Annotated in this window: 51 protein-coding genes and 2 pseudogenes (1 of these 53 running past the window's edge); 36 read left to right on the top strand and 17 right to left on the bottom strand. The window is 71.8% G+C overall.

Translation table 11 applies throughout. The features are described from left to right. A protein-coding gene (locus HAV39_RS35930) for a class I SAM-dependent methyltransferase (protein WP_191843616.1) crosses the window boundary here: on the bottom strand, positions 1-401 show its start. It extends 745 nt beyond the left edge of the window; 401 of the gene's 1146 nt are visible here — the first part of the coding sequence; the start codon lies at positions 399-401; the stop codon falls past the left edge of the window. A gap of 146 nt (positions 402-547) precedes the next feature. Here HAV39_RS35930 and thrS point away from each other — a divergent pair, with 146 nt between their 5' ends. From thrS to HAV39_RS35905, 5 genes are all read left to right on the top strand, one after another. Next, complete coding sequence (gene thrS, locus HAV39_RS35925; protein ID WP_191843615.1) at positions 548-2587, top strand: threonine--tRNA ligase; 2040 nt, start codon at positions 548-550, stop codon at positions 2585-2587. Next, on the top strand, positions 2584-3060 hold the full coding sequence (locus HAV39_RS35920) for a GNAT family N-acetyltransferase (RefSeq protein ID WP_191843614.1): 477 nt from the start codon (positions 2584-2586) through the stop codon (positions 3058-3060). The genes thrS and HAV39_RS35920 overlap by 4 nt, the downstream gene beginning before the upstream one ends. After that, on the top strand, positions 3057-3557 hold the full coding sequence (locus tag HAV39_RS35915) for an HIT family protein (protein ID WP_191843613.1): 501 nt from the start codon (positions 3057-3059) through the stop codon (positions 3555-3557). Before HAV39_RS35920 ends, HAV39_RS35915 begins: the two co-directional genes overlap by 4 nt. 67 nt (positions 3558-3624) lie before the next feature. After that, positions 3625-4332 (top strand): VOC family protein, encoded by a 708-nt coding sequence (locus tag HAV39_RS35910; protein ID WP_191843612.1) that lies wholly within the window; start codon positions 3625-3627, stop codon positions 4330-4332. A gap of 172 nt (positions 4333-4504) precedes the next feature. Beyond that, positions 4505-5293 (top strand): polysaccharide deacetylase family protein, encoded by a 789-nt coding sequence (locus HAV39_RS35905; protein ID WP_191843611.1) that lies wholly within the window; start codon positions 4505-4507, stop codon positions 5291-5293. Positions 5294-5449: 156 nt separating this feature from the next. On the opposite strand, the gene HAV39_RS35900 is transcribed toward HAV39_RS35905, so the two are convergent. Continuing rightward, positions 5450-7612, bottom strand: a complete 2163-nt coding sequence (locus tag HAV39_RS35900) for an elongation factor G-like protein EF-G2 (protein ID WP_191843610.1) — start codon at positions 7610-7612, stop codon at positions 5450-5452. A gap of 137 nt (positions 7613-7749) precedes the next feature. On the opposite strand from HAV39_RS35900, the gene pgsA reads away from it, so the two are divergent. The 5 genes from pgsA (at position 7750) to pdxS (ending at position 12178) form a co-directional block, all read left to right on the top strand. Beyond that, positions 7750-8370 carry a phosphatidylinositol phosphate synthase gene (gene pgsA / locus HAV39_RS35895; RefSeq protein WP_191843609.1) on the top strand — a complete coding sequence of 207 codons (621 nt, stop codon included), beginning with the start codon at positions 7750-7752 and terminating at the stop codon, positions 8368-8370. 46 nt (positions 8371-8416) lie between these two features. Then, complete coding sequence (locus HAV39_RS35890) at positions 8417-9364, top strand: phosphatidylinositol mannoside acyltransferase (RefSeq protein ID WP_191843608.1); 948 nt, start codon at positions 8417-8419, stop codon at positions 9362-9364. Position 9365: 1 nt separating this feature from the next. After that, on the top strand, positions 9366-10520 hold the full coding sequence (locus HAV39_RS35885) for a glycosyltransferase family 4 protein (RefSeq protein ID WP_191843607.1): 1155 nt from the start codon (positions 9366-9368) through the stop codon (positions 10518-10520). 32 nt (positions 10521-10552) lie between these two features. Beyond that, a complete protein-coding gene (locus tag HAV39_RS35880; protein ID WP_191843606.1) occupies positions 10553-11044 on the top strand; it encodes a hypothetical protein in 492 nt (163 codons plus the stop codon). Between the two features lie 225 nt (positions 11045-11269). Continuing rightward, complete coding sequence (gene pdxS / locus HAV39_RS35875; RefSeq protein ID WP_191843605.1) at positions 11270-12178, top strand: pyridoxal 5'-phosphate synthase lyase subunit PdxS; 909 nt, start codon at positions 11270-11272, stop codon at positions 12176-12178. Positions 12179-12237: 59 nt separating this feature from the next. On the opposite strand, the gene HAV39_RS35870 is transcribed toward pdxS, so the two are convergent. The 5 genes from HAV39_RS35870 to HAV39_RS35850 all read right to left on the bottom strand — a co-directional run bounded on the left by HAV39_RS35870 (position 12238) and on the right by HAV39_RS35850 (position 18725). Beyond that, on the bottom strand, positions 12238-12720 hold the full coding sequence (locus HAV39_RS35870) for a hypothetical protein (protein ID WP_191843604.1): 483 nt from the start codon (positions 12718-12720) through the stop codon (positions 12238-12240). Next, positions 12717-14801, bottom strand: coding sequence for a galactose oxidase early set domain-containing protein (locus HAV39_RS35865; RefSeq protein ID WP_203736341.1), 2085 nt, complete (start codon positions 14799-14801; stop codon positions 12717-12719). The genes HAV39_RS35870 and HAV39_RS35865 overlap by 4 nt, the downstream gene beginning before the upstream one ends. Before the next feature lie 42 nt (positions 14802-14843). Next, positions 14844-16733 (bottom strand): glycosyltransferase family 39 protein, encoded by a 1890-nt coding sequence (locus tag HAV39_RS35860; RefSeq protein ID WP_203736342.1) that lies wholly within the window; start codon positions 16731-16733, stop codon positions 14844-14846. Then, positions 16730-18034 (bottom strand): glycosyltransferase, encoded by a 1305-nt coding sequence (locus HAV39_RS35855; protein WP_239120687.1) that lies wholly within the window; start codon positions 18032-18034, stop codon positions 16730-16732. The genes HAV39_RS35860 and HAV39_RS35855 overlap by 4 nt, the downstream gene beginning before the upstream one ends. 220 nt (positions 18035-18254) lie before the next feature. After that, positions 18255-18725 carry an Lrp/AsnC family transcriptional regulator gene (locus HAV39_RS35850; RefSeq protein ID WP_191843603.1) on the bottom strand — a complete coding sequence of 157 codons (471 nt, stop codon included), beginning with the start codon at positions 18723-18725 and terminating at the stop codon, positions 18255-18257. A 60-nt stretch (positions 18726-18785) separates the two neighbouring features. Here HAV39_RS35850 and HAV39_RS35845 point away from each other — a divergent pair, with 60 nt between their 5' ends. From HAV39_RS35845 to HAV39_RS35830, 4 genes are all read left to right on the top strand, one after another. Continuing rightward, a complete protein-coding gene (locus tag HAV39_RS35845; RefSeq protein WP_191843602.1) occupies positions 18786-20171 on the top strand; it encodes a trans-sulfuration enzyme family protein in 1386 nt (461 codons plus the stop codon). Between the two features lie 16 nt (positions 20172-20187). Then, positions 20188-20817 (top strand): pyridoxal 5'-phosphate synthase glutaminase subunit PdxT, encoded by a 630-nt coding sequence (gene pdxT, locus HAV39_RS35840; protein ID WP_191843601.1) that lies wholly within the window; start codon positions 20188-20190, stop codon positions 20815-20817. Between the two features lie 39 nt (positions 20818-20856). Then, a complete protein-coding gene (locus HAV39_RS35835) occupies positions 20857-21609 on the top strand; it encodes a YebC/PmpR family DNA-binding transcriptional regulator (protein WP_120320052.1) in 753 nt (250 codons plus the stop codon). 226 nt (positions 21610-21835) lie between these two features. Next, positions 21836-22150: a 4a-hydroxytetrahydrobiopterin dehydratase gene (locus HAV39_RS35830; RefSeq protein WP_191843600.1), complete on the top strand. Its 315-nt coding sequence runs from the start codon at positions 21836-21838 to the stop codon at positions 22148-22150. Between the two features lie 220 nt (positions 22151-22370). Here HAV39_RS35830 and HAV39_RS35825 read toward each other — a convergent pair whose 3' ends face one another. Then, positions 22371-23147 carry a VOC family protein gene (locus tag HAV39_RS35825; protein WP_191843599.1) on the bottom strand — a complete coding sequence of 259 codons (777 nt, stop codon included), beginning with the start codon at positions 23145-23147 and terminating at the stop codon, positions 22371-22373. Positions 23148-23359: 212 nt separating this feature from the next. Here HAV39_RS35825 and HAV39_RS35820 point away from each other — a divergent pair, with 212 nt between their 5' ends. The 7 genes from HAV39_RS35820 (at position 23360) to HAV39_RS43455 (ending at position 30678) form a co-directional block, all read left to right on the top strand. Then, positions 23360-24148: an ABC transporter ATP-binding protein gene (locus HAV39_RS35820; protein WP_191843598.1), complete on the top strand. Its 789-nt coding sequence runs from the start codon at positions 23360-23362 to the stop codon at positions 24146-24148. Continuing rightward, on the top strand, positions 24132-24824 hold the full coding sequence (locus tag HAV39_RS35815; protein ID WP_191843597.1) for an ABC transporter ATP-binding protein: 693 nt from the start codon (positions 24132-24134) through the stop codon (positions 24822-24824). Before HAV39_RS35820 ends, HAV39_RS35815 begins: the two co-directional genes overlap by 17 nt. A gap of 30 nt (positions 24825-24854) precedes the next feature. Then, positions 24855-26108, top strand: a complete 1254-nt coding sequence (locus HAV39_RS35810; RefSeq protein WP_191843596.1) for an ABC transporter substrate-binding protein — start codon at positions 24855-24857, stop codon at positions 26106-26108. A 105-nt stretch (positions 26109-26213) separates the two neighbouring features. After that, the gene (locus HAV39_RS35805) at positions 26214-27095 is read left to right on the top strand and encodes a branched-chain amino acid ABC transporter permease (protein ID WP_191843595.1); all 882 of its coding nucleotides are present in this window, start codon (positions 26214-26216) and stop codon (positions 27093-27095) included. Positions 27096-27133: 38 nt separating this feature from the next. Next, positions 27134-28126 carry a branched-chain amino acid ABC transporter permease gene (locus tag HAV39_RS35800; RefSeq protein WP_191843648.1) on the top strand — a complete coding sequence of 331 codons (993 nt, stop codon included), beginning with the start codon at positions 27134-27136 and terminating at the stop codon, positions 28124-28126. 265 nt (positions 28127-28391) lie between these two features. Further along, a complete protein-coding gene (locus HAV39_RS35795) occupies positions 28392-30047 on the top strand; it encodes an MFS transporter (protein ID WP_191843594.1) in 1656 nt (551 codons plus the stop codon). 13 nt (positions 30048-30060) lie between these two features. Beyond that, complete coding sequence (locus tag HAV39_RS43455) at positions 30061-30678, top strand: TetR/AcrR family transcriptional regulator (protein WP_191843593.1); 618 nt, start codon at positions 30061-30063, stop codon at positions 30676-30678. Between the two features lie 193 nt (positions 30679-30871). Here the strand turns inward: HAV39_RS43455 and HAV39_RS35785 are convergent, their stop codons facing one another. From HAV39_RS35785 to HAV39_RS35775, 4 genes and pseudogenes are all read right to left on the bottom strand, one after another. Further along, entirely contained in the window at positions 30872-31627 is a 756-nt protein-coding gene (locus HAV39_RS35785; RefSeq protein ID WP_191843592.1) for an alpha/beta fold hydrolase, read from the bottom strand. Positions 31628-31698: 71 nt separating this feature from the next. Further along, positions 31699-32691, bottom strand: a pseudogene (locus HAV39_RS43750) (PucR family transcriptional regulator); the annotation flags it as partial. A 171-nt stretch (positions 32692-32862) separates the two neighbouring features. After that, positions 32863-33759: pseudogene (locus HAV39_RS43745) on the bottom strand (GAF domain-containing protein); the annotation flags it as partial. A gap of 23 nt (positions 33760-33782) precedes the next feature. Continuing rightward, positions 33783-34556: a 3-hydroxybutyrate dehydrogenase gene (locus HAV39_RS35775; RefSeq protein ID WP_191843590.1), complete on the bottom strand. Its 774-nt coding sequence runs from the start codon at positions 34554-34556 to the stop codon at positions 33783-33785. Positions 34557-34717: 161 nt separating this feature from the next. Here HAV39_RS35775 and ruvC point away from each other — a divergent pair, with 161 nt between their 5' ends. The 8 genes from ruvC to HAV39_RS35735 all read left to right on the top strand — a co-directional run bounded on the left by ruvC (position 34718) and on the right by HAV39_RS35735 (position 44160). Next, positions 34718-35248, top strand: a complete 531-nt coding sequence (gene ruvC, locus HAV39_RS35770; RefSeq protein WP_191843647.1) for a crossover junction endodeoxyribonuclease RuvC — start codon at positions 34718-34720, stop codon at positions 35246-35248. Continuing rightward, a complete protein-coding gene (ruvA, locus tag HAV39_RS35765) occupies positions 35248-35844 on the top strand; it encodes a Holliday junction branch migration protein RuvA (RefSeq protein WP_191843589.1) in 597 nt (198 codons plus the stop codon). Before ruvC ends, ruvA begins: the two co-directional genes overlap by 1 nt. Before the next feature lie 209 nt (positions 35845-36053). Then, positions 36054-37118, top strand: coding sequence for a Holliday junction branch migration DNA helicase RuvB (ruvB, locus tag HAV39_RS35760; RefSeq protein WP_191843588.1), 1065 nt, complete (start codon positions 36054-36056; stop codon positions 37116-37118). A gap of 151 nt (positions 37119-37269) precedes the next feature. Beyond that, on the top strand, positions 37270-37596 hold the full coding sequence (gene yajC / locus HAV39_RS35755; protein WP_275413940.1) for a preprotein translocase subunit YajC: 327 nt from the start codon (positions 37270-37272) through the stop codon (positions 37594-37596). A 94-nt stretch (positions 37597-37690) separates the two neighbouring features. Next, complete coding sequence (gene secD, locus HAV39_RS35750; protein WP_191843587.1) at positions 37691-39553, top strand: protein translocase subunit SecD; 1863 nt, start codon at positions 37691-37693, stop codon at positions 39551-39553. Next, on the top strand, positions 39553-40665 hold the full coding sequence (gene secF / locus HAV39_RS35745; protein WP_191843586.1) for a protein translocase subunit SecF: 1113 nt from the start codon (positions 39553-39555) through the stop codon (positions 40663-40665). The genes secD and secF overlap by 1 nt, the downstream gene beginning before the upstream one ends. A gap of 239 nt (positions 40666-40904) precedes the next feature. Beyond that, positions 40905-41459 carry an adenine phosphoribosyltransferase gene (locus HAV39_RS35740; RefSeq protein WP_373311806.1) on the top strand — a complete coding sequence of 185 codons (555 nt, stop codon included), beginning with the start codon at positions 40905-40907 and terminating at the stop codon, positions 41457-41459. 430 nt (positions 41460-41889) lie between these two features. Further along, positions 41890-44160: a RelA/SpoT family protein gene (locus HAV39_RS35735; RefSeq protein ID WP_239120693.1), complete on the top strand. Its 2271-nt coding sequence runs from the start codon at positions 41890-41892 to the stop codon at positions 44158-44160. A gap of 73 nt (positions 44161-44233) precedes the next feature. On the opposite strand, the gene HAV39_RS35730 is transcribed toward HAV39_RS35735, so the two are convergent. From HAV39_RS35730 to HAV39_RS35720, 3 genes are all read right to left on the bottom strand, one after another. After that, the gene (locus tag HAV39_RS35730; RefSeq protein WP_191843584.1) at positions 44234-45049 is read right to left on the bottom strand and encodes a peptidylprolyl isomerase; all 816 of its coding nucleotides are present in this window, start codon (positions 45047-45049) and stop codon (positions 44234-44236) included. 156 nt (positions 45050-45205) lie between these two features. Next, on the bottom strand, positions 45206-46021 hold the full coding sequence (locus tag HAV39_RS35725) for a peptidylprolyl isomerase (RefSeq protein WP_239120690.1): 816 nt from the start codon (positions 46019-46021) through the stop codon (positions 45206-45208). Between the two features lie 26 nt (positions 46022-46047). Then, the gene (locus tag HAV39_RS35720) at positions 46048-46992 is read right to left on the bottom strand and encodes a peptidylprolyl isomerase (protein ID WP_191843583.1); all 945 of its coding nucleotides are present in this window, start codon (positions 46990-46992) and stop codon (positions 46048-46050) included. 280 nt (positions 46993-47272) lie between these two features. On the opposite strand from HAV39_RS35720, the gene HAV39_RS35715 reads away from it, so the two are divergent. The 3 genes from HAV39_RS35715 to HAV39_RS35705 are packed head-to-tail and all read left to right on the top strand — an operon-like array spanning position 47273 to position 50949. Further along, a complete protein-coding gene (locus tag HAV39_RS35715; protein ID WP_191843582.1) occupies positions 47273-47968 on the top strand; it encodes an MBL fold metallo-hydrolase in 696 nt (231 codons plus the stop codon). A gap of 29 nt (positions 47969-47997) precedes the next feature. Then, complete coding sequence (gene hisS / locus HAV39_RS35710; protein WP_191843581.1) at positions 47998-49332, top strand: histidine--tRNA ligase; 1335 nt, start codon at positions 47998-48000, stop codon at positions 49330-49332. Between the two features lie 54 nt (positions 49333-49386). Further along, positions 49387-50949, top strand: a complete 1563-nt coding sequence (locus HAV39_RS35705) for a glycoside hydrolase family 3 protein (RefSeq protein WP_191843580.1) — start codon at positions 49387-49389, stop codon at positions 50947-50949. A 128-nt stretch (positions 50950-51077) separates the two neighbouring features. Here the strand turns inward: HAV39_RS35705 and HAV39_RS35700 are convergent, their stop codons facing one another. Together HAV39_RS35700 and HAV39_RS35695 are read right to left on the bottom strand one after the other, a co-directional pair. Then, a complete protein-coding gene (locus HAV39_RS35700) occupies positions 51078-52403 on the bottom strand; it encodes a sensor histidine kinase (RefSeq protein WP_191843579.1) in 1326 nt (441 codons plus the stop codon). Continuing rightward, the gene (locus tag HAV39_RS35695) at positions 52400-53095 is read right to left on the bottom strand and encodes a response regulator transcription factor (protein WP_191843578.1); all 696 of its coding nucleotides are present in this window, start codon (positions 53093-53095) and stop codon (positions 52400-52402) included. Before HAV39_RS35695 ends, HAV39_RS35700 begins: the two co-directional genes overlap by 4 nt. 59 nt (positions 53096-53154) lie before the next feature. Between HAV39_RS35695 and HAV39_RS43450 the strand changes: the two genes are divergently transcribed. The 4 genes from HAV39_RS43450 (at position 53155) to HAV39_RS35675 (ending at position 57516) form a co-directional block, all read left to right on the top strand. Further along, positions 53155-53736, top strand: a complete 582-nt coding sequence (locus HAV39_RS43450; RefSeq protein WP_191843577.1) for a hypothetical protein — start codon at positions 53155-53157, stop codon at positions 53734-53736. Positions 53737-53998: 262 nt separating this feature from the next. After that, a complete protein-coding gene (aspS, locus tag HAV39_RS35685; RefSeq protein WP_191843576.1) occupies positions 53999-55792 on the top strand; it encodes an aspartate--tRNA ligase in 1794 nt (597 codons plus the stop codon). Then, positions 55792-56598, top strand: coding sequence for an SDR family oxidoreductase (locus tag HAV39_RS35680; protein WP_191843575.1), 807 nt, complete (start codon positions 55792-55794; stop codon positions 56596-56598). Before aspS ends, HAV39_RS35680 begins: the two co-directional genes overlap by 1 nt. 198 nt (positions 56599-56796) lie before the next feature. Continuing rightward, positions 56797-57516, top strand: coding sequence for a M50 family metallopeptidase (locus HAV39_RS35675; RefSeq protein ID WP_191843574.1), 720 nt, complete (start codon positions 56797-56799; stop codon positions 57514-57516). Positions 57517-57671: the final 155 nt, after the last annotated feature.

Raw genomic sequence — 57671 nt, 5'->3', positions numbered from 1 at the left:
AAGGTCAGGAAGAACTCGGACTCGTTGTCGTAGTGCGACGAGATCGCCCGGCGGTCGTGCTCGGCCCCGCCCATCCGCAGCGCCGGGGCGAACCGGGCCAGCCACGCGATCGGGTGCCGGTCGTGGAACATGCCGCGCACCTTCAGCGCGGCCATCAGGTCGCCCTCGATGTCGAGCCAGCCGCGCAGGTAGGCCACGCCGATCTGGAACTGGTCGAGCCCGGCCAGGGCCTTCGCGCCCCGCGGGTCGCCGACCACGATGGTGAAGGCGGGGTCGCCGGATCCGAGCACGGTGGACGGCGTGCCGTCGCCGGTGCGCACCGCGAACGGCACGGACGCGCGGTCGGCGAAGTAGGTCTGATAGCGACGATCGAGGGTCCTTGCCAGGTCAGCGCTCGCCATGGCGCCAATCTAACGCCGTCGAAGCCTGGGTGAAAGAGCATCGGAGTGAACCCCGGGCGGCCGGAACCGGTAATCGGCATGATCGGCGCGCCCGATAGCATGGCCGGAGCCGGACAAACCGCAGCAGAGGACTTGAGGAGATCACCGTGAGCGTTTCGATCAGCCCGCCGCAGGCCGACCCCGTCGTCGTCCGGGCCGGGACGACGGGCGCGGAGGCGATCGCCGAGGCCGGCCTGCCGGTGCACGGCCCCAAGGCGATCGTGGTGGTCCGCGACCCCGAGGGCCGCCTGCGCGACCTGGACTGGTCGCCCGCCGTCGACACCGCGGTCGAGCCGGTCGCCATCGACAGCAAGGACGGCCTCGACGTGCTGCGCCACTCCACGGCGCACGTGCTGGCCCAGGCGGTGCAGGACATCTTCCCCGAGGCGAAGCTCGGCATCGGCCCGCCCATCGACAACGGCTTCTACTACGACTTCTCGGTGCCCAAGCCGTTCCACCCGGACGACCTGGACAAGATCGAGAAGCGGATGCAGGAGATCGTCAAGTCGGGTCAGCGCTTCCAGCGCCGCCGCTTCGAGACCCTCGACGAGGCCAAGGCCGAGCTGAAGGACGAGCCGTTCAAGCTCGAACTGGTCGACATCAAGGGTGACGCGGGCGACGACGTCATGGAGGTGGGCGGCGGCGAGCTGACCATCTACGACAACCTCGACGCCAAGACCGGTGAGCGCTGCTGGGGCGACCTGTGCCGGGGCCCGCACCTGCCGTCGACCCGCCTGATCGGCGCGTTCAAGCTGATGCGCTCCGCGGCGGCATACTGGCGCGGTTCGGAGAAGAACCCCCAGCTCCAGCGGGTGTACGGCACCGCGTGGCCGACCCGCGACCAGCTCAAGGACTACCTGAAGCTGCTGGAGGAGGCGGCCCGCCGCGATCACCGCAAGCTGGGCACCGACCTCGACCTGTTCAGCTTCCCCGACGAGATCGGCTCCGGCCTGGCCGTCTTCCACCCCAAGGGCGGTGTGATCAAGCGCGAGATGGAGGACTACGTCCGCGCCCGCCACATCGAGGAGGGCTTCCAGTACGTCGGGACGCCGCACATCACCAAGGAAGGCCTCTTCCACACCTCGGGTCACCTGCCCTACTACAAGGAGACCATGTTCCCGCCGATGGACATGGAGGGCAGCGACTACTACCTCAAGGCCATGAACTGCCCGATGCACAACCTGATCTACCGGTCGCGCGGGCGTTCCTACCGCGAGCTGCCGATCCGGCTGTTCGAGTTCGGCTCGGTGTACCGGTTCGAGAAGTCGGGCGTCATCCACGGCCTGACCCGGGTCCGCGGCTTCACCCAGGACGACTCGCACTCCTACGTCACCAAGGAGCAGGCGGCCGCCGAGATCAAGCACCTGCTCGACTTCGTGCTCGGCCTGCTCAAGGACTTCGGCATCACCGACTTCTTCCTGGAGCTGTCGACCCGGGACGACACCAAGCCGGACAAGTTCGTCGGCTCGGAGGAGGACTGGGCCACGGCCACCGCGGTGCTGGAGCAGTGCGCCCTGGAGACGGGGCTGACCCTGGTGCCGGACCCGGGCGGCGCGGCCTTCTACGGTCCGAAGATCTCCGTGCAGGCCAAGGACGCGATCGGCCGCACCTGGCAGATGTCGACCATCCAGTACGACTTCAACCAGCCGAAGGGCTTCGCGCTGGAGTACCAGGCGGCGGACGGGACGCGGCAGCAGCCCGTCATGATCCACTGTGCCAAGTTCGGTTCGATCGAGCGCTTCATCGGCGTGCTCACCGAGCACTACGCGGGCGCGTTCCCGGCCTGGCTGGCCCCGATCCAGGTGGTCGGCATCCCGATCCGCTCCGACGACGAGGCCGGGCACACCGCCTACCTGTACGACTTCGTGGCGAAGCTGCGCAAGGCCGGCATCCGCGCCGAGGTCGACAGCTCGGACGAGCGCATGCAGAAGAAGATCCGCACCGCGCAGCAGCAGAAGATCCCGTTCATGGCCATCGTCGGTGACCAGGACCTGGCCGACGGCACGGTGTCCTTCCGCTACCGCGACGGCTCGCAGCGCAACGGCGTGAGCCTGGACGAGGCCGTCGCCCACGTGACCGAGATCGTGCGCTCGCGCGTCAACACCGGCCCGTCCGCCGCCGTGGCGGAGGCGGTCGAAGCCGCGTGAGCGTGCGGATCAACGAGGCCGGGTTCGTGCTCGACACGGACCCGGCCCGGCTCGACCTCGACACCGTCGAGCGCTGGCTGGCCCAGGAGAGCTACTGGGCCACCGGGCGCGAACGCGCGGTCATCGAGCGCTCGCTGGCCGGTTCCACCGTCTACGGGATCTACACCCCGGACGGGACCCAGGTCGGCCTGCTGCGCGTGGTCACCGACGGGGCCACCTTCGCCTGGCTGTGCGACGTGTTCGTCGACAGCGCCTACCGTGGGCAGGGCCTGGCCCGGTGGGCGGTGGCGGCGGTCCGCGACGACCTGCACGCGCTCGGCGTGTACCGGATCATCCTGGCCACCGCCGACGCGCACGGCGTCTACGCCGAGGTCGGGTTCGTGCCGCTGGCGGAGCCGGACCGCTGGATGCAGCTGACCACGCGCGTCATCGGCCGCCCCGACGTGCCCTACGCCGCGGACGCGCGGGCATGAGCTCACCGGACCCGGACGGCCTCGAACGGCTCTGGACGCCGTGGCGCATGGCGTACGTCAGCGGCGGCCCGAAGCCGACGGAGTGCCCGTTCTGCGTCGCGCCGGTCTCCGACCCGGACGGGCTGGTGGTCGCGCGCGGTGCGGCCGTGTACGCGGTGCTCAACCGGTTCCCGTACAACCCGGGCCACCTGCTGATCTGCCCGTACCGGCACATCGACGACTACCCGGAGCTCGACGCGGCCGAGACCGCGGAGCTGGCCGAGTTCACCAAGACGGCGATGCGGGTGGTCCGCAAGGTCTCCAACGCGCACGGGTTCAACATCGGGCTCAACCAGGGCCACGCCGCGGGCGCCGGCATCGCCGCGCACCTGCACCAGCACGTGGTGCCGCGGTGGGGCGGGGACAACAACTTCCTGCCCGTGGTCGCCCGCACCAAGGCGCTGCCGCAGCTGCTCACCGACACCCGTGACCTGCTCCGCGAGGCCTGGCCGGCCTGACATCCGCATGACGGCGCGCCGCGCGGGTATCCGGCTGCTGTCACACCCTCGCGGAAGGATGGCTGCCATGATTGGCATCCTGCGCACGGTCGTGCTTGACGCACCCGACATCAAGAGCCTGGCCGCCTTCTACGCGGACCTGGCGGGGCTGGACGAGCACTACGCCGACGACGAATGGATCACACTCAACGCCGCCGACGGCACCCGCCTCGGCTTCCAGCGCGCGCCCGACCACGTGCCGCCGCGCTGGCCCGACCCGGCATACCCGCAGCAGCTGCACCTCGACCTGCGCGTACCGGACATGGCCGCCGCGGTCGAGCGCGCCGTCAAGCTCGGCGCCACCCGCCTGCCCGGCGGCGGCGAGACCTTCACCGTGCTGGCCGACCTGGCCGGCCACCCGTTCTGCCTGTGCCAGAGCGACGGCGACAGCACCACCATCGCCGACGTGGCGATCGACTGCGCGTCCGCCGGGCCGCTGGCCCGCTTCTACGGCGAGCTGCTCGGCCTGCCGGTCACCTGGGAGGGTGAGGGCGGCGCGATGATCTCCACCGAGGGCCGGCTGCCGGTGATCTTCCAGGAGGTCGCCGACCACCGGGCCCCGCGCTGGCCCGACCCGGCCCACCCGCAGCAGCTGCACCTCGACGTGGAGGTCGCCGACGCCGACGCGGCAGAGGCCGCGGTGCTCGCGCTGGGTGGCGTCCGGCTGTCCGGCGGGGGCGACAACTGGCGGGTGTACGCCGACCCGGTCGGCCACCCGTTCTGCCTGGTCTGGTGACCGGCCGGGTGGCCCGGGCACCGGCGCGGGCCACCCGGCACCCTCACGTCGTGTGATGTGATCACGCAAATGCAACCGCAGAGGGGCCCGCTCACGTCACCATCGGCGTAGACGGCCCGCAGTCGCCGCCCCGGGCCATCCGGCGCGGAACAGCGGGGGACGGGGGTCCCTGATGGTTTCTCGGCGCGAGTTGGTGCGCCTGCTGGCAGCGGGCGGCGTGGGTGCGGCCGCCGCGGTGGCGGCACCGAAGGTGCGCTCCTTGGTCGGGCCCGACCGGCTGCCGCTCGACGGCGGATACGCCCCGGCCGGCAACGAGCTGGGCTGGCACAACGGTGCGGTACGGGTGCTGTGGCACGTCACCACCGACCGTCCGCTCATCGCGCTGACCTTCGACGACGGCCCGGAGCCCGACTGGACGCCGCGGGTGCTCGACGCCCTCGACGAGCTCGACGCCAAGGCGACGTTCTTCGTCGTCGGCGAGCGGCTGGTGCGCAACGCCGCCCTGGTCAAGGGCCGCTACGCCCGCCACGAGGTCGGCAACCACACGTGGGCGCACAAGGACCTGGCCCAGCGCGACGAGAAGGGCGTACGCAACCAGCTGCGCCGCTGCCACGACGCCGTCGCCGAGCACGTCGGACGCGCACCGACGCTGCTGCGCCCGCCATGGGGCCACCTCGCGGGCACCACGCTGACCGTCGCCGAGGAGTTCGGCTACGACGTGGTCATGTGGTCGCAGCGCATGCGCGAGAACCTGTTCGTGGACCACCCGGCCGGCATCGTCGCCGACACGGCCGACCAGGCCCGCCCCGGCGCGATCGTGCTGGCCCACGACACCGGCCCCAAGGATCGACTCGTCTGCATCGCCAACCTCAAGGGCATCGTCACCGAGCTCCGGTCCCGCGGTTTCGAACTGGTCACCGTCTCCGAACTGCGCGCCGCCGGTCACCCCGCCACCACCTGACCGGCCTCAGGCCCTCGTGACCCCGACGCGGGGGCGCCGCCGTTCCGTTTTCTATAGACGTTGGCCTATCTGATCGAGTTCGATCTACGAAAACTCGATCAGATAGGCCAACGTCCATTAAAGTGGGGTCGGGTCGCCGCTGGACGGCAGGCCGGGTCAGCGGGTGGGGGAGTGCTCCTTGCGGGCCTGGTCGGCGAGGTGGCCGGGCATCGGCTCGTAGCGGGCGAACTCGCGGGTGAAGGTGCCCGCGCCGGCCGTCATCGAGCGCAGGTCCACCAGGTAGCGCAGCAGCTCGACGGCGGGCACCTCGGCCCGGACCTGGGTGCGGTCGGCGCCGCCCGGGTCGGACTCGGAGCCCAGCACCCGGCCGCGCCGGCCGGACAGGTCGCTCATCACCGCGCCGACCGCGGAGTCGGGCACCGTGATGACCACCTCGTCGACCGGCTCCAGCAGGGTGATCTGCGCCTTCTCGGCGGCGTCCTTCAGGGCCATGCTGCCCGCGGTCTGGAACGCCGCGTCGGACGAGTCGACGCTGTGCGCCTTGCCGTCGACCAGGGTGACCCGGAAGTCGACCACGGGGTAGCCGGCCACGATGCCCTTCTCGGCCTGCGCGCGTACCCCCTTCTCGACGCTGGGGATGTAGTTGTGCGGGATCGCGCCACCGACGATCTTGTCGACGAACTCGATGCCCGTGCCGCGCGGCAGCGGCTCCAGCTGGATCGAGCAGACGGCGTACTGGCCGTGCCCGCCCGACTGCTTGACGTGGCGGCCCTGACCGGCGGCGGGAGCGGCGAACGCCTCGCGCAGCGCCACCTTCGCGGGCTCGGTGGACAGCTCGACGCCGCCCGCCCGCAGCCGGTCCAGCACCACGTCGGCGTGCGCCTCGCCCATGCACCACAGCACCAGCTGGTGGGTCTCCGGGTTGCGCTCCAGGCGCAGCGTCGGGTCGCCCGCGACCAGCTTGGCCAGGTTCTTGGCCAGCGCGTCCTCGTCGGAACGGGTCTTGGGCACCACGGCGACCGGCAGCAGCGGCTCGGGCATCTGCCACGGGGCCATCAGCAGCGGCCTGTCCTTGCCGGAGATGGTGTCGCCGGTCTCCGCGGCGGTCGACTTGGTGACCGCGCAGATGTCGCCGGCCACGCACATGCTCACCTCGCGCAGGTTCGCGCCGAGCGGGGAGTAGACGTGCAGGACGCGCTCGTCGGCGTCGTGGTCGGGGTGCCCGCGCTCGGCCAGGCCGTGGCCGCTGATGTGCACCGGGGTGTCCGGGCGCAGCGTGCCGGAGAACACCCGGACCAGGCTGACCCGGCCCACGTACGGGTCGATGGTGGTCTTGACGACCTCGGCCACCAGCGGACCGTTCGGGTCGCACTCCAGCGCGTCGCGGGGCGAGCCGTCGATGGCGGTGACCGCGGGCAGCGGGTGCTCCAGCGGGGTCGGGAAGGCCCGGGTCAGCAGCTCCAGCAGCGCGTCCAGGCCGACGCCGGTCTCCGCGCACACCGGCACCGCCGGGTGGAAGTGGCCGCGGGCCACGGCCTTCTCCAGGTCGTCGATGAGCACCTGGGCGTCGATGACCTCGCCGGCGAGGTACCGGTCCATCAGGGTCTCGTCCTCGCTCTCGGCGATGATGCCCTCGATCAGCTCGCCGCGGGACTCCTCGATCGCGGGCAGGTGCTCGGCGTCGGGCTGGCGCACCTGCGGCGGGTAGCCGTTCGAGTAGTCGTACACCTGCTGCGAGATCAGGCCGATCAGGCCCTCCACGGACTGGCCGTCGTCGCCGTGCATGGGCAGGTACAGCGGCTGCACCTCCTCGCCGAAGACCCGCTGGCACAGGGCGAGGGCCTCGTCGAAGTCGGCCCTCGGGTGGTCCAGCCGGGTGATCGCCACGGCGCGCGGCATGCCGACCGCGGCGCACTCCTCCCAGAGGGTGGCCGTCGCGGCGTCCATGCCGTCCCAGGCGCTGACCACGAACAGGGCCGCGTCCGCGGCGCGCAGGCCGGCCCGCAGCTCGCCCACGAAGTCGGCGTAGCCGGGGGTGTCCAGCAGGTTGACCTTCACGCCCTGGTGGGTGAGCGGGGCGCAGGCCAGCGCGACGGAGCGCTGCTGCTTGACCGCGGCCGGGTCGTGGTCGGTGACCGTGGTGCCCTCGGCGACCGTGCCCGCCCGGCTGATCGTCTGCGTGGCCGCGAGCAGCGCCTCGACCAGCGTCGTCTTACCGCTGCCGGCGTGCCCCACCACCACCACGTTGCGCACGTCTGACGGCTGCTCGGCGACCTGCGCCGGAGCCTGTGAGACCTTCTCCTTGTCGCCGCGCGCCATCTGTCCGCCTCCTGTAGCCGTGTCGGTTACTGCATTGTTTCCGATCCCACACCCATCGGGCGTACGGACACAACCCCGGCGTCAGCGTGTCGCCGCCGTCGGGCGTGCCGACCCACACCGCTATCGTTAGCGCCATCATGGCGAAGATCCTCAGCGTGGTCGGCAAGGCCGGCACGGCCCGCCTGCTCGATCCCCTCAGCCGGGCACTGCTGCGGGCGGGTGTGAGCCCGAACGCGGTGACCATAGTCGGCACTCTCGGCGTGCTCGTCGGCGCCTTCGGTTTCGCGGCGCGCGGCCACTGGATCGCCGCTGTCGTGATCATCACGGTGTGCGGGCTCACCGACATCATGGACGGCGCGATGGCCCGCGCCCGCGGCAGCGCCAACCGCTACGGCGCGCTGCTCGACTCGACGATGGACCGGATCGCCGACGGCGCGATCTTCGCGGCCATCGCCTGGTGGTACGCGGGCACCGGCGACCGCCTCTCCCTGGCCGCCGCACTGATCTGCCTGGTCACCGGGCAGGTCGTCTCCTACGTCAAGGCGCGTGCCGAGGGACTGGGCATGTCCTGCCACGTCGGCCTCGTCGAGCGGGCCGAACGCCTGATCACCGTCGGCGTCGGCGCGCTGCTGACCGGCTTCGGCCTGGCCTGGGGCCTGCCCGTGTCGCTGTGGCTGCTCGCGGCGGGCTCGGTGTTCACCATCTGGCAGCGCATGTGGCACGTGCACAAGCAGGAGTCGGCCGGGGAGTCGGTGTGAGCGGCCGGAATGTCCCGGGCCGCGCCGTGCGTTGCGGGGTGCGGGCATGAGCGGGCGCGAGCGGCTGGTCGAGTTCGGCTACGCGGCCGGGTGGCGGCTGGTCCGGGCGCTGCCCGAGTCCGCCGCCTCGGCGCTGTTCCGGGTGGGCGCGGACCGGGCCGCCGCGAAGCGGGGACCGGGCGTCCAGCGGCTGGCCCGCAACCTGCGCAACGTGCTCGGCCACGAGCCGTCCGACGAGCTGGTCCGCGACGCCGTGCGCTCGTACGCCCGCTACTGGCTGGAGGCGTTCCGGCTGCCGTCGAAGTCGCAGGCGCAGCTGCGTGAGGGGTTCCGGCTGCACGGCGTCGAGAAACTGATCGCCGCGCACGAGGCGGGCACCGGTGCGATCGTCGCGCTGCCGCACGCGGGCAACTGGGACGCGGCCGGAGCCCTGGTCACCGCGCACGGGGTGCCGCTGACCACGGTCGCCGAGCGGCTCAAGCCGGAGGGGCTGTACCGCCGCTTCCTGGCGTACCGCGAGAAACTCGGCATGACCATCGTCCCGACCGTCGGCGGGCAGGGCTCACCGATCGACGCGCTGGTCAAGGCGCTTGGCCAGGCGCACATCGTGCCGCTGCTGGCCGACCGGGACCTGTCGGCGCGCGGTGTCGAGGTGGAGTTCTTCGGCGGGCGCACCCGCATGCCGGCCGGTCCGGCGATGCTGGCGCTGCGCACCGGCGCGCCGCTGTTCGTGGTGGACATGTGGTACGAGCCGGACATGGCCTGCGGCCGGGTGGTCGGCCCGCTGCCGGTGCCCGACGCGTCCGCCGGGCCGCTGGACGTCCGGGTCAAGCTGCTCACCCAGCAGGTCGCCGACGGTCTGGCCCGCGGCATCGCCGCGCACCCGGCCGACTGGCACATGCTGCAGAAGCTGTGGCTGACCGAGCCGCCCGCGGGCGACCCGGCGGCCGCCCGCGCCACCTCGGCCGCGGGCGCCACCGACCCCGAGGAGTGACGTGCGGATCGGAATCGTCTGCCCGTACTCGATGGACGTGCCGGGCGGGGTGCAGTTCCACGTCCGCGACCTCGCCGAGACGCTGATCGCGATGGGGCACGAGGTCAGCGTCCTCGCGCCGGCCGACGACGACCAGCCCCTGCCGCCGTACGTGGTGGCCGCCGGGCGGGCCGTGCCGGTGCCCTACAACGGTTCGGTGGCCCGACTCAACTTCGGCCCGATCTCGGCCGCCCGCACCCGGCGCTGGCTGCACCAGGGCGACTTCGACGTGCTGCACGTGCACGAGCCGCTCACGCCGAGCCTGTCGCTGCTGGCCGTCATGTCGGCGCGCGGCCCGGTGGTGGCGACCTTCCACACCGCGATGACCCGCTCGCGAGCGCTGGCCGCGGGCGCGCCGGTGGCCCGGGTGGTGCTGGAGCGCATCACCGGCCGCATCGCGGTCAGTGAGCTGGCCCGCCGGGTGCAGGTGGAGCACCTGGACGGCGGTGCGGTGGAGATCCCCAACGGCGTCTCGGTGGCGCACTTCGCCGACGCCGAGCCGCTGCCCGGCTGGCCGGGCGAGTGCCGTCCGGGGTACGGCGGCACGGTGGGTTTCCTGGGCCGCTTCACCGAGCCCCGCAAGGGCTTCGACATCCTCGCCCGCGCGCTGGCCGACGTGATGCCGGGGCGTCCCGGCATGCGGCTGCTGCTGGCCGGCCCCGGCGACCTCGACGAGGTGGACCTGCCGCCGGTGGTGGCCGAGCGCACCACGTTCCTGGGCAAGGTGTCGGAGGACGACAAGGCGCGCATGCTGCGCAGCGTCGACCTCTACATCGCGCCGAACACCGGCGGGGAGTCGTTCGGCATGATCCTCACCGAGGCGATGGCGGCCGGCGCGCCCGTGGTCGCCACCGACCTGGACGCGTTCCGCCGGGTGCTCGACGGCGGCCGGGCCGGCGCGCTGTTCCCCAACGGCGACGCCGCGTCGCTGGCCGACGCCGTCACGGCGCTGCTCGACGACGGCGAACGCCGCCGTGAGCTGGCCGAACACGCGGAGCGGGTGGTCGCCGCGTACGACTGGCCGGTGGTCGCCGCGCGGGTGCTGGAGGTCTACAACAGCGCCATCGAGGCGCTCGGCGAGACGGTCAGCGGAGCCGATCCCCCCGCGCAGTGGTGAGGCCGTAACAGCGCACCACTACGATGCCCCGCATGGGTTGGGTGATCGGCGTGGTGGCCTTGGTGGTCGTGATCGCGTCGTACGTCACCTGGACCGCCGGGCGGGTGGACCGCCTGCACCTGCGGGCCGCCTCGGCGGGCCGGGCGCTGGACTCCCAGCTGGTGCGCCGGGCGGCGGCCGCCGCGGTGCTGGCCGAGACCGAGCTGGTCGGCGATCCGGCGGGCGCGGACCTGTACGCCGCGGCCCGCGCCGCGCTGGACGCCCGCGAGGACGACCGGGAGGCCTCGGAGAACGACCTCACCCGGATGCTGCGCAAGCAGGCCCTCGATCCCCAGGGGCCGGACGGGGCCGCCGTGATCGCGGCCAGCCGCCGGGTGGCGCTGGCCCGCCAGATGCACACCGACCTGGTCCGCGCCGCGCTGGCCTCCCGGGAGCGGCCGCTGGTGCGGCTGCTGCGGCTCAACCGCAAGCACACCCGCCCGTCGTACTTCGACATCGACGACCCGACCTTGAGCGTCAGCTGAGACCTCGGGTACATTTGCGGCTTCCGCTGAGTTGTCCCAGGTCACACCTGTGACTCAGGTCACAGGCCGGGCCACAGGGTGCTGATTGGCCGTCGGGTGGCCCGCACGCCCCCGCGTAGAATTCAGGCCAGCGGAGCCTGCCGTCCGCCCTGCGGTGATCGCAAGACGCCGGGCGGCCTCCTCCGCGGTCCTTGAGATCCCGTGTGTCAGGAGAAGCGCGACATCATGTCTGCAACCGAGTCTGTGAACGTACCGGTGACCGGCACCGCCCGCGTGAAGCGCGGTATGGCCGAGATGCTCAAGGGCGGCGTGATCATGGACGTCGTCAACGCGGAGCAGGCGAAGATCGCCGAGGACGCCGGCGCCGTCGCCGTCATGGCGCTGGAGCGGGTGCCCGCTGACATCCGCGCCCAGGGCGGCGTGTCCCGCATGAGCGACCCCGACATGATCGACGGCATCATCAACGCCGTCTCCATCCCGGTCATGGCCAAGGCCCGCATCGGCCACTTCGTCGAGGCCCAGGTGCTGCAGGCGCTCGGCGTCGACTACATCGACGAGTCCGAGGTGCTGACCCCGGCCGACTACGCCAACCACATCGACAAGTGGCAGTTCACCGTGCCGTTCGTGTGCGGCGCGACCAACCTCGGCGAGGCGCTGCGCCGGATCACCGAGGGCGCGGCCATGATCCGCTCCAAGGGCGAGGCCGGCACCGGTGACGTCTCCAACGCCACCACCCACATGCGCCAGATCCGACTGGAGATCCGGCGTCTTCAGAACATGCCCGCCGACGAGCTCTACGTCGCGGCCAAGGAGCTGCAGGCGCCCTACGAGCTGGTCAAGGAGATCGCCGAGACCGGCAAGCTGCCGGTCGTGCTGTTCACCGCGGGCGGCATCGCCACCCCGGCCGACGCCGCGATGATGATGCAGCTCGGCGCCGAGGGCGTCTTCGTGGGCTCGGGCATCTTCAAGTCGGGCAACCCGGCCCAGCGCGCCGAGGCGATCGTCAAGGCCACCACCTTCTACGACGACCCGGACGTGCTCGCCAAGGTCTCCCGCGGCCTGGGCGAGGCCATGGTCGGCATCAACGTCGACGAGATCCCGCAGCCGCACCGCCTGGCCGAGCGCGGCTGGTGAACCCTCCGGGCCCGGTGACGGGACCGGCCGTGCGCGCCGCCTGACGACCCGCCCGCTGCTCAGCGGGCGGGTCGATCTGCTTTCTCGCAGGCCTCCCCGTCGTGGTCCAGGTCCAGGTGGTGCCGGTCCTTGCCGTGTGCCAGCAGGCGCGGGACCGTGCCGTCCGGGGCCGGGTCGAAATACCCGTGGCCACGCAGCCAGTCGCAGCGCGCGCGCACCCCGGGCGGGAACCGCCACGGCACGCACAGGCCCGGCCGATCCGGCATGCGGTAGCCGTGGTCGCAGCCGTCGATGCCCGCGGGCAGCTCGGGTGGCCGCTTCGGTCTCGGCAGCGCCCGCTGCGGCCTGGCCTGCGGGTTGCGGGCGAAGGGCTGCACGAACGGCCGGACCGCGGTGGGCCTGGACGGATACGGGCGCAGCGTGAGCCAGGCCGCGGCGGCCGGCCCCGCCGTGGCGGTCGACGGCCGGGGGCCGGTGGCGACGGTCAGCAGGAAGGCGGCGGCCGCGAGCAGCCGCAGCGCGGTACGCGTGGACCTGTTCACGAGACGTGCACCCACTTGGCTACGGACGGCACCCCGTTGGCGCCGACGACGAAGAGCATGTACCAGCCGGGCGGCGCGATGTTCGGGTTGCTGGTGAGGTTCAGGCCGACGGTGCCGTCGCCGTGCACCGTCATGGGCAGGTCCACGTAGCGCTGGTTGGGGTCGGACGAGTGGGTCACCGCGGCCGGGCGGATCAGGGCCGCCTTGAGCACCGGGCCGTCCACCGTGACCTGCTGCGTCGAGCCGTACGCCCACTGCGTGCTCGCCACCGACCTGAGCTGCGGCCGCGCCCCCCGGAACAGGTACGGCGGGGAGTAGATCGAGATGTGGGTGGCGAACGAGCCGTCGCCCGGGTTGTCGCCGAAGGCCATCACCCGCCCGTCCGGCAGCAGGAACGCCGACGAGTGGTACGTGCGCGGCATCGGGTCGGTGGCCATGCCCGCGGTGAACGTGTTCGTGGCCGGGTCGAACATCGACGCCTCGTAGACGGGGTCGGCCCGGTTGTGCAGGCCGCCGCCGGTCTCGAAGACCAGGCCGTCGGGCAGCAGCACCGCGGAGACGTACATCTTGCCCTGCGTCGCGGTCTGCGGCACGCCGCCGGTGAGCGTCCCGGTCGGGATCAGAGGGCCCGGGGTGTACGCCGGAGCGGCGGCCTTCAGGTCGATCACGTCGGTGAGCCGGTTGGCGTCGGGGTTGCGGAGGTTGTTGCCGCCGCCCAGGGTGAGCACCCGCTGGTCCTGCGCGGGCGGCAGCAGCACGCTCATCGACTGGTCCCGCTCGTCCTTGCGCTGCAGGCCGGGCACGTCGGTCACGGTGCCCGCGGCGTGGTCGTAGAGGGACGCGCCGGTGCCCGGCAGGTTGTCCCCGAAGACGTGGCTGCCGGTGTAGAAGAGCCGGCCGTCCTGCATCAGGATCATCGACGGGTACAGCCCCCAGAAGCGCCAGGTCTGGTTGGTCTCGTTCATGCCCAGCCAGCGGCCCTGCGCCGCGGAGTAGTACTCGGTGGCCACGGTGCCCCCGGAGTCCTCGCCGAGCCCGCCCAGCGAGATCACGTCGCCGTTGCCCAGCAGGGTCGCCGACGGGTACCAGTGCCCGGCGTTCAGATCGTTGAGCCGGGTGTACGCGTTGGTCGCCGGGTCGAAGACGTAGGACTCCTTCAGGCCCCGGTAGCCCGTCGCGCCGTCCGCGCTCGGGTAGTCCTTGTTGCCCCCCATGATCAGGACCCGGCCGTCGGAGAGCTGCACGTGCCCGGAGCAGAACAGGTCCGCCGGGGTCGGCACCTCGACGAACGTCCCGCTGTACGGCTGGTACAGCGCGGTCGCGAAACTGCCCGCCGCGAACGCGTCCGCGTCGTTGCCGGAACCGGCCACCAGCAGCACGTTCCCGTTGTGCAGCACGACCGCGTGCATGGCCCGGGCCGGCGCGGTGAACGGCATCACCTGCCACGTCCCCTTCGTGCAGGCCTCGCCCGAGCTGCACGCCGAGCCCGGCGTCGGCTGGGTGACGTCGACCATCCGGTAGTCGTCGGTGACCAGGGTGCCGGTGTCGTAGACGGTCACGCCCCAGGTGATCTGGTCGGTGTGCGGCGGGACCGGCGGCGTGCGCACCGTCTTCTCGGTGAAGGCCGTGGCCACCGGCAGCGACGCCAGGTCCGTCCAGTACTGCCAGCCGGCGGCCGTGTCGTGCCGGAACATCGTCATGACCGTGCTGGTGGTCGTCGTCTTGTACCAGACCGACAGGTCGTACTGGTGGCCCGGCGCGACGTTCGGGGCGCACGACGGGTCCTCCACCATCATCGCCTTGCGGTCGCCGGAGGCCCGGTCCGCCAGTGTGATCGCCATGGCGGACGCGCCGCTGTGCGCGTCGGCGGTGACCGCGAACGTGTACGTGTTGTCACCCCAGCCCGCGGCGTTCCAGCAGAGCGGGAAGCCGCCGCCGGACAGCGCCTCCAGGCCGGGATTGGCGACCAGGTTCGCGTCGGCGTACGCGGCCTCGGCGGTCAGGCCCGCCGCGGCCAGCAGCGCGGCCAGCACCAGTGCCGGCCTCCGCCGGCGCGCCCGCAGCCACGGGATCGGATTCACGTCGCCTCCCTGGGATCGGTGTCGTGCTCGGTCACGGCGCGGTCAGCGCCGGTCGGCAGGGGAGTCCGGCACCCGGCGGATCTCGATCCGGTCGCCTCCCGCGCCGAAGGTCGCCACCACGTCGGTGTGCTCCAGCAGCGCGTCCACGGTCGGCAGCGGGGCCCGGTCGCCGCGCATCGCCGGGGTGGAGACCACGTAGTCGACGTCGCGCCAGCCGCGGGGCAGCCCGGCGGCGACCTTGGCGTCCAGGTCGACCTTGTAGAACCACAGCACGTTGTCGCGCGGGAACCCGTCCCGGACCAGGTCGAGCCAGAGCACGTCGTCGACGACGACCCGGGTGCCGGCCCGGTCGGGCAGCTTCTCGCGCAGCCACGCCGCGGCCGCCTCGTACGGGGCGTTGTCCCGGGCGGTGAAGGCCCGATGGGTGCCGCCCGACCAGCGCACCCCGACCACGGCGACGGCGAGCGCGGCGAGCCCCCACAGCACCGTCCGGCGCCAGCCCGGGACCTGTTCGCCCGGTGGGCCGGACAGCGCGTGCCGGACGGCCAGCGCCAGCACCCCGGCCAGGCACAGCGCGAGGAAGGGCAGCGCCTGGATCACGTACATCGTCGGCAGGTAGCCGCCGGGACGCAGCGCGACCACCGCCAGCAGCGCCACCGCGACGGCGGGCACCCGCAGCCGGCGGACCGCCAGCGCCACCGCCGCAGCCAGCACGCCGCCGGCCAGCAGCACCGCGTCGTAGTACAGCCACGAGCCCACCACCGTGTTGGCCGGGCTGCCCGCGGTGAACACGCTGCCCGACCCGGTGCGGCTGTGCAGCTGGAACTGCCAGGCCCCGATCAGCGACACGTGGCCCGGGCCCGGCAGCAGCTCGCCGTTGAGCATCGCGAACAGCGGGTAGAAGCCGCCGACCAGCAGCACCCCGCTGCCGAACCCGGCGAAGGAGAAGGCGCGCACCCCGTTGCGGGCCGTGCCCTGCCACAGCGCGAGCACCACCGCGGGCAACGCCACGATCATGGTCTCCTTGCACAGTGCGGCCACGGCCGCCGCCGCGCCCGCCGCGACGTGGTGCCAGAGGTGCCGCCGGGGCGACAGCGCCAGCACGAGCGCGCCGAGCAGCCACGCCACGGCGAAGCTGTCCAGGTAGATCTGCCGCTGCGTCGTCACTGCCAGCGGCGAGAGCCCGTAGGTGAGGACCGCGACCGCCGCGGCCCAGCGGGGCAGGCCGATACGGCGGCCGAGCAGGTAGGTGAGCAGCAGGATGGCGGCGGTGACGACCAGCATCGACACCCGCGCGGTGGGCACCGTGAGCCCGTCGGACAGCAGCGCGGGCAGCCAGGAGAGCGCGGCGAGCTGGATCCAGGCCAGCGGCGGGTGGTCGTACCAGTAGGTGTAGTGGCCCAGACCCAGTCCCTGCTGCACGGCCCAGGCCTGGGCGAGATAGGTCCCCTCGTCGTCGCTGGCGGCCGGGAACCCGGTGATGTTCCAGGCGTGCACGGACAGCACGAGCGCAGTGGTGCCGGTGACCAGCAGGCTGCCCGGTGACCGCAGGCGGCGCAGCAACCGGGCGCGCCCCGTCTCCGGCTGGGGCTCGACCTCGCCTTCGACCACGACCTCGCCTTCGACCACGACCTCGACGCCGGCTAGGACCTCGACCTCGACCTCGATCTCGGCTTGGGCCTCGGCTTCGGGTCGGACCTCGGCCTGGGCTTCGGCTTCGACCTCCACCTCCAGCTGGACTTCGGCTTCGGACTCGACCTCGGCCTGGACTTCGGCTTCGGCCGGCTGCGTCCGCTCGATCGGCGCGTCGGCGGGCTCGGGCGGTGTGGGCGCGCGGAACGCGACGGTGATGTCCCGGGGCGGGCCGGCCGGTTTCGGGACGGTGCGGGAGCGGGCGCGCGAGCGCGAGCGGCGGCGTGACGACGTGGTCATGACGCGCTGCCGTCCGCCGCCGGGGTGTCGGTCAGGTGCGCGCCGACGTGCCGGGTCAGCTCCCAGTTGGTGCGCCCGGTCCCTTCCCGCCAGATGGCGCGGACCGCGGCCACCGAAAGGATCATCATGTACGGGAAGGTGCCGAGCACGAGCTGCGCGTAGTGCACCGGCCGCACCCGCAGGCCGAACTGCAGCCCGAAGTCGCGCAGCCCGGCCACCTGGAACGCCAGCGTCGCGACCGTGGGCAGCGCGGGCAGGAAGGTCAGCATCGCGACCGCGACCGGCACGTGCGCGAACAGCGCCACGTACAGGCCGATCGGCATCGCGACCGCCGAGAACGCCTGCACGAACGGGCCGGTCAGGGTGTACCGGGCGAGCATGCGGGACCAGAAGGTGGGCAGCCCCCGCCAGTCGCCCTTGCGCAGCACCTGCAGGAACCCCTGGTTCCACCGGGTGCGCTGCTTGAGCAGCCCGGACACCGAGTCGGGGGTCTCCTCGCGGGTGACGATCGCCGAGTCGTAGGCGACGACGACCCGCTCGCCGCTGCTGGACAGCCGTACGCCTAGGTCGCAGTCCTCGGCGAGGCAGGCGCCGTCCCAGCCGCCGGCGCGGCGCAGCACCTCGGTCCGGACGAAGACGGTGTTGCCGCCGAGCGGGATGAAACCCCGGCGGGCGTGCAGGTGCAGGCGGCTGCGGAACCAGAAGAAGTACTCCAGGCAGTTGTGCAGGCTGTACCAGCTGGAATAGAAGTTGATCAGCTGGACGCCGCCCTGCACCACGGTCGCGCCGCTGCGGCGGAAGGCGTGGTCGACGTGGGTGAGCAGGGCGGGGTGGACCTGGTCCTCGGCGTCGAAGACGCCGACGACGTCGCCGCGGCAGTGCGGGAGCGCGCTGTTGAGCGCCTTGGGTTTGCTCTTGACCTCGTTGGTGTCGACGACCACGCGGACACGGTCCGGGGTCCGCTCGGCGAGCTGCCGGGCGACCGTGGTGGTGCCCTCGTCGTCGTGGCCGACCACGAGGATCACCTCGTAGTGCGGGTGGGTCGACTCGAGCAGCCGCCGCACGGTGTGCGCGAGCACCTCCTCCTCGTGCCGGGCCGGGACGAGCAGCGAGAAGGAGAGCGTGTGCGCGCCGTCGGGCGCGGCGAACCGGGTGGCGGCGAGCGTCTCCGGGGTGCGCCAGGCGTGCATGGTCCACCAGAGGGTGACCACGGCGAAGGCGAACAGGGCGAGGGAGACGACGGTCATCGTGACGGCAGCCATGACCTGCCCGTCCGGCCGCTGGTCGATTGGGGCATACATTCCCTTATCTGTACAAAACGGACATGAGAGGCGCGGGGTCGCCACGTGAGCGGATTCCGTATCCGCCGGTCGTATGCCTTGGGTAACCGGTGCCGCGGACGAATGGCTACGCGGAGAAATCACGGCGTGAGCGCGTCGTCGAGGGCGCCCCGTCACCGGCTGTCACGGGCATGACACGGCCGTCGGCCGCCGCCCGTCGGCCGCGAGTGGGGGCTCCGTGTCACAGGGGGCTGATGTCCCACTTCCGGATGTGGCTGAAGATCAGCTGGGTCTCCAGGTGGGCCACCTCGCGGCGGGAGGTGAACCCGTCCAGGAGCAGGCGCTGCAGGTGGGCGGCGTCGCGTACGGCGACGTGCACCAGGAAGTCGTCCGCGCCCGCGATGTGGCTCAGCGCCAGCGTCTCGGGCAGGTCGAGCACGAAGCGGATGAACGGCTCCACCACGTCGCGGTTGTGCGGGCGGACCCGCACCGCGATGTAGGCCTGCAGCGGGCGGCCCAGCGCGGCCGGATCGGCGTCGGCGTGGAAGCCCGCCAGCACCCCCCGGCGCTGCAGCGCGCGCACCCGCTCCAGGCAGGTCGAGGCCGCCACGTTGACGCGCGCCGCAAGGTCCTTGTTCGAGATCCGCGCATCGTTCTGCAACTCGCGCAGGATCGCCGTGTCGATCGCATCAAGCACGGTGTTCTCCGCCATACCCCGAAGAGTATTCGGAACCGGTTTACCGGGGCCGAAGAAGGCCCGAAGATCACGCCCATGACCTACGCCGTCGACACCCGTGCCGTACACGCGGGCCGCGCTGACCTGGCCGAGCTCGGTGTGCACGCGCTCCCGCTGGACTTCTCCACCACGTACCCGATGCACGACCAGGTCGCCGCGGGCGCGGCCCTCGGTGCGTTCGCCGACGGCGCGGCCACCGCCGCGACCCCGGTCTACCAGCGGCTCTACAACCCGACCACGGCCCGCTTCGAGCAGGCGCTCGCCGAGCTGGAGGGCACCGAGGCGGCCGTCTCGTTCGCCTCCGGCATGGCCGCGATCACCGCGGTGCTGCAGGCCGCCTGCCTGATGAGCGACCGGCGGCACGTGGTGGCCGTACGCCCGCTCTACGGCGGCACCGACCACCTGCTCTCCATCGGCCTGCTCGGCCTGTCCGTGACCTGGGTCGACCAGGACGAGGTCGCGGGCGCGATCCGCCCCGACACCGGCCTCGTCGTCGTGGAGACCCCGGGCAACCCGACCCTGGGCCTGGTCGACATCGCCACCGTCTGCATCCAGGCCGGCGACGTGCCGGTGCTGGTCGACAACACCTTCGCCACGCCGGTGCTGCAGAACCCCGCCAAGCTGGGCGCGTCCTACGTGGTGCACTCCGGCACCAAGTACCTCGGCGGGCACGGCGACGTGCTCGGCGGCGTGGTCGCCTGCGCCGAGCAGCGGGCCGGCGCGCTGCGCCAGGTGCGCATCCTCACCGGCGCGGTGCTGCACCCGCTGGCCGGCTACCTGCTGCACCGCGGCCTGGCCACCCTGCCGCTGCGGGTACGCGCCGCGCAGGCCACCGCCGCGACGCTGGCCGTGCGCCTGGCCGTGCACCGCGGTATCGGCAAGGTGCACTACCCGGGCCTGCCCGGCAGCGACCCGCGCGGCCTGGTCGGCCGCCAGATGCGCGGGCCCGGCGCGATGATCGCGTTCGAGACGACCGGTGACGCCGCGGCCGTGGTCGCCGCGCTGCGCCTGATCACCCCGGCGGTCAGCCTCGGCTCGGTCGATTCGCTGATCGAGCACCCGGCCCTGCTCACGCACCGGCTCGTCGACGCCGAGGGCAAGCAGACCGGCGGCATCACCCCGAACCTGCTGCGCATGTCGGTCGGCCTGGAGGACGTCGACGACCTGTGGGCCGACCTGGACCAGGCCCTGACCGCCGCGACCCGCGCCACGGTCACCGTCGCAGCCGCCGTTCCCGTGGCCCCGTCCGCGCCGGCGCCTGTCCCGGCCGCACCGGGCATGGCTCCGGCAGTGCCCGCCATGGCTCCGGCCGCTCCGGCGGAGCAGGCGTTCGACGAGGAGTTCGCCGCGCTGGCGGACGCGGGCGCGGTGTCCGCCACATCGGCGCAGGCCGTCAACGGGAGCGCGCCCGTTCCGGCATAGACTTCACCTACAGTGGATGATCTTCTTGGGAGGACCCGTGCCAGACCTCGTCATCGGTGTGCTCGCCCTGCAGGGTGACGTGCGCGAGCACCTGGCCGCGCTGGCCGAGTGCGACGTGATCGGCCGGCCGGTGCGCCGCCCCGAGGAGGTCGCCGAGATCGACGCCCTGGTCATCCCGGGCGGCGAGTCCACCACCATGAGCAAGCTGGCGCTCGCGTTCGAGGTGTACGAGCCCGTGCGCAAGCGACTCGCCGAAGGCATGCCGGCGTACGGTTCGTGCGCCGGCATGATCATGCTCGCCGACGAGGTGCTCGACGGGCGGCCTGACCAGAAGACGTTCGGCGGCATCGCCATGACGGTGCGCCGCAACGCCTTCGGCCGGCAGGTCGACTCCTTCGAGGCCCCGGTCGACATCGCGGGCGTCGAGGGCGAGCCGGTGCACGCGATCTTCATCCGCGCGCCGTGGGTCGAGTCGGTCACCGGTGATGTCGAGGTGCTGGGCCGGGTCACCGCAGGCCCCGCCACCGGTAGGATGGTCGCGGTCCGGCAGGGCAACCTGCTGGCCACCTCGTTCCACCCGGAGCTCACCGGGGATCTGCGGGTGCACCGTCTCTTCGTCGACATGGTGCGTGACCAGGCCTCCTGACCCGGGGGGCTCTTCACCAGCGCGCTGACGGAGGATCTGATGTCCGGCCACTCAAAGTGGGCGACGACCAAGCACAAGAAGGCGGCGATCGACGCCAAGCGGGGCAAGCTGTTCGCCCGCCTCATCAAGAACATCGAGGTGGCGGCGCGCACCGGTGGGGCCGATCCGGCGGGTAACCCGACGCTGTACGACGCGGTCCAGAAGGCCAAGAAGAACTCGGTCCCCAACGACAACATCGACCGGGCGCTCAAGCGGGGCTCCGGCCTGGAGGCCGGCGGCGCCGACTGGCAGACCATCATGTACGAGGGCTACGGCCCCAACGGCGTGGCGATCCTGATCGAGTGCCTCACCGACAACCGCAACCGCGCCGCGACCGAGGTGCGCACCGCGCTCACCCGCAACGGCGGCAACCTGGCCGACGCCGGCTCGGTGTCGTACATGTTCTCCCGCAAGGGCCAGGTCATCGTGCCGAAGAACGGCCTGACCGAGGACGACGTGCTCGGCGCGGTGCTCGACGCCGGCGCGGAGGAGTGCAACGACCTCGGCGAGTCGTTCGAGGTCATCAGCGAGGCGGGCGACCTGCTCTCGGTCCGCAACGCGCTGCAGGCGGCGGGCATCGAGTACGAGTCGGCCGAGTCGACCTTCGTGCCCAGCGTGCAGGTGGCGCTGGACGAGGACGGCGCCCGCAAGGTGCTCAAGCTGATCGACGTGCTCGACGACTGCGACGACGTCCAGGACGTCTTCGCGAACTTCGACATCTCCGACGAGATCATCGAGAAGATCGAGGCCTGATCCCGCTCGGTGCGCAGGGCCCCGTCCGACCCCGGACGGGGCCCTGCGCCGTCCCGCCCGCCGAGCGCGGCCCATGATCGCTCGACTTGCCCGGCACCTGTGCGTATCTTGCGACCGGATACGCACGGGCACATCTGCCCGGCAGGTCGAGCGATCATGGCAGGAAGATCGGTCTTCTTTCCGCTATCCGGGTGACGGAGGGCGAATTCTGGGCATCATGGTCTCTATGGTCGAAGTCCTCAACCCCGGCGAGCTGGAGCAGGGCCTGGCCGCCCTGCGCGGCTGGACCGGCGACGTGCACGGCATCACCCGCACCGTGAAGCTGCCCAGCTTCCCCGCCGCGCTGGCCGTGGTGGCCCGGGTGGGCGAGGCGGCGGAAAGCATGGACCACCATCCGGACATGGACATCCGCTACCGCCATCTCACCTTCACGTGCTGCACCCATGCCGCCGGCGGTCTCACCGACCTCGACCTGCGGCTGGCCCGCATGATCGACGAAATCGTCGCCGACGCCACCGCCGACCAGCCCGCCAACCACTGACCCTGCCTCGGCTGCGGTCGCGCCCTGCAGTTTCGGGGAAACTGCACGAACCAGCGTGGTCAAAGCTGCAGTTTCCCCGGAACTGCAGTCGCGGCTCGGGCTCGGAGTAGGGAGTAGGTGGAGTGGTCGCGTTTGCCCAGCTTGTGGTGGGTGGAATGTTGGGAAGGGCACCTTCTTTAACGCGGAGCGTTAAGAAGGTGCCCTTCCTTTGTTCGCAGGCTCAGTCGGTGAGGCGGTCGGGGGTGACCTTGATTACGGAGAAGAAGGCGCCCTGGGGGTCGGCCAGGACGGCGAAGCGGCCGGGTGGGATGTCGGTGGGCGGGATGGAGACGGTGCCGCCGAGCTCCTGGGCGTGGGTGACGGCGGCGTCGCAGTCGGCGACGTGGAAGTACACCATCCAGTGTGGCGGCAGGTCCTCCGGCCACTCGTCGCCCTCCATCGGCATCATGCCCGCGACGCGGGCGCCGTCGAGCTGGAACTCGGTGTAGACGACCGGGCCGAGCGGCATGTCCTGCGGTTTCCAGCCGAACACCCCGCCGTAGAAGATCTTCGAACCCTCCGGGTCGCGAGTGGTCAGCTCGTTCCAGGCCAGCGTGCCGGGCCTGCGGAAGATCTCGCCGCCGCCGTGGGTGCCGGGCTGCCACACCGCGAACATCGCCCCGGCCTGGTCCAGGAAGACCGCCATCTGGCCGTATCCGAGCACGTCGAACGGTTCCAGCAGGACACTGCCGCCGAACTCGACGACCTTGGCGGCGGTGGCCGCCGCGTCGGAGGTCTCGACGTACGTCGTCCACATCGGTGGCTGGCTCTCGCCCTGGATCGGGCCGGCGCCGGCGACCTGCTTGCCGTCGATCAGGTATGTCGTGTAGCCGCCTGCCTCAGGTTCTGGGGTGACCTCGGCGTCCCAGCCGAACAGCTGGGTGTAGAACTCCGTGGCGCTCTTCAGATCGGTGGTGCTCAGGTCGACCCAGGTGGGAACGCCGGGTGCGTTGGCCATGCCGATACCCCTCTGTTTCGTGACACGGACCGGTTTGTCCGCTTCATCCGATGGTGGCAGACGAGGGGAGCGGAACCGCGCGAATCGCACATCGTCGACGTGTCGATTGTGTGGACGCGTTACATGGCTGTTGCCGCCCGATGAGTCATACGTTTCCCCGGCATTCGCAGTGACCCGGGTCACGTAGTACGAAGCATCCCAAGGAGCAACAGATGGGCTCAGAAGGATCCGCAGGTCAGCACCCTGCCTTACGGGCTCGCGGGCTGACCAAGGAGTTCCGCGGCTTCCGTGCGGTCGACGGCGTCGACCTCGCCGTGGCCGCGGGCAGCGTGCATGCGCTGGTCGGGCCCAACGGAGCCGGCAAGACCACACTGTTCAACCTGCTCACCGGCTTTCTGCCGCCGACCGCCGGCCGCATCGAAGTGGCGGGTGCGGACCTCACCGGCCTGGCCCCGGAGGGTTTCGCCCGCCGCGGCGTGGCCCGCTCCTTCCAGATCACCAGCCTGTTCGGCCAGCTCACGGCGTTGGAGCACGTCGCATTGGCGCTGCAGAGCGGATCGTCGCTGGGCTGGCAGTTCTGGCGGTCGGCGAAGCTGATGCGCCGCTACACCCCGCAGGCCATGGCGCTGCTGGACATGGTCGGGCTGGCCGACCTGGCGCACACGACCGCTGACGCGCTCGCGTACGGCCGCAAGCGGGCCCTGGAACTCGCGCTGGCGCTGGCCCTGGAGCCGTCGGTGCTGCTGCTGGACGAGCCGACGGCGGGCATGGGCCTGGAGGACGTGGACCGCACGATCGCCCTGATCGCCGCGGTCCGCACCGGCCGGACCGTGGTCATGGTGGAGCACAACATGTCCGTGGTCGGCGCGCTGGCCGACCGGGTCACCGTGCTGCAGGCCGGCCGGGTGCTGGTGGAGGGCCCGTACGACGAGGTGCGCGCGGACGAGCGCGTGATCACCGCCTACCTGGGTGAGGGAGCCGTCCGTGCTGCGCATTCATGAACTGTCGGCCTGGTACGGCGAGGCGCAGGTGCTGCGCGGGGTGAGCCTGGAGATCGCCGCAGGCGAGGTGGTCACCCTGTGCGGGCGCAACGGCGCGGGCAAGACCACGCTGCTGCGCTGCGTGATGGGCCTGCACCAGGGCCAGCGCGGCACCGTCGAGCTGGACGGCAAGCCGCTGTCCGGGCAGCCCGCGCACCGGCGGGCCCGGGCCGGCCTGGGCTGGGTGCCCGACGATCGCGGCTGCTACGCCACGCTGACCGTCGCCGAGACGCTGTCGCTGCCGCCCGTGGTCGGCCCGGCCCCGTGGTCGCTGGAGCAGGTGTACGACGCGTTCCCGCACCTGCACGCCCGGCGCGGCGCTCCGTCGACCACGCTGTCCGGCGGTGAGCAGCAGATGCTCGCGCTGGCCCGGGTGCTGCGGATGGGCGCGCGGCTGCTGCTCTGCGACGAGCCCACCGAGGGCCTGAGCCCGCTGCTGGTCGCGCAGGTCGGCGACATCCTGCGCCAGGCCAAGCAGCACGGGGTGGCCGTGCTCCTGGTGGAGCAGAACCTGCACTTCGCCACCACCGTCGCCGACCGCCATCACCTGCTGGCGGAGGGGCGCGTCGTGGAGTCGCTGGAGAACTCCGAGGTCGCCGCGCGCGAGAAGGACCTGCTGGCCTACCTCGGCATCTGAAAGGCACCACCCACACCCCAGGGAGATGTCATGCGTACCAAAGCACTATTGGTGATGTTCTGTTCCACGGCGCTGCTGACCACTGCCTGCGGCGGGGGCGGCCCGCAGTCGACTGCCGCCGGTGGCGGGCTGTCCGACGGCAAGGTCGTGTTCGGCGTGCTCAACGACCAGTCCGGTGCCTACTCGCAGCTGTCCGGCAAGAACTCGATCAAGGCCGTCGAGCTGGCCATCGCCGACTACCAGGAGAAGTACGGCGACAAGGCCGTGGTCAAGGAGTTCGGCGTGGAGACCGCCGACCACCAGAACAAGCCGGACGTGGCCAACGCCAAGGCCGCCGAGCTGTACGACCGCAAGGCCGTCGACGTGATCCTCGACGTGCCGACCTCGTCGGCCGCGCTGAAGGTCGCCGACGTGGCCAAGGAGAAGAAGAAGCTCTACTTCAACATCTCCGCGGCGACCACCGACCTGACCGGCAAGTCCTGCAACAAGTACACGTTCCACTACGCCTACGACACGTACATGCTGGCCAACGGCACCGGCCGCAACACCACCGAGGAAGGCAGGAAGAACTGGTACATCGTGTACCCGGACTACGCGTTCGGCCAGGACATGGAGAAGAGCTTCTCCGCGGCGGTCGAGGCGGCCGGCGGCAAGATCGTCGGCCGGGACGCGGCGCCGTTCCCGAACACCAGCGGTGACTTCTCGACGTACCTGCTCAAGGCCCCGACGCTGAACCCGAAGCCGGACGTGCTGGGCACCATGCAGGCCGGTGCGGAGCTGGTCGCGCTGGTCAAGCAGTACAACGAGTTCAAGCTGCGGGACAAGGGCGTCGGCCTGGCGGTCGGCCTGATGTTCCTCACCGACATCCACTCGCTGACCCCGGCCGCGCTCGCCGGCACCACCTACACCGACGCGTGGTACTGGAACTACGACCTGACCAACCGCACCTTCGCCGACCGCTTCCAGAAGGCCGCCGGGGTCCGCCCGACCTTCGCCCACGCCGCCAACTACTCCGCGGCGCTGCAGTACCTGGAGGCCGTGCAGGCCGCCGGCACCGACGGCTCGGACGCGGTGGTCAAGCAGCTCGAAGGCAAGACCGTCAACGACCTGTTCCTGCGCAACGGCAAGATCCGCGCCGAGGACCACCGCGTGGTGCACGACGCCTACCTCGCCCAGGTCAAGGCGCCCGCCGAGGTCACGGAGGAGTGGGACTACGTGAAGATCCTCCGCACCATCCCCGCCGCCGAGGCCTTCCGCACCCCCAGCCCCGACTGCAAGCTCTGACGAAGGAAGGGCATCGTCGGCTCGCGCCGGCGGGACGAGCAGCAGCTCGGCACATCGCTACGCGTTGTCGGCGGTGCCCTTCTTAACCCGGAAGGCCCCCGCCTCATGGTGAATTTCCTGCAACACACGTTCAACGGGCTGGTCGGCGGTGCTTTCCTGGCATTGCTGGCGCTCGGTCTCGCGGTCATCTTCGGCATGCTCCGCGTCGTCAACTTCGCCCACGGCGCGATCTACATGCTCGGCGCGTTCGGGGCGTACGTCCTGCTCACCGAGGTCGGCCTGGCGTTCTGGTGGGCGCTGATCCTCATGCCGCTCGTGCTGGCCCTGTTCGGCATGGCGCTGGAACGGCTGGTGGTCGCCCGGCTGGCCCGCCTCGATCCGCTCTACAACTTCCTGCTCACGTTCGGCCTGACGCTGATCCTGCAGGACGCGGTGAAGTCCCGCTACGGCGTGCAGTCCAGTCCGTACGACGCCCCGGAGATCCTGTCCGGCACGCTCGACCTCGGCGCGTTCGACTTCCCCGCGTACCGCGTGTTCGTGCTGGTCATGGCCATCGCCGTCTGTGTCGGCGTGTGGTGGCTGCTCAGCCGGACCCGGGTCGGCGTGGTGGTGCGGGCGGCCACCGAGCGTCCCGAGCTGAGCACCGCGCTCGGCATCGACGTGGCCCGGTGGGTGACACCGGTGTTCGGGTTCGGCATCGGCCTGGCGGGGCTGGCCGGCGTGCTGGCCGCGCCGATCCGGGCGGTGAACCCGCTGATGGGCGCGGATCTGATCATCGTGGTTTTCGCGGTGGTGGTGATCGGCGGCCTGGGCTCGATCTTCGGCTCGGTGGCCGCCGGATTCGCGATCGGCCTGGTGCAGGCCTGGGTGCAGGCACTGGGCGAGCACTGGGCGCTGCTGTCGCAGGTGCTGGTCTTCCTGGTGATGGCCGGGGTGCTGCTGTGGCGCCCGGCCGGCCTGTTCGGACGAGAGGAGGCCCCGGCGTGAGCGACACTGCTGCTGCCGCAGTCGATCAGAGCACGGAGGTGCGGGCACCCGCCGGCGCGGCGGCTCCGGTTCCCGCCGACGCGTCCGCCCGGGGCGGGACGATCGTGCCGCGGTGGCTGCGCTGGAGCCTTGCCGGGGCGGCGCTGCTGGTCGCGTTGTGGCTGCCCAACGGTCTCTATCCGACGGTCGCCGTCGACATCGCCTGCTGGGCGCTGTTCGCGGTGGCGGTGGACCTGCTGCTCGGATACACCGGCCTGATGTCCTTCGGGCACGCGGCCTTCTGGGGCACCTCGGCCTACGCCACCGGCCTGGCCGCGATCAACTGGGGCCTGCCGTTCCCGGTCGCGGTGCTGCTCGGCGCGCTGGCCGCGGTGGTGCTGGCGATCCCGGTCGGTTACCTGGCGGTCAAGCGGGTCGGCATCTACTTCGCGATGGTCACCCTCGCGTTCGCGCAGATGGTGTACTACATCGCCAACCAGTGGCGCTCGGTGACCCAGGGCGAGAACGGCCTGCAGCGGGTGCCGCGCGAGCTGTTCGGGCTGGACCTGACCGACGAGTACTACTTCTACTACGCGGCGCTGCCGATCGTGGCGGGCGGGCTGTTCCTGGTCTGGCGCGCGGTGCACTCGCCGTTCGGGCGGGTGCTGGTGGCGATCCGGGACAACCCGGCCCGCGCGCGGGCGCTCGGCTACCCGGTCCACCGGTACAAGCTGGCCGCGTTCCTGCTGTCGGCGTTCACCGCCGGGCTCGGCGGCGGCCTGTTCGCCATCGGCCACCGGTTCGTCTCGCTGGACGTGCTGCACTGGACCACCTCGGGCAAGGCCGTGATCATCGTGGTGCTCGGCGGCATCGGCACCCTGTGGGGCCCGGTCGTCGGCGCCGCCGGCGTGACCCGCCTGGAGGACTGGCTCTCCTTCGCCGGCTTCGAACAGATCGGCCTGGTCACCGGCGCCATCTTCGTCCTGGCCGTCCTCATCTTCCGCCGCGGCCTCTGGGGCACCGTCACCCACTGGCTCCGCCGCCGCGGCTGACAGCCGCACCGCCCCGGCAGGTCCTCAAGATCGCCCGAATTGCCTGGCAAATGTGCGAAAGAGCGGTCAAGATACGCCCGTCTGCCAGGCAAGTCGGATGATCGTGGGCGCGCGCCCCGGCATGGTTGCCGGGGCGCGCGGTGTTATTCCGGGAAGTGGGGTGGGTCACTTTCGATACGGGACGGTTTCGTATTTGAAGGGTCGGGCGTAGCGTCACTTCCGATACGGAACGGAACCGTATCGGAATCCTGGGGGATGGAAACACGTGGACTCTGCTGCCAACACCGGGCACCCGAGGCGCTGGGCGATTCTCGGCGTGCTGGTGATCAGCCTGCTCGTGGTCGTGCTCGACAACACCGTGCTCAACGTGGCGATGCGTACGCTCGCCGACCCCGTCCACGGCCTGGGCGCGACCCAGAGCCAGCTGGAGTGGGCCATCAACTCGTACACCCTGGTCTTCGCCGGGCTGCTGTTCAGCTTCGGCGTGCTCGGCGACCGCTGGGGGCGCAAGCGCTTCCTGCTCATCGGCCTGGTGCTGTTCGGCATCGCGTCCGTGCTGTCGGCCTACGCGCAGGACCCCGGCCAGCTCATCGCGGCCCGCGCCTTCATGGGCGTCGGCGGCGCGGCGATCATGCCGGTGACACTCTCGATCATCTCCAACGTCTTCGACCCGCGCGAGCGCGGCAAGGCGATCGGCATCTGGGCCGGCTCGGTCGGCCTCGCGGTCGCCATCGGCCCGCTGCTCGGCGGCTTCCTGCTGGAGCACTTCTGGTGGGGCTCCGTATTCATGATCAACGTGCCGATCATCCTGTTCGGCCTGGTCGCGGTCGCGTTCCTGGTGCCCGAGTCGCGTGACCCCCAGCCGGGCCGCATCGACCTGGTCGGCGTGGTGCTGTCCGTGGTCGGCCTGGTGGCGCTGGTGTACGGCATCGTCGACGGCGGCGAGCACGGCTTCGGCCGGCCCGAGGTGTGGGCCTCGCTGATCGGCGGCGCGCTGGTGCTGGCGGCGTTCGTCTGGTGGGAGGGGCGCACCACGCACCCCTCGCTGGACGTGAAGCTGTTCCGCGACGCCCGGTTCTCGGCTTCGGTGGCCAGCATCGGCCTGCTGTTCTTCGCGTCCATGGGCTCGTTCTTCTTCGTCGGCTTCTACCTGCAGCTGGTGCGGGACTACTCGCCGATGCAGAGCGGCGCGCTGCTGGTGCCGTTCGCCGTGGGCCAGATGGTGTTCGCGCCGCTGAGCACGAACCTGGTCAAGCGGTTCGGTGTGCGCAGCGTGTCGGCGGCGGGCATCCTGGTGGCCGGGGTCACCTTCGCGGTGCTGGCCACCCTGCAGGTGGACACCCCGATCTGGATCGTGGTGGTGAACTTCTTCTTCATGGGCGCCGGCATGGCCAACGTGATGCCGCCCGCCACCAATACGATCATGTCGGTGCTGCCGCGGGAGAAGGCCGGCGTCGGTTCGGCCGTGTCGAACACGGTCCGGCAGGTCGCCGTGGCCATGGGCGTGGCCGTGCTCGGCTCGGTCGTGGCCGGGGTCTACCGGGGCGAGATCGAGCCCGCGACAGCGGCGCTGCCCGGGCCGATCCGCGACATCGCCAACGAGTCCGTCGCCGGGGCGTACGGCGTGGCCGGCAACCTCGGCCCGGCGGGCGCGCCGCTGGTGACCGCCGCCAACGACGCCTTCGTGCACGCCATGCACTGGGCGGCGCTCGGCTCCACGCTGGTGGCGCTGATCGCGGTCGCGGTGGTGCTGCGCTGGATGCCCAAGAAGCTGGCCCAGGGCGCGGCTGGTCCGGGTGGAGCGCCGGGCGCCGGTGGTCCCGCGGTCCCGGCCGGGGTTCCGGTGAACCGCTCGGTTCCCGCCGCCGAGGGTGACGAGGGCGACGTGCAGCGGCCGTCCCGGTTGTCCACGGTCGGGTAAGGTTTCGTTCACCATGACTGAGCTCGCTGAACTGCCGGCGACGCCGGGAGCTGCGCGGACGCAGGGGCGTCCGCGCAGCTCCCGTGCGCATGAGGCGATCCTGGAGGCGGTCCTCGACCTGATCGAGGAGGGCACCACCGTCGAGGCGCTGAGCATGGAGGCGATCGCGGCCCGCGCCGGCGTGGGCAAGGCGACCATCTACCGGCGCTGGGCGGGCAAGGACGAGCTGCTGCTCGAGACGCTGGTCAAGCTCAAGGGCCCGCCGACGCAGCCGCTGGGCGACTCGGTGCGCGCCGACCTGATCCGCCTGCTCAGCGTGGTGGGCCAGAAGGACCAGCGGGCCGTCCGCGTGATGCCCTGCCTGATGCCGGAGGTGTCGCGCAGCCCGGAGGCATACCGGATCTGGCAGGAGGCGATCACCGAGCCGCGCCGCGAGGTGATGCGCGAGGTGCTGCGCCGCGGCGTCGCCACCGGCGAGCTGCGTGCCGACCTCGACATCGAGGTGGTGGTGTCGATGCTGATCAGCCCGCTGCTGCTGCACCGCATGGTGCGCTGGAACCCCCGCCTCGACGAGGTCGACGACCTCACCGAGCAGATCGTCGACGTGGTCCTGCAGGGCGTCGCCGCCTGAGCCCCGGCCCGTCGGGCCCAGCCGGCGACGCGTCTCTGCGAAGGAAGGGCACCTTCGCAACGCCATGTGTCGCAGAAGGTGCCCCTCCTCACCGCGGAGCGGTTGCGGCGCAGCTGAGGCGTCCCCTCGGCGGCGTTGCGGCACCCTGATCCGCAACGACGCCGAACCCCCGTCCGCCGTGGCCGCGCCGCCGTCAGACCGGCGCGTGCGCCTGGAGGAACTCGGCGAGCTTCGCCCGTACGGTGTCCGTCGCGGCCGGGCCGCCGAGCGACACCAGGAGCACCCCGTGCCAGTCGGTCGGCACGATCAGCAGCTCCTTGACGGTCGTCTTCGGGGTCAGGCCGTACAGCTCGCGGGCGCTGTCGGCGAAGCTGCTCTCGAACTCGCCCGCCGCGTACAGCACCGGCATGGTCAGCTTCGGCGCGGCCGTCGACGCGTCCGCGCCGAACAGCACCGGGGCGGACAGCGCCACCACGGCGACCGGCGCGGGAGCCAGCGCCGGCGCGGCGGCCAGCACCGCGGTGCCGCCCATCGACGCGCCGATCAGCACGATGCTGGTCGCGCCGTCCGCGCGCAGCGTGGCCGCGGCCGCCGCGACCTGCTGCGGGGTGTCCAGCTCGCCGCGCGTGGACACCCCGAACCCGCCGAAGTCGAACATGAGCACCCGGTAACCCTTGCCGGCCAGCTCGAACGCGTACGGGAGCCACTGGCACACGTCGCCGCCGTTCTGGTGGGCCAGCACGATCCCGGTCTTGCCGCTGCCGAGGATGACCCCGCCCAGGTCGGCCCCGTGGTCGCCGAACCTGGTCTGCCGTGCCCCGGCCGGCAGCTCGCAGGTCGCGCCCGCGTTCAGGCCGGTCGGGCTCGGGGCCGGCGCCGGGTCGCCGCCGCTGGAGCACCCGGCCAGGGCGACGGCAGCGGCGGCGGCGAGCAGGGCCAGTCTTCGCATCGGGACTCCTCGGTGGACGGACGAGACGCTGTCGTCTGTCAGTACCGCCGAGGGACGGATGCGGGTGGGGGTCAGTCCGAAAGTTGTTCGGCGTTGCTGCCCAGCCGGTGCAGGCGCAGCGCGAGCTGCACCTCCAGCGCCCGGTCGGGGCGCTGCCAGTCCGCGCCGAGCAGCTGGGCCACCCGGTCCAGCCGCTGGGTGACCGTGTTGACGTGCACGTGCAGCTGCTCGGCGGCGCGGGCCAGGCTGCCGCCCGTGCCGAAGTAGCACTCCAGTGTCTTGACCAGCGTGGTGCCGCGGCGGGTGTCGTAGTCGACGACCGAACCGATGGTGTCGCGCAGGAACCGGGTCACGTCCGGGTCGCCGCCCTCGCGGACCGCGCCCAGCAGCAGCCCGACGAAACCCAGCTCGGCGGTGGACGCGCCGTCGCCGACCCGGCCCAGCGCGGCCAGCGCGGTGGCGCAGTGGTCGGCCTCCTTGAACGCCGCGGCCAGCCCGGCCGGGTCGGCGGCGGGCCCGGCCGCGCCCGCGGTGACCGGGCGGCCCAGCACCCGGCCCAGCTCCCGGGCGACCGAGCGGGCCAGGGCGCCCGCGTCGGTGCCGGGCACCATCAGCACCACCCGGCCGTCGCGGGTGGCGGCCAGCCCGGCATGCGTGCCCGCGAAGGTGTGCGCCCACGACACCGCCCGCTGCCGGGCCGGGCCGGAGGTGGCCGCCGCGTCGTCGACGCAGACCAGCACGTGCGGGCGGGACAGGTCGACGTTCAGCCGGCGGGCCCGTGCCCGCAGCGACTCCGGGTCGCGTACCGGCCGGGCGATGAGGTCGTCGAGCAGCTCGCCGCGCACCCGGCCCTCCGCCTCGGCGACGGTGCGCCGGAACAGCAGCAGCAGCGCGGTGACCAGCGCGGCGCGTTCGAGGATCTGCTGGTCGGGGTGGCCGGTGTCGTGCTGCGGTCGCCAGACCAGCGCGCCGAGGTTCTCCGCCCCGGCGACGACGGCGGCGAACCACAGGCCGCCCCGGCGTACGGCGCGCCCGTCGGCCCGGGAGGTCGCCAGCGCCTCGGCCACGATCGACGGGTCGGGCAGCGGCACCGTGCCGTGCGTGTCGGCGAGGCCCGCGCCCGTGGACACCTCGGCGTCCCAGCGGCCGCCGACGGCGATCATGCTGTTGTCGCCGCCCGGCCCGGTCAGGCCGCCGATCGCGTCCGATGCCGCCCCCGGCAGGGCGGGTGCGCCGACCGCGGCCAGGGTGCGGCCGTCGGCGTCCAGCACCATCAGGCGTCCGCCGAGCACCTCGGTGACCGCGGCGGCGACCTCTTCGACGCCGCCGCCCCGCAGCACGAGCGCGGTCATCCGGTCGTGCGCGGCCGCGGCGCGCTCCACCGACGCGCTGTGCGCGGAGATCTTGGCGGACGCGGCGGACAACTCGGTCAGCGCCGCCTGGGTCTCCCCGAGCAGGCGGGCGGTGTCGATGGCGACGGCGGCGTGCGCGGCGAGGGACACCAGCAGCGACACCTCCTCGCGGGCGAACGGGCGCTCGGATCGGTTGGCCGCGTACAGCACGCCGATGACGCGCGAGCCCAGCCGCAGCGGTACGCCCAGGATGGCGACGAGCCCCTCCTCTCCCACCCCCGCGTCGATCTCGCCGGTGTGGTGGAAGCGGCGGTCCTCGGGGTAGTTCGCCGTGGCGTAGGGGGTGCCGGTCTGCGCGACCAGGCCGCCTAGGCCCGCGCCCAGCGGCAGTCGCAGCCGCTGGAACTTCGCCGAGACGGAGCCGTCGGTGACCCGCATGTACACGTCGCCGGCGGCGTCGTCGCTCATGGTCAGGTAGGCGATGTCGGTGCCGAGCAGGTTGCGGGCCCGATGCACGATCGCGTGCAGCACCGCGTCGAGGTCGCGCAGGCCGGCCAGGTCGCCCGCGGTGTCGTACAGGCCGGACAGCTCCGCCTCGCGGCGGCGGCGGCGCTCCAGCAGCGCCCGCACCCGCAGCGCGGCGAGTTTCGCCTCCTCCAGCTCGGCGATCTCGTCCGGGCCGGCGCCCCGCGAGCGCGCCTGGACCAGCGGCCCCTCGAACTCGACCGGGGCCGCCTCGCGCTCGAGCAGTTCGAGGAACCGGATGGTCGAGGAGGGCATGGCTCGCATTCCTACCCCGCCGATCACTGGGCTGTCCAGCCGCCGTCCATGGCGATGGACGTGCCGGTGATGAACGAGGCGGCGTCGGTGCACAGGTAGGCGGCCAGCTCGGCGACCTCCGCCGGCTCGATCAGGCGCTTGATCGCCGCCTTGGCCAGCATGATCCGCTCGATGACCTCGGTCTCGGCGATGCCGTGCGAGCGCGCCTGGTCGGCGATCTGGCCCTCGACCAGCGGGGTGCGCACGTAGGCGGGGTTGATGCAGTTCGCGGTGACCCCGTACGGGGCGGCCTCGACGGCGATGACCTTCGACAGCCCTTCGAGGCCGTGCTTGGCCGACACGTACGCCGACTTGAACGCCGACGCGCGCAGCCCGTGCACCGAGGAGATGTTGACGATCCGGCCCCAGCCCTGGGCGTACATGTGCGGCAGCGCGCGGCGCACCAGGCGGAACGGCGCGACCAGCATGACCTGGTGCAGGTAGCTGAAGCGGTCGGGGTCGAAGTCCGGCAGCGGCGCGACGTGCTGCAGGCCCGCGTTGTTGACGATCACGTCGACGGCCGGGTCGAGCTCGTCGAGGGCGGCCGGTTCGGCCAGGTCGGCGACCACCGCGGTGCCGCCGATCTCGTCGGCGACCAGCCGGGCCGACGCCGCGTCCCGGTCGACCACGAGGACCTTCGCCCCGGCCTGCGCCATCCGGGCCGCGCAGGCCCGGCCGATGCCGCTGCCGGCGCCGGTCACCAGAGCGGTGCGGCCGGTGAGGTCGAGTCGAACGAGTGGCGGCGTCGCGGTCGTCATGGTGCGTGAACCTACGAGCCGCGCGGGAGCGCGCACATGGGTCGCGCCCACACAGTGTGCCGGGAACGGATGTGGCGGGACGTGGCTCGGCCGCGCTGACGGTGGTGTCCGCTAGGGTGTCGTACACACGTACGGCGAAGTGGACGGAGCAGCGGGTGCAGGTGCGGCAGCGGCGGGTGCTCGGCGTCGATCCGGGGCTGACCCGGTGCGGCGTCGGTGTGGTGGAGGGCGTGCCCGGCCGGCCCTGCGTGATGGTCGACTACACGGTCATCGGGTCCGATCCCGACGCCGACCTGGCCGACCGGCTGCTGCACCTGGACCGCAACCTGGCCGAGCTGATCGCGCGCCACCAGCCGGAGAGCGTCGCCGTGGAGCGGGTGTTCAGCCAGCACAACGTGCGCACGGTGATGGGCACCGCGCAGGCGGCGGCGGTCGCCGTGCTGGCGGCCGCGCGCGCCGGGCTGCCGGTGCGCACCTACACTCCCAGCGAGGTCAAGGCCGCCGTGACCGGCTCCGGTCAGGCGGACAAGAAGCAGGTCACCACGATGGTCACCCGGCTGCTGCGGCTGGACGCGCCGCCCCGCCCGGCGGACGCGGCCGACGCGCTGGCGCTGGCCATCTGCCACATCTGGCGCGGTGGCACGCGCGACCGGCTGAGCGAGGCCATCCGTACCGCGAAGGGCAGGCAGTGATGATCGCGAGTGTGGCGGGGACCGTCGCCTCGATCGGCGCGGACGCGGCCGTGGTCGAGGTGGGCGGGGTGGGCCTGCGCCTGCTCTGCGCGCCGGGCACGCTGGCGGCGCTGCGGGTCGGGCAGCAGGCCCGGTTGTCGGCCACGCTGATCGTGCGCGAGGACTCGCTGACCCTGTTCGGCTTCCCCGACGACGACGAGAAGCAGCTGTTCGAGCTGCTGCTGACGGCGTCCGGGGTGGGCCCGAAGCTGGCCCAGGCCGCGCTGTCGGTGCACACTCCCGACGTGCTGCGGGCCGCGCTCTCGCACGGCGACGTCTCGACGCTGACCCAGGTGCCGGGCATCGGCAAGAAGGGCGCCGAGCGGATGGTCCTGGAGCTGCGCGACAAGGTCGGCCCGGTGGCCGCGGTGCCGGCCCAGGGCGGGCGCACGCAGGCGTGGACCGAGCAGGTGTGCCAGGGCCTGGTCGGGCTCGGCTGGAGCCAGGCGCAGGCCGACCAGGCGGTCACCGCGGTGGCCGAGACGATCGACGGCCCGACCCCGCCCGTGCCGGTGCTGCTCAAGCAGGCGATCCGGCTGCTGGGTAAGACGCGATGAGCGAGCACCGCGAGCGAATCCGGCAACTTTCCACTCATCGTGACGACGAGCGCAGCGGGGAGAAGCGATGAGCGAGCACCGCGAGCGAACCCGGCAACTTTCCACTCATCGTGACGACGAGCGCAGCGGGGAGAAGCGATGAGCGAGCACCGCGAGCGAACCCGGCAACTTTCCACTCATCGTGACGACGAGCGCAGCGAGGAGAAGCGATGACCGATTCACTGGTCAGCGCGCTGGCCTCGCCGGAGGAGCGCGACGCCGAGGCGTCGGTGCGCCCGAAGCGGCTGTCGGAGTTCGTCGCCCAGGAACGCGTCCGCGAGCAGCTGGAGGTGCTGCTGCACAGCGCGCTGCGGCGCGGCTCGCCGCCGGACCACATCCTGTTCTCCGGCTCGCCGGGGCTGGGCAAGACCACCCTGGCCATGATCGTCGCGGCGGAGCTGGGCGGCGCGCTGCGGATGACGTCGGGCCCGGCCATCGAGCGCTCGGGCGACCTGGCCGCGGTGCTGACCAGCCTGCAGCAGGGCGACGTGCTGTTCATCGACGAGATCCACCGCATCGCGAAGCCGGCCGAGGAGCTGCTGTACAGCGCGATGGAGGACTTCCGGGTCGACGTGATGGTCGGCAAGGGGCCCGGCGCGACCGCGATCCCGCTGGACGTGGAGCCGTTCACGCTGGTCGGCGCGACCACCCGGGCCGGGCTGCTGACGGGCCCGATGCGTGACCGGTTCGGTTTCGTCGGGCACCTGGAGTTCTACAGCGCGCCGGAGCTGGCCTCACTACTGCAGCGTTCGGCGCGCATCCTCGGGGTGGCGGCGACGCAGGAGGGCATCGCGGAGATCGCCGGGCGGTCCCGGGGCACACCGCGTATCGCCAACCGCCTGCTGCGCCGCGTGCGCGACTATGCCGAGCTGCGCTCGGACGGGGTGGTCAACGTGTCCTCGGCGCGCGCCGCGCTGAAGGTGTACGACGTCGACGACATGGGGCTGGACCGGCTGGACAAGGCGGTGCTGGTGTCGCTGGTCGAGCTGTTCGGCGGGGGACCGGTCGGGCTGTCCACCCTGGCCGTGGCAGTCGGGGAGCAGCCGGACACGGTCGAGGAGGTCGTGGAGCCGTTCCTGGTGCGGGCGGGCCTGCTGGCGCGTACGCCCCGGGGCCGGGTCGCGACGGCCGCCGCGTGGCGTCATCTCGGTAAAAAACCACCAAATGGTACTTTTGGTGCCGGTGCTATCACGGCACCCGACTTGTTCACCGTCGACGGCCAGCCGGACACGTAAGCGGACCTCGCGTTCGTGATCTTAACGTGACCTACACCGCAAGTGTGCGATCGCTCGCGTACCGACTAGACTTCGCGCGGTCCGAACGGACGACAGATGCCACCGCCGGCGTGCAGAGCCGCGCGGCGGGGCCGTGTGGAAAGGTCACAAAGTGGGCGGTAATTCCGGCAGTGCGTTGCCGACGATCATCATGTTCGCCCTGCTCTTCGGCTTGATGTACTTCATGTTCATCCGGCCGCAGGCAAAGCGTCGCAAGGAGGCCGAGTCGATGCAGAAGTCGCTCGGTGCCGGCGACAAGGTGATCACCATTGGCGGCCTGTACGGCACGGTGGTCTCGACGGACGACGAGAGCATCACCCTCGAGATCTCGCCCGGCGTGACCGCCCGCTACGCGCGCGCGGCCGTGGGCCGGGTGACCGAGCAGGTCACCGTGCCGACCGAGCACGTGGTGGACAACCCCGTCAAGGAAGAAAAGTAACTCGCTGACCCCACGCCACGGCTAAGGCGCATCTCTTCCGCGCCGGCCGTGGCGCATCCCCATCCGTCATTCATTCCAGGGAGACTCGACAGCCGTGGCACCACCTCAGGGACAGATGCGCCCCGGGAGGCAACTTGCCCTTCTCGGCGCCATCTTCGTCATCCTCGCCAGCGCGGTCTGGTTCGGCGGCAAGGGCGGCTGGGAAGATCGCCTCGCCCCCAACCTCGGCCTTGACCTCGTCGGCGGCTCGCGGGTCACCCTCCTGGCGCAGACCGGCGCCGATGGCAAGCCGCCGACGACGCAGGATCTCGAGCAGGCCCGCCGCATCATCGCCGAGCGGGTCGACGCCCGTGGCGTGTCCGAGGCGCAGGTCGTCATCGAGGGCAACCAGAACATCGTGATCTCGGTGGCCAAGAAGGGCGACGACGCGATCAACGACGTCGGCCAGGCCTCCCAGCTGTTCTTCCGCAAGCTGCTGAGCCAGACCGACGGCAGCGGCCTGGCCGCCGCGCCGCAGCCCTCGCCGAGCCCGAGCGCCAGCGCGTCCGGCTCCCCGAAGCCGAGCACCGCGGCCAGCCCGGCGGCGACGCCGAAGCCGTCGGTGAGCGCGTCGACCGGTGGCACCGGCGGTGGTGCCGCGATGGCGCCGACCCCGACGCCGACCCCGGCCGCGAGCAAGAGCCCGGTCGCCTCGGCCAGCCCGGCCGCCGCCCCGAAGCCGTCCGCCCCCGCGAACCCCAAGGTGACCGTGGAGCAGGTCCAGGCCAAGGTCGGCAAGGCCGCCTGGGACGCCGCCGGCAAGCTGACCGCGGTCGCGGCCGACCCGGCCCAGCTCGAGGTCCTCCAGCCGTTCGCTCAGCTGAACAACTTCGAGGTCGCGCTGCTGGCGCCGAAGGTGCAGTTCTACGTGCCGCAGGTCTCCTGCGAGCAGCTCGACAAGCGCCCCCCGGGCTCGATCAACAACCCGGACGCCGAGGCCGTCGCGTGCGAGGACGGCATGAAGTACCTGCTCGACGTCTCGAAGGTCAAGGGCACCGACGTCGACAAGGCGTCGCCGCAGATCGAGCAGAACACCAACCGCCGGGTGGTCTCGCTGGACTTCTCCAGCGACGGTCTGGACAAGTGGACCTCGCTGACCAAGGAGTCGTTCAACAACGAGGGCCAGAAGTGCGACCAGACCGCGCTCGGCGCGGGCAGCCACTGCCGCGTCGCCGTGGTGCTGGACAACAAGGTCATCTCCTCGCCGGAGATCCAGGGCGTGCTCGGTGACGACTCCGTCATCACCGGCGACTTCGACCAGAAGTCGGCCACCGACCTGGCCAACAACCTGAACTACGGTTCGCTGTCGATGACGTTCCTCCAGCAGGAGGCCCAGTCCATCACCCCGACGCTGGGCGGTGAGCACCTGCAGGCGGGTCTGCTCGCGGCCGGCATCGGCATGCTGCTGGTGGTCATCTACTCGTTCTTCTACTACCGCCTGCTGGGCACGGTCATCGTGCTGTCGCTGATCCTGTCGGCGGCGCTGACCTTCCTGGCGCTGGTGTTCCTGGGCCGGGAGATGGGCTTCACCCTGACGCTGGCCGGTATCGCCGGATTCATCGTCTCGCTCGGTGTCGCCGCGGACTCCTTCGTCATCTACTTCGAACGTCTGAAGGACGAGATCCGCGAGGGTCGCAGCCCGCGCAGCGCGGTGCCCCGCGCCTGGGTGCGTGCCCGCAAGACGATCCTGACCGCCAACGCGATCTCGCTGATGGCCGCGCTGGTGCTCTACCTCGTCTCCTCCGGCGCGGTGGCGGGCTTCGCCTTCGCGCTGGGTCTGGCGACCCTGATCGACCTGGTCGTGGTGTTCCTCTTCCGTCACCCGATCATGACGATGTTCGCGCGTACCGACGCGTTCCTCTCCCCGCGCGTCAGCGGCCTGGGCCGCGTGCTGCACGAAGCCAAGGAGGCTAAGTGATGAGTGGTCTCGCATCCCGGCTCTACAGCGGTGACGCCGGATTCCAGATCGTCGGCAAGCGCAAGCTGTGGTTCAGCGTCGCCGGCTTCGTGATGCTGGTCGCGGTCGTGGCGATGTTCGTGCCCGGGTTCAAGCCGGGCATCGAGTTCGAGGGCGGCAACGAGTTCACGGTGCCGGTCTCGGCCGGTTCCCTGGCCGACGTCGAGAAGGCGATCGACGAAGCGATCACCTCGGTCAAGCCCGACGCCTCGCTGGTCCCGGCGCAGAAGGTCGGCGACGCCGCGTACACGGTGCGCAGCTCGTCACTGACCAACGAGGAGACCGAGGCGGTCAAGGAGAAGATCGTCACGTCGCTGAAGCTGAAGTCCGACGACGTCAGCGGCAACCGGGTCAGCCAGGCCTGGGGCGAGCAGGTCACCGAGCAGGCGCTGATCGGTCTGGCGCTGTTCGTGCTGGTCGTCAGCATCTACCTGGTGATCCGCTTCGAGTGGCAGATGGCCGCGGCCGCGGTCGCCTCGCTGGTGTTCGACCTGCTGGCCACCGCCGCGGTGTACGCGCTGGTCGGCTTCGAGGTCACGCCGTCGACGGTGATCGGCTTCCTGACGATCCTGGGCTTCGCGCTCTACGACGTCGTCGTGGTGTTCGACAAGGTGCAGGAGAACACCCGCGGCATCACGGGCAGCAGCACCCAGACGTACGCCGAGGCGGCCAACCTGGCGCTGAACCAGACCTTCATGCGGTCCATCAACACCGCGCTGGTGGCGCTGCTGCCGGTCGGCGGCCTGCTGTTCATCGGCGCGGGCCTGCTCGGCGCGGGCACGCTGAAGGACCTGGGTCTGGTGCTGTTCATCGGTATGGGCACCGCGGTCTACTCGTCGCTCTTCTTCGCCACGCCGGTGCTGGTGTGGCTGAAGGAGAAGGACCCGAAGATCGCCAACCACACCGCGCGGGTGCTGGCGCGCCGCGCCACTCCGGCCAAGTCCTCGGCGGGCGACCTGCCGGCGCAGGTCGGCGCGGGTGCGGGCAGCGCGGCTCCGAAGGCGGGCGCCAAGCCCACCGTCGGCGCCAAGGCGGGCCGTCCCGCGGGCCGTCCGGCGGGCAAGCGCCGCTGACCCGGTAACACGATCCGAGGCCCGGTCTCCCACGGAGGCCGGGCCTCGCCGTGTCCCGGTCGCCCGCGTAGGCCGGGCCTCGTCGCGTCCGTTGATCATGAACTTATGGCACGGTTCGACGGCGTGTCACCGCCACAACTTCATGATCAACGGTGGTTTGCCGTGGGCGGGGACACAGTTCGCCGGTGGGACCGGCGGTGACGGTGTGGCGGCAGGGCCGGGCGTACTAGGGTGTGCCCGTGACCAACGATCTGATCCAGGGTGACAGCGGGCCCGCCACCGCGGCGCTCGTCGCCGACATGGTCGTCGACGTGGCGGACTTCCCGAAGACGGGTGTCCTGTTCAAGGACCTGACCCCGCTGTTCGCCGACGGCAAGGCGTTCCGCGGCGTCATCGACGCGATCGTGGCGCAGTACGCCGGTGAGTTCGACGTGGTCGTGGGCGTGGAGGCGCGCGGCTTCGTGCTGGCCGCCGCGGTCGCGTACGCCGCCGGCACGGGTGTGGTGGCCGTGCGCAAGGCCGGCAAGCTGCCCCGGGTGGCCCACGCGGCCACATACTCCCTGGAGTACGGCACGGCGACCCTGGAGATCAGCGAGGCCGCGTTCACGCCCGGCCAGCGGGTGCTGGTCGTCGACGACGTGCTGGCCACCGGCGGCACCGCCGACGCGACGCTGGACCTGGTGCAGCGCGCGGGTGGAATACTGGCCGGCTTCGTGGTGCTGATCGAACTGGGCTTCCTCGGCGGCCGCGAGCGGCTGGGCGACCGCCCGGTGCACGCCCTGCTGCGCATCTAGCGCTCCACCCACACCACCGTCCGGGGCGCGCAAGGGGCGTCCGGTCGCACCGCGTCCACCACCCGCCCGGGTGACGGACGCCACGAGTGCCCTCCCCGGCTGCTGCCGGCAGCGGTACGCACCTGTCGGCAAATCGGCCGGCGAGCCCGAACACAGGTAGCATGGGCTATCCGAACCTCACTCGAAGGAGCGGCCGTTGTCTCAGGAAGTCGCCCCCAGCGTGGCCGTGGCGGAGACGCCACCGGCCGGGAACGGGCCTGACAAGGCCAAGGCGGCGAAGGGCGTGAAGGCGGCCGAGCCCCGCGAGGCAGCAGCCGTGCTGCCCTTCCCGGGCACGAACGAGCAGTCCACGGCCGAGGCCGACCGGGGTCCGGAGGAGCGCGCCACCGCACCTGAGGTGCGGGCCGCCCCCGGCACCAACCAGCTCGGCATGTTCGCCGGCGTGCCGTCGGGCCGCCGCGTGCGCGCCCGGCTGTCCCGCTTCAACGCGCCCTGGCAGTCCGCCAGTGTCAGCGAGGAGCTGGAGCCGCTCATCGCCGCCCACCGGGCCGCGCACCCCAAGGCCGACATCCGCGTCCTGCAGAAGGCGTACGAGACGGCCCGGCAGTGGCACGAGGGCCAGTTCCGCAAGTCCGGCGACCCGTACATCACGCACCCGCTGGCCGTCGCGAGCATCCTGGCCGACCTCGGCATGGACACCACCACGCTGGTGGCCGCGCTGCTGCACGACACCATCGAGGACACGCCCTACACCCTGGAGGCGGCCCGCGCCGACTTCGGCGACGAGGTCGCGCTGCTGGTCGACGGTGTGACCAAGCTCGACAAGGTGAAGCTGGGCGACTCGGCCAAGGCCGAGACGATCCGCAAGATGGTCGTGTCCACCGCCAAGGACCCGCGGGTGCTGGTGGTCAAGCTCGCCGACCGGCTGCACAACATGCGTACGCTGACGTTCCTGCCGCAGGCCAAGCGGGAGCAGAAAGCGCGTGAGACGCTGGAGATCCTGGCCCCGCTGGCGCACCGGCTCGGTATGAACACGGTGAAGTGGGAGCTGGAGGACCTGTCCTTCGCGACGCTGTTCCCCAAGCGCTTCAAGGAGATCCAGCGCCTGGTCAGCGACCACACCCCGCAGCGGGACAACCTGCTCAAGCAGGTCACCGACCGGGTGCAGGCCGACCTGCGCGGCTCGAAGATCAACGCGAAGGTCACCGGCCGGCCCAAGCACCTGTACTCGATCTACCAGAAGATGATCGTGCGCGGCCGCGACTTCAACGAGATCTACGACCTCGTCGGCGTGCGCATCCTGGTGGACACCGTGCGCGACTGCTACGCGGCGCTCGGCGTGATCCACGCGGCCTGGCAACCGGTCCCCGGCCGGTTCAAGGACTACATCGCCATGCCGAAGATGAACTTCTACCAGTCGCTGCACACGACCGTGATCGGCCCCAACGGCAAGCCGGTCGAGATGCAGATCCGCACCCACGCGATGCACGGCACCGCGGAGTACGGCATCGCCGCGCACTGGAAGTACAAGGAGGGCCCGAAGGCCAACTCCACGGTGGTCGGCCCGTCCAGCCACATCGACGGCATGACCTGGCTGCGCCAGCTGCTGGACTGGCAGCGGGAGACGTCCGACCCGGGCGAGTTCCTCGACGCGCTGCGCCACGACCTGTCCAGCCAGGAAGTGTTCGTCTTCACGCCCAAGGGCGAGGTCATCGCGCTGCCCAACGGCTCCACGCCGGTCGACTTCGCGTACGCGGTGCACACCGAGGTGGGCCACCGCTGCATCGGCGCGCGGGTCAACAGCAAGCTGGTGCCGCTGGAGTCGGTGCTGTCCAACGGCGACGTGATCGAGATCTTCACGTCCAAGTCGGAGAGCGCGGGCCCCACCCAGGACTGGCTGGGCTTCGTCAAGTCCTCCCGGGCCCGTACGAAGATCAGGCAGTACTTCAACAAGGAGCGCCGCGACGAGGCCATCGACGCGGGCAAGGACTCCCTGGCCCGGGCCATGCGCCGGCAGGGGCTGCCGCTGCAGCGCCTGCTGACCGCGGGCGGCCTGCTGGCCATCGCCCGTGAGCTGCACCTGAGCGACATCACCTCGCTCTACGCGGCGGTCGGTGAGGGCCAGGTCTCGGCGCAGTCGGTGGTGCAGCGCCTGGTCGCCGGATACGGCGGCGAGGAGGGCGCGGTCGAGGACATCGCCGAGTCCACCATCCCGACCCGGCCCAGCCGCACCCGCGCGCCCGGCCACGACCCCGGCGTCGCGGTCAAGGGCGTGTCCAACGTCTGGATCAAGCTGGCCCGCTGCTGCACCCCGGTGCCCGGCGACCAGGTGTACGGCTTCATGACCCGCTCCGGCGGGATCAGCGTGCACCGCGAGGACTGCGTCAACACCGGCGACCTCAAGGCGCAGCCGGAGCGGTTGGTCGAGGTCACCTGGAAGCCGACCGCGGGCTCGATGTTCCTGGTCGCCATCCAGGTCGAGGCGCTCGACCGGCACAAGCTGCTGGCCGACATCACCCGGGCGCTGTCCGAGGAGCGGGTGAACATCCTGTCCGCGACGGTCACCACGACCCGCGACCGGATCGCGGTCAGCCGCTTCAGTTTCGAGATGGCCGACCCGAAGCACCTGGGCCACCTGCTCAACGCCGTACGCGGCGTGGAAGGCGTCATGGACGCCTACCGCGTCACCTCGGGGGCCTGACCACCGCAACCGACAAATACGCGCGCCCCCGTCGACATGACGGGGGCGCGCGTATTTGCGAAATGAAATCCGGTCAGGACGCGGGGGTCACGGTGAGGGCGCTGATCGTGACTGGAGACTTGGGGGCGCCGTCGGTCGCCGTGTTGCCCGCCTCGTCGACCGCGCCGGCCCTGCCGATCGCCTGGACCACGTCCATGCCCGCGGTCACCTTGCCGAGCACGGTGTAGAGCGGGTCGATCGGGGTCGGGCCGTACACGATGAAGAACTGGCTGCCGGTGCTGGCGGGCTCCTGGGTCTTCGCCATCGCGAGCGTGCCCACGGGGTAGGGGTCCGTGCCGGACGTCGGCAGGTTCTCCTCGGCGAACTTGTACGACGGGCCGCCCATGCCGGTGCCCGACGGGTCGCCGCACTGCAGCACGCTGATGCCCGCGGTGGTGAGCCGGTGGCACCTGGTGTTGTCGAAGAACTTCCGGCCGGCCAGGTAGGTGATGCTCGCCGCCGCGCACGGGGCCTTGGCGGTGTCGACCTCCACCGTGATCACGCCCTGGCCGGTGGTCATGGTGAGCTGCTGGGTGCCGGTCGTCGGCACGGTCGTCGGCGGGGTGCCGACGTTCTTGACGTTCGGGTTCGACGCCTCGTCGGCCGGCAGCCACCGGCACCTGCCGGCCGCGGGGGCGTTCGTGGCGGCCGGACGCTCCGCGGGCGCGGCGCCGGTGTCGGCCCCTTCACCCAGCCGCAGCACCAGCACGACGGCGGCGACCACCGCGCAGATCAGCGCCACCACGATGGCGGTCACCACCGCCGCGATCAGGCAACCGCTGGTGCCGCGGCGCTGCGTCGCGGGAGCTTGAGGCGAACTGCTGTCGGGCGTCCAGGGGGTGGTGGCCACGGGTCTCCTGTCACAGGTGGAACCGCAGCGTAGCGCCTTCCGGCAGCGCGTGCACCGGCGGTCGCACCGGCCGTGTCCACAACCGACGGACCGGACATGCGAAGAGGGGCGGGGCCGTCAGGCCCCGCCCCTCTTCGACTGCTGCCGTGCCGTCGATCAGCTCTCGGCCGGGGTCATCTTCACCGAGGTGATGGTGACCGGCGTCTTCGGCGCGCCGTCGCCGATGGCCTTGCCGTCCTTGTCGACCGCGCCGTCCTTGCCGATCTTCTCGACGATGTCCAGGCCCTTGGTGATGGTGCCCAGCACGGTGTACTTCGACTCCAGCGGCGACGTGCCGTAGACGAGGAAGAACTGGCTGCCGCTGCTGCCGGGCTGGCCGGTGTTGGCGATGGCGACCGTGCCGGCCGGGTACGCGGTGGCCTGGTCGGTCACGTTGGGCAGGTTCTCCTCGGCGAACTTGTACGACGGGCCGCCCATGCCGGTGCCCGACGGGTCGCCGCACTGCAGCACCTTGATGCCCTCGGTGGTGAGCCGGTGGCACTTGGTGTTGTCGAAGAAGTTCTTGCCCGCCAGGTAGGTGAAGCTGGCCGCCGTGCACGGTGCCTTGGCCGTGTTCACGGCGATCTCGACCACGCCGGCGCTGGTGGTGATCGTCATGGTCTGCTTGCCCTTGGCGCTCACCTCGGTCGGCGGCGTGCCGACGTCCTTGAGGTTGGGGTTGCCCGCGGCGTCGGGCGTCCAGGTGCACACCTGGCCGTCCGGCAGCGGAGCGGCGGTGGCCGGCGTCTCGTCCTTGCCGCCGACGACGTTCATCAGCCAGATCGTGCCGCCGATGACGAGCAGCAGGGCCACCGCCGCACCGATCACGGCGTTGCGCTGCTTGCGCTTGCGGGCCTCTTCCAGCCGCTCGCCCATCTGGCGCTCGAGCCGCGCGCGGGCCGCCGCGCGCTGGCGCTGGATCGTGGAACTCACGGGTCTGTCCTCCTGCTAACTACTGATCAACTGGCGGTCGAGGCCGACGGCTTCGGGGTGGTGGCCGCGCCGGACGCGGCCGGTGCGGTTGGGCTGGCCGGGGTGGACGGCGAAACCGGGGCGGTGGTGTCGACCACCGTCAGCGTCTTGACCACGACGTCCTGCTTGGGCTTGGTGTCCTCGCCCGCCTCGTTCGCGGTGGTGCCGGCCTGGGCGATCTTCTTGATGACGTCGAGGCCGGAGGTCAGCTTGCCGACGATCGAGTACGCGGTCTCGGTCGTCGAGTCCTGGTAGAAGATCACGAACTGGCTGCCGTTGACGTTCGGCGTCATGGCGACCGTGCCGGCCTGGTAACGGACCGCCGCCTTCGCGCTCGGGCTCGGGCTCGCCGCAGCCGCCGCGCTCGAGGTGGTCGACGGCGCCGCGCTCGGCTCCTCGGCCGCCGCCGGCGGGTTCTCCGTCCACCAGGAGTACGCCGCGCCGCCGTTGCCGGTGCCGGAGGGGTCACCGCAGGCCAGCGCGAAGTCGCCCTCGCCGTGGGTCAGCTTGTGGCACTTGGTGTCGTTGTAGAACCCGCTGTCGGCGAGGTACTTCAGGCTGGCCGCGCCGCACGGGGCGGCGGTGCGGTCGAGCTCGGCGACGACGTTGCCGCTGTCGAAGGCGACCGTCATCGCGGACGTGCCCGAGGTCGGCATGCCGCTGGTCGCCGGCTTGCCCGCGTCCTTCAGGGATGGGTTGCCCGCCACGTCCAGCGGGTTCCAGGCGCAGGTCTCGGCGACCGTGTCCGTCGGCTTGGCGTCGAAGGCGCCGAGGCTCCACGCCCCGAGCACACCGACGAGCACGATCGCGAACAGTCCGCCGAACACCGCCTTGAGCTGGCGCGAGCGGCGCTCCTGATCGGCCCGGCGAGCCATCTGCCGGTCGACCTTGGCGCGGGCCAGCTTGCGCTGTCGGGTATTGCTGGAAGCCACCCGAGCTCCTCCTGTCACCATTTGACCGCAGCGAAGCGTGTCCGCTGTGTCACCTTTATCACGTTAGGGGGTTGGTGTCGCATCACGCGCCGCGCCGGCCTCCGCCGGGCGTGGGCCGCGCCACACGTCCGAGCGAGTGTACGGGTAAACGCTGAGAAACACGTATGCCTGTCCTCGTTCTGTGACGGATGATCGCCATCCGCGGCGTCCGTGCCGTGGGCCGTCGATGCCCCCACTGGCACTAGGCTGGGCGCTGAAGTCTGCGGAGAGGGGTTTTGTCGTGCTTGTGGTGGGCTTTCCGGCGCAGGCGTTCGGGACCAACTGTTATGTGGTCGCCAGCGCTCCCGGCGAGCAGTGCGTGGTGATCGACCCGGGCATCGGGGTCATGGACCACCTCGACGCGGTCCTCGCCGAGCACCGGCTGCGGCCGGCCGCCGTCGTGCTCACCCACGGGCACCTGGACCACACCTTTTCCGTCACGCCGGTGTGCGGGGCCCGGGGCATCACCGCCTGGATCCACCCGGCCGACCGCGAGCTGCTGGCCGATCCGGCCAAGGCGCTGTCGGTCGACCTGAGCGCCATGTTCGGCGGGCGGCTGCCCTACGCCGAGCCGGACGACGTCGCCGAGCTGACCGACGGAGCCGTGCTGAGCCTCGCCGGGCTGGAGATCACCGTGGACCATGCGCCGGGCCATACCGGCGGGTCGGTGATGTTCCGGATGCCGGGCCGGGAGGGCGAGCCGCTCTGCTTCACCGGCGACGTGCTCTTCCGGGACGGCATCGGCCGCACCGACCTGCCGGGCGGCAGCATGGCGCGCATGACCGAGAGCCTGCGCGACAAGGTGCTGACCCTGGCCGACGAGACCGTGGTGCTCCCCGGTCACGGGCCGTCGACGACCATCGGCCGCGAGCGTGCGCGCAACCCGTTCCTGCGCGACCTGCTGACCGTCGGCGACGCGCCCCGCCGGGGCTTCTGACTCAGCCTTTCCCTTGGAGTGACCTTTTCATGAGCAAGCCCACGCCGCTGTCCGGCTTCCCCGAGTGGCTGCCCGCGCAGCGCATCATCGAGCAGCGCTTTCTGGACCACATCCGCCGCACCTTCGAGCTGTACGGTTTCGCGTCACTGGAGACGCGCGCCGTCGAGCCGCTCGACCAGCTGCTGCGCAAGGGCGAGACCTCCAAGGAGGTGTACGTGCTGCGCCGGCTGCAGGCCGAGGGCGAGGACACCTCCGACGCGAGCCTCGGCCTGCACTTCGACCTGACCGTGCCGTTCGCGCGCTTCGTGCTGGAGAACGCCGGCAAGCTGCACTTCCCGTTCCGCCGCTACCAGATCCAGAAGGCCTGGCGCGGCGAGCGTCCGCAGGTGGGCCGCTACCGCGAGTTCGTGCAGGCCGACATCGACATCGTGGACCGGGACACGCTGCCCGCGCACTACGAGGCCGAGCTGCCGCTGGTGATCGGTGACGCGCTGGCCGGGCTGCCCATCCCCAAGCCGACCGTCATGGTCAACAACCGCAAGGTGCTGCAGGGCTTCTACCAGGGGCTGGACCTGGTGGACCCGGAGGCCGTGATGCGGGTCGTGGACAAGCTCGACAAGATCGGCCCGGCCGGGGTGACCGCGGAGCTGGCTCCGCTGGGCGTCACCGAGTCGCAGGCCAAGCTGGTGCTGGCGCTGGCGGAGATCTCCTCGCCCGACGTGTCGTTCGTCGACGACGTGCACCAGCTCGGCGTGCGCGATCCGCTGCTGGACGAGGGCCTGGCCGAGCTGGCCGCGGTCGTCGAGGCGGCCGGGGCGCACTCGCCGGGCCTGTGCCGGGCCGAGCTGAAGATCGCGCGCGGGCTGGACTACTACACCGGCACGGTGTACGAGACGCAGCTGGCCGGGCTGGAGCGCTACGGCTCGGTGTGCTCGGGCGGGCGTTACGACAACCTGGCCAGCTCCGGCAACGACCGGTTCCCGGGCGTCGGCCTGTCCATCGGCGTCAGCCGCCTGCTGGGGGTGCTGTTCGGCGAGAACGCGCTGTCGGCCAGCCGTTCGGTGCCGACCGCCGTGCTGATCGCGGTCAGCGCCGAGGAGGACCGGCGGGCGTGCGACCGGATCGCGGCGCAGCTGCGGGCGCGGGGCATCGCGACCGAGGTCTCGCCGAGCGCGGCCAAGTTCGGCAAGCAGATCAAGTTCGCCGACCGGCGGGGTATCCCGTACGTCTGGTTCCCCGGAGCCGAGGGCGCGGCGGACACGGTCAAGGACATCCGTTCGGGCGAACAGGTCGAGGCGTCGGCCGGAAACTGGACACCTCCGGCGGTGGATCTCATCCCGGTGGTGGAGGGGACTTTTAATTAGGAAACTTAAGTAATAGTGTGTGGTCCTCGACTCTGAAACGGGGGCCGTACGCGCATGACCACGACAGACCACCGCACGTCCCCGGCGCTGGGCACCACGACAGCGCCGGGACAGCGGCCCCACCTGCACGATCGTGGTCTGCTCCGGCTGGCCGACGCGGTGCTGCAGCCCGGCTTCGTCGGCACGACCCCGCCGGACTGGCTGCGCCGCCGCCTGGCCGACGGGCTGGGCGGCGTCGTGCTGTTCGCCCGCAACATCGTCGACCTGGACCAGGTCGCGGCGCTGAGCGCGGCCCTGGTGGCGGAGAACCCCGACGTGATCATCGCCGTCGACGAGGAGTCCGGCGACGTCACCCGCCTCGACGTGGAGCACGGCAGCCGCCGGCCCGGCAACCACGCCCTCGGCGCGGTCGACGATCCCGCGCTGACCGAGGCCGTCGCCGCCGACATCGGCGCGCAGCTCGCCGCGGCGGGGATCACCCTGGACTACGCGCCCGCCGCGGACGTCAACAACAACCCGGCCAACCCGGTCATCGGCGTACGCTCCTTCGGCGGCGACCCCGACCTGGTGGCCCGGCACACCGCCGCCTGGATCCGGGGCCTGCAGTCCACCGGCGTGGCCGCCTGCGCCAAGCACTTCCCCGGCCACGGCGACACCGGCGTCGACTCCCACCACGGCCTGCCGGTCATCGAGGTCGACGCCGCCCGGCTCGGCCAGGTCGAGCTGCCGCCGTTCACCGCCGCGATCGACGCCGGCGTCCGCTCCATCATGACCGCGCACCTGCTGGTGCCCGCGCTGGACCCGGAGCGCCCGGCGACCATGAGCCGCTCGGTGCTCATCGACCTGCTGCGCGAGCAGCTCGGCTTCAAGGGCCTGGTGGTCACCGACGGCATCGAGATGGCGTCGGTCTCGCAGCGCTACGGCCTGGGCGGCGCGGCCGCGCTGGCCATCGCCGGGGGCGCGGACGCCATCTGCGTCGGCGGCGAGAGTTCCGACGAGGCCGTCGTCGAGCTGCTGCGCACCAGCATCGTCGACGCCGTCGTCAGCGGCGAGCTGCCGGAGAGCCGGCTGGCCGAGGCGGCCTCGCGGGTCGCCGTGTTCGCCGCCGACAGCGCCGCCCAGCGGGGCGAGCGCGCCGCCGCCGCGACCCGCTGGCACGCCGCGGACCGGCCCGAGATCGGCCTGGCCGCGGCCCGCCGCGCGCTGCGCGTCACCGGGGCCGGCACGCTGCCGCTGGCCGCGCCCGCGCACGTGGTCGAGTTCGGCGTCGCGATGAACCTCGCCATCGAGGCGCGTACGCCGTGGGGCGTCGGCGCGCCGCTGAAGGACCTGCGCCCGGACACCACCGTGATCCGCCTGGACGAGCAGGCGACGGTCGCCGACGTGCTGGCCGGCGCCGAAGGGCGCGTGCCGGTGCTGGTCTGCCGCGACCCGCACCGCCACCCGTGGCTGGCGCACCTGATCGAGGCCGTGGTGGCCGCCCGCCCGGAGACGGTCGTGGTCGAGATGGGCGTGGCCGCGGGCGCGCCCGTGGGCGCGGTGCACCTGGCCACGTACGGCGCAGCCGCCGTCTGCGGCCAGGCCGCCGCGGAGGCGCTGGCCGGCTCCACGCGGTGATCCACCAGGGTCACCGCGGCCCCCGTGCCACACCCGCTTTTCCATAGACGTTGGCCTATCAGATCGAGTTCGATCTTCGAATTCTCGATCAGATAGGCCAACGTCTATTAAGAACGGGGTGGGGTCGGTCAGGCTTGCTGGCCGCGGCGGAAGCGGACGGCGGCGGCGTGGGCGGGGGCGGCCGGGGCCAGCGGGGTCAGGGTGATGGTGACGCGGGCGCCGCCCAGGTCGCCGTGGTCGACGGCGACGCTGCCGCCTGCCTGGCGGGCCAGCTGGCAGACGATGTCCAGGCCGAGGCCGGTGGAGCCGCCGCCGCTCACGCCGCGCTGCAGGGCCGCGTCGGCGTCGGCGATGCCGGGGCCGCCGTCCTCGACCACCAGGGCGTCGGGGGTGACGGTGACGCGGAACCCGGTGCCGTGCGGGGTGTGCCGGAAGATGTTGCCGATCAGCGCGTCGACCGCGCCGATCGCGTCGGAGCGCGGCACCGGCAGCCAGACCGGCTCGTCCGCGCCGACGACCTGCCAGGGGCGGCCGTGGTCCTCGGCGAGCACGGCCCAGAACGCCAGCCGGTCGGCCACCACGTCGACCAGGTCGGTCTCCTCGGCGGCGCGCTCGGCGGCGGTGCGGCGCGCGCCCGCGATGATCGCGTCGATCTCGGCGTCGAGGGCTTCGACGGCCTGGCGCATGCGGTCGCTCTCCGGGCCCGGCGGCAGCGCGTCGGTGTCCAGGCGCAGCGCGGTGAGCGGGGTGCGCAGGCGGTGCGACAGGTCGGCGGCGCGTTCGCGTTCGGCGTCGATGACCGCGTTGAGCCGGTCGGCCATCGCGTTGAAGGCCTCGCCCACCTCCACCAGGTCGGGCGGGCCGGCGGGCTCGACGCGTACGGTCAGGTCGCCGGAGCCGACCGCCCGCGAGGCGCGGGCCAGCTGCCGGGTCGCGCCGACCACCCGCCAGCCGAGCCGGTCGGCCAGCGCCACCGACACCGCGACCAGCAGCGCCGCCAGCGCGCCCATGGACCACCAGGCGGTGGCCACGCCGCGGGACAGGTCCGCCTCGGGCACGAACACCTCGACGACCGCGTTGCGGGTCCCGTCGAGCGCGGCCGGCTGCAGATACACCAGCCCGTCCTCGACCGGCGCGGTGAGCGAGCCGCCGCGGTCGGCGGCCAGCTTGATGTCGGCCGTCTCGGCCCGGCTCGCGCCCAGCGAGACCCCGGTGGGCAGGTGCACGGCCAGGCGCTGGCGCGGGCCGTCGGCGGTGGCCGCCATGGCCCGGCTCAGCACCGCCGGGTCGGTCGACACGGCCAGCGCGGTGACCACCGCGGCGGCCTGCTGGCGCGCGTCGAGCAGCGCCCGGTCCTCGGCGATCTGCTTCGTGACCAGGGCGAGCGGCACGAGGAAGGCCAGCGCCACCATCGACGTCACCGCGAGCGCGCCGCGGGCCAGCATCGCCCTCATGACGGCGGCACCAGCATCACGCCGACCCCGCGGATGGTACGCAGCATGCGCGGCTGCGCCGCGGTCTCGCCGAGCTTGCGCCGCAGCCAGGACAGGTGCACGTCCAGGGTCTGGTCGGCCCCGACGAAGGGCTGCTGCCACACCTCGGTGAACAGCTCGCGGCGGGTCACCACCCGGCCCACCCGCGCCGCGAGGTAGGCCAGCACGTCGTACTCCTTGCGGGTCAGGGTCAGCGGGGTGCCGTCGAGGGTGACCATTCGCGTGCTCTCGTCCATGCGCAGCGGGCCGATCTCGACCACGGTGTCGGAGGACTCGCTGCGCGGCTGGCTCCGGCGCAGCACCGCGGCGACCCGGGCGGTCACGTGCGCGGCGGAGAACGGCTTGGTCATGTAGTCGTCGGCGCCGGAGTTGAGCAGCCGGATGGCGTCGTGCTCGCCGCGGCGGGCGGTCGCGATGATCACCGGCACGTCACTGACGGCTCGCATCATGCGCAGGGCGTCGGCTCCGTCCAGATCGGGCAGTCCGAGGTCGAGGATGACCAGGTCGGGTCGCTCGCTGCGTTCGCTGGTGAGCGATTTCAGGCCTTGCAGCGCGGTGCCGACCGTCTGCACGGCGTATCCGGCGACGGTCAGGGCGTTGCCGAGCGCGTCGCGAATGGCGGGGTCGTCCTCCACGACGAGTACGAGGGGCATGGCTCGCACCGTATCGGAAGCTGTTAGATAGCGGGATGGGTTCGGGGTGGCCGTTTGCGTTGAGGTCGGCGACATACGTCGGCGGCTGGGCTGCGGTGACCGCCTCGGCCGCGGCCGTGGTCTGGGTGGGACTGGGCCCGGTGCTGGCCACGGCGGTGCCCGAGCCGGTGCCCCTGCGGCTGGAGGCGCTGCCGCCGCAGGCCCCCGCGCCGCTGGTCACGCCGTCGCGTCCGGTCCCGACCGTCACCCTCGTGCCGATGCCGTCGCCGTCCCCGCCGCCCGCGGCGACGCTCACCTCCCCGGCCCCGGCGCGCACGTCGCCGTCCGCCGCGGCCAGGCCCGCGCCGTCCCCGCCGTCACCGGTCATGACGGTCGACGGCTGGCAGGTGTTCACCGAGTCCGACGGCTCGCGGTCGTATCTGCGCAGCTTCCCGACCGCCGGCGGCACCGCGGTGATCCGGATGGCACACGAACGGGTGCATCTCGTCTCGGCCACGCCGCGCGGCGACTACCAGGTGGCCACCTCGCAGCCGGATCCGGAGCGGGTGGTGGTGCAGTTCCACCGCGCCTCCGACCAGATCGTCGTCGACGCGATCTGGTGGGAGGGGCGTCCCTACTCGGAGGTGTCCACCGTCGGCTGACGGGGGAGGCGCGCGGCGGCTCCGGGGGCGTGCCGGGTGAGAGCCGGCACGCAGACAGGAGGCACGGAGCGCGGACGTCATACGAATGAGCCTCGGATCCGCCGGGCCGGGGACAAAGCTCGCTAAGCCCTTCTTGGGCCGTGTTTGAGGCGGATTTCAGGTAGGCCGCGCTCGCGGCAGGGCGAACCCGGGCACATGCGAGAATGACCTCTGGCGCCGCACCGCGTTCCGCGGCGTGTTTCCGCAGTCCGAGGAGAGCATCGTGATCCGTACCCACACCGCTGGCAGTCTGCGTGCCGAGCACGCCGGCCAGAGCGTCACCCTCGCCGGCTGGGTGGCCCGGCGACGTGATCACGGCGGAGTGACCTTCATCGACCTGCGCGACGCCTCCGGCATCGTGCAGATCGTGTTCCGCGACGAGGCCCAGGCCCACGCGCTGCGCAACGAGTACTGCGTCAAGGTCACCGGCACCGTGGGCACGCGTCCCGAGGGCAACGAGAACCCCGAGCTGCCGACCGGCGCGATCGAGGTCACCGTCACCGACCTGACCGTGCTGTCGGAGGCCGCGCCGCTGCCGTTCCCGATCGACGAGCACGTCACCGTCGGCGAGGAGGCCCGCCTGCGCCACCGCTACCTGGACCTGCGCCGGGCCAACCAGGCCAAGGCCATCCGGCTGCGCTCGCGGGCCAACGCCATCGCCCGCGAGGTGCTGGGCGCGCGCGACTTCCTGGAGATCGAGACGCCGACGCTGACCCGGTCCACGCCCGAGGGCGCGCGTGACTTCCTGGTGCCGGTCCGGCTGCAGCCGGGCGCGTGGTACGCGCTGCCGCAGTCGCCGCAGCTGTTCAAGCAGCTGCTGATGGTCGCCGGCATGGAGCGCTACTACCAGATCGCGCGCTGCTACCGCGACGAGGACTTCCGCGCCGACCGGCAGCCCGAGTTCACCCAGCTCGACATCGAGATGTCGTTCGTCACCCAGGACGACGTCATCGAGCTCGGCGAGGAGATCGTCGGCTCGCTGTGGCGCGAGCTGGCCGGCCACGAGATCCCGACGCCGATCCCGCGCATCACGTACCACGACGCGATGAACCGCTACGGCTCCGACAAGCCCGACCTGCGCTACCAGGTCGAGCTGACCGAGCTGACGAAGTACTTCGAGGGCACCGGGTTCCGGGTGTTCCAGGCCGAGTACGTCGGCGCGGTGGTCATGCCCGGCGGCGCGGCGCAGACCCGCAAGGAGCTCGACGGCTGGCAGGACTGGGCCAAGGCGCGCGGCGCCCGCGGCCTGGCCTACGTGGTGCTCGACGCGGAGACCGGCGAGGCCCGCGGCCCCGTCGCCAAGAACCTGTCCGAGGCACACCTGGCCGGCCTGGCCGACGCCGTCGGCGCGAAGCCCGGCGACGCCGTGTTCTTCGCCGCGGGCACCCGCCGCCACTCCCAGGAGCTGCTCGGCGCGGCCCGCATCGAGATCGCCAAGCGGGCGAACCTGATCGACGAGTCGGCGTGGGCGTTCTGCTGGGTCGTCGACGCGCCCATGTTCGAGCCGGTCGACATCCCGGGTGAGGGCGTCGTCGAGGGCGCGTGGACCGCGGTGCACCACCCGTTCACCTCGCCGAACGAGGACTGGATCGACAACTTCGAGACCGCCCCGGACAAAGCGCTGGCGTACGCGTACGACATCGTCTGCAACGGCAACGAGATCGGCGGCGGCTCGATCCGTATCCACCGCGGTGACGTGCAGAAGCGGGTGTTCACCCTGCTCGGCATCACCGATGAGGAGGCCAAGGACAAGTTCGGCTTCCTGCTCGACGCGTTCGCGTACGGCCCGCCGCCGCACGGCGGCATCGCGCTGGGCTGGGACCGGGTCTGCATGCTGCTGGCCGGCGTGGACTCGATCCGCGACGTCATCGCGTTCCCGAAGTCGGGCGGCGGCTTCGACCCGCTGACCGGCGCGCCCACCCCGATCACCGGGCAGCAGCGTCTGGAGGCCGGCGTGGACGCCAAGCCGAAGGCCCCGGGCGAGGACGCCGCCAAGGCCAAGGCCGCCGCGAAGTAATGCGGATCCTGGTCACCGGAGGTTCGGGATACACCGGTGGCCGTCTGGTCGCCCTCGCCCGCAAGGCGGGGCACGACGTGACCGGCACCAGCCACTCCACCTCGGTGGAAGGGCTGGTGCCGCTCGACGTCCGGGACCGGGCGGCCGTCGACCTGCTGCTGGACGAGCTGCGGCCCGACGCCGTGGTGCACACCAGCTACGTCCAGTCGGACTGGGCGGTCACCGCGCTGGGCGCGGCCCACGTGGCGGCGGCCGCGGCGCGTAACGGCGCGCGGCTGGTGCACGTGTCCTCGGACGCGATCTTCAAGGGCCGCCCGGCGCCCTACACCGAGGCCGACCCGCCGGAGCCGGTGTACCCGTACGGCGCGGCCAAGGCGGCGGCGGAGACCGCGGTGCTCGCCGTGCATCCGGACGCCGCGATCGCGCGCACCTCGCTGATCATCGGGGACGACGACTCGAAGCAGCACCAGCTGGCGCTGGACATGGCGGCCGGACAGGTGGGCGGCGTGCTGTTCACCGACCACATCCGGTGCCCGATCGCGGTGGACGACCTGGCCGCCGCGCTGCTGGAGCTGGCCGAGGGCGACTTCCGCGGCATCCTCAACGTGGCCGGGCCCGAGCCGATCAGCCGCTACGAGCTGGGCGTACGCGTCGCCGCCAAGCACGGCGTCCCCGCCGAAGCCGTCCCGGGCGGCTCCGCCCTCGAACGCGGCTTCGTCTCCCCGGCCGAGGTCCGCCTCGACACCACCCTCGCCCAGTCCCTCCTGCGCACCCGCCTGCGCGGCGTCACCGAGATCCTCGCCTGACCCACCCCGCCCCCGCCCGGGCGCATATCGTGGATCGACCTGCAGTTTCGGGGAAACTGCAGGTCAGGCGTAGCTCGAAGCTGCAGTTTCCCCGAAACTGCAGCCGCGTCGCGGCGGCGGCGGGTGTGCGGGCGTGGTGGTGGAGCTCGGTGCGGGCGGGGGATCGTGCCGGTGGTGGGGCGCGGGTAAGGTGCGCTGATGTCGGTTTCCCTCGGTGACATCCTCGCGGCGCAGGCGCAGCCCCCATTCGGCGTGGTGGCCGGTGCGGCGCTGATCGCGCTGGCGCTGGTCGGCGTCAACACGACCTGGCGCGTGGTGCGCAACGCCATCACCATCGCGCACGAGGGCGGGCACGCGGCCGCGGCGGTGCTCACCGGGCGGCGGTTGCGCGGCATCCGGCTGCACTCGGACACGTCCGGGCTGACCATCATGAAGGGCAAGCCGACCGGGATCGGCATGGCCGTCACCCTGCTCGCCGGGTACGCGACCCCGTCGCTGCTCGGCATCGGGGGCGCGGCCCTGCTCGACCGGGGGCACATCCGGCTGCTGCTGTGGCTGACGATCCTGCTGCTGGTCCCGATCCTCATCATGATCCGCAACTTCTACGGGCTGCTGCTGATCCTGGCCACCGGGGCGGCCGTGTTCGCCGTGTCCTGGTATGCCACCGGGCCGTGGCAGGCGCTGTTCGCGTACACGGGAGTGTGGTTCCTGCTCATCGGCGGGGTGCGGCCAGTGGTGGAGGTGCAGCTGCACCGCCGCCGGGGCAGCGGCATGCGCTCCGACCCCGACCAGCTCGCCGGGATCACCCGGCTGCCCGGCGGTTTCTGGGTCTTCGTCTTCCTGCTCTGGACCGTCGGCTCCCTGCTCGCCGGCGCCTACCTGCTCGACCTGCTACCCGAGACCGCCCTGCCCCGGTGACCTGCCGCTGCGGCGGCGGCGACGCCGACGCGGCCCGCTTGTGATAGACGTTGGCCTATCTGGATGAGTTCGATCGCGAAAAACTCATCCAGATAGGCCAATGTCTATTCGGGGCGGGCGGGCGGGCGGGCGGGCGGGGCGGGACAGGGCGGAGC

The sequence above is a fragment of the Catellatospora chokoriensis genome (assembly GCF_011297315.1).
Lineage (GTDB): Bacteria > Actinomycetota > Actinomycetes > Mycobacteriales > Micromonosporaceae > Catellatospora > Catellatospora citrea.
This window is presented reverse-complemented; position numbering and strand designations above follow the sequence as displayed.

Excerpts from the sequence above, each read along its gene's own strand:
- HAV39_RS35810 (WP_191843596.1), top strand. The coding sequence starts at position 24,855 with ATGCGTACCAAAGCACTATTGGTGATGTTCTGTTCCACGGCGCTGCTG.
- ruvB (WP_191843588.1), top strand. The coding sequence starts at position 36,054 with ATGACCGATTCACTGGTCAGCGCGCTGGCCTCGCCGGAGGAGCGCGAC.
- HAV39_RS35880 (WP_191843606.1), top strand. The coding sequence starts at position 10,553 with ATGGGTTGGGTGATCGGCGTGGTGGCCTTGGTGGTCGTGATCGCGTCG.
- HAV39_RS35680 (WP_191843575.1), top strand. The coding sequence starts at position 55,792 with ATGCGGATCCTGGTCACCGGAGGTTCGGGATACACCGGTGGCCGTCTG.
- HAV39_RS35850 (WP_191843603.1), bottom strand. The coding sequence starts at position 18,725 with ATGGCGGAGAACACCGTGCTTGATGCGATCGACACGGCGATCCTGCGC.
- HAV39_RS35735 (WP_239120693.1), top strand. The coding sequence starts at position 41,890 with ATGTTCGCCGGCGTGCCGTCGGGCCGCCGCGTGCGCGCCCGGCTGTCC.
- ruvA (WP_191843589.1), top strand. The coding sequence starts at position 35,248 with ATGATCGCGAGTGTGGCGGGGACCGTCGCCTCGATCGGCGCGGACGCG.
- HAV39_RS35695 (WP_191843578.1), bottom strand. The coding sequence starts at position 53,095 with ATGCCCCTCGTACTCGTCGTGGAGGACGACCCCGCCATTCGCGACGCG.
- HAV39_RS35890 (WP_191843608.1), top strand. The coding sequence starts at position 8,417 with ATGAGCGGGCGCGAGCGGCTGGTCGAGTTCGGCTACGCGGCCGGGTGG.
- HAV39_RS35900 (WP_191843610.1), bottom strand. The coding sequence starts at position 7,612 with ATGGCGCGCGGCGACAAGGAGAAGGTCTCACAGGCTCCGGCGCAGGTC.
- HAV39_RS35675 (WP_191843574.1), top strand. The coding sequence starts at position 56,797 with ATGTCGGTTTCCCTCGGTGACATCCTCGCGGCGCAGGCGCAGCCCCCA.
- pdxT (WP_191843601.1), top strand. The coding sequence starts at position 20,188 with ATGATCTTCTTGGGAGGACCCGTGCCAGACCTCGTCATCGGTGTGCTC.
- HAV39_RS35845 (WP_191843602.1), top strand. The coding sequence starts at position 18,786 with ATGACCTACGCCGTCGACACCCGTGCCGTACACGCGGGCCGCGCTGAC.
- pgsA (WP_191843609.1), top strand. The coding sequence starts at position 7,750 with ATGGCGAAGATCCTCAGCGTGGTCGGCAAGGCCGGCACGGCCCGCCTG.
- HAV39_RS35805 (WP_191843595.1), top strand. The coding sequence starts at position 26,214 with ATGGTGAATTTCCTGCAACACACGTTCAACGGGCTGGTCGGCGGTGCT.
- HAV39_RS35855 (WP_239120687.1), bottom strand. The coding sequence starts at position 18,034 with ATGTATGCCCCAATCGACCAGCGGCCGGACGGGCAGGTCATGGCTGCC.
- secF (WP_191843586.1), top strand. The coding sequence starts at position 39,553 with ATGAGTGGTCTCGCATCCCGGCTCTACAGCGGTGACGCCGGATTCCAG.
- HAV39_RS43455 (WP_191843593.1), top strand. The coding sequence starts at position 30,061 with ATGACTGAGCTCGCTGAACTGCCGGCGACGCCGGGAGCTGCGCGGACG.
- HAV39_RS35905 (WP_191843611.1), top strand. The coding sequence starts at position 4,505 with ATGGTTTCTCGGCGCGAGTTGGTGCGCCTGCTGGCAGCGGGCGGCGTG.
- hisS (WP_191843581.1), top strand. The coding sequence starts at position 47,998 with ATGAGCAAGCCCACGCCGCTGTCCGGCTTCCCCGAGTGGCTGCCCGCG.
- HAV39_RS35785 (WP_191843592.1), bottom strand. The coding sequence starts at position 31,627 with ATGCGAAGACTGGCCCTGCTCGCCGCCGCCGCTGCCGTCGCCCTGGCC.
- HAV39_RS35700 (WP_191843579.1), bottom strand. The coding sequence starts at position 52,403 with ATGAGGGCGATGCTGGCCCGCGGCGCGCTCGCGGTGACGTCGATGGTG.
- HAV39_RS35830 (WP_191843600.1), top strand. The coding sequence starts at position 21,836 with ATGGTCGAAGTCCTCAACCCCGGCGAGCTGGAGCAGGGCCTGGCCGCC.
- HAV39_RS35835 (WP_120320052.1), top strand. The coding sequence starts at position 20,857 with ATGTCCGGCCACTCAAAGTGGGCGACGACCAAGCACAAGAAGGCGGCG.
- pdxS (WP_191843605.1), top strand. The coding sequence starts at position 11,270 with ATGTCTGCAACCGAGTCTGTGAACGTACCGGTGACCGGCACCGCCCGC.
- HAV39_RS35775 (WP_191843590.1), bottom strand. The coding sequence starts at position 34,556 with ATGACGACCGCGACGCCGCCACTCGTTCGACTCGACCTCACCGGCCGC.
- HAV39_RS35825 (WP_191843599.1), bottom strand. The coding sequence starts at position 23,147 with ATGGCCAACGCACCCGGCGTTCCCACCTGGGTCGACCTGAGCACCACC.
- HAV39_RS35705 (WP_191843580.1), top strand. The coding sequence starts at position 49,387 with ATGACCACGACAGACCACCGCACGTCCCCGGCGCTGGGCACCACGACA.
- HAV39_RS35910 (WP_191843612.1), top strand. The coding sequence starts at position 3,625 with ATGATTGGCATCCTGCGCACGGTCGTGCTTGACGCACCCGACATCAAG.
- HAV39_RS35860 (WP_203736342.1), bottom strand. The coding sequence starts at position 16,733 with ATGACCACGTCGTCACGCCGCCGCTCGCGCTCGCGCGCCCGCTCCCGC.
- HAV39_RS35820 (WP_191843598.1), top strand. The coding sequence starts at position 23,360 with ATGGGCTCAGAAGGATCCGCAGGTCAGCACCCTGCCTTACGGGCTCGC.
- HAV39_RS35915 (WP_191843613.1), top strand. The coding sequence starts at position 3,057 with ATGAGCTCACCGGACCCGGACGGCCTCGAACGGCTCTGGACGCCGTGG.